At 43.4% G+C, this 57,671-nt stretch carries 51 protein-coding genes (1 of these 51 running past the window's edge); 21 read left to right on the top strand and 30 right to left on the bottom strand.

All coding sequences use genetic code 11. The features are described from left to right. A protein-coding gene (locus tag I3249_RS02770; RefSeq protein WP_238068456.1) for a TonB-dependent receptor crosses the window boundary here: on the bottom strand, positions 1-447 show its 5' portion. Its footprint begins 1,641 nt before the window's first position; the window shows 447 of its 2,088 coding nt (coding positions 1-447); its start codon is at positions 445-447; its stop codon lies off the left edge, out of view. Positions 448-950: 503 nt separating this feature from the next. Between I3249_RS02770 and I3249_RS02765 the strand changes: the two genes are divergently transcribed. The 5 genes from I3249_RS02765 to I3249_RS02745 all read left to right on the top strand — a co-directional run bounded on the left by I3249_RS02765 (position 951) and on the right by I3249_RS02745 (position 5,484). Continuing rightward, complete coding sequence (locus I3249_RS02765) at positions 951-1,226, top strand: Trp family transcriptional regulator (RefSeq protein ID WP_114700514.1); 276 nt, start codon at positions 951-953, stop codon at positions 1,224-1,226. A 114-nt stretch (positions 1,227-1,340) separates the two neighbouring features. Further along, complete coding sequence (locus tag I3249_RS02760; RefSeq protein ID WP_238068454.1) at positions 1,341-2,759, top strand: anthranilate synthase component I family protein; 1,419 nt, start codon at positions 1,341-1,343, stop codon at positions 2,757-2,759. Between the two features lie 72 nt (positions 2,760-2,831). After that, on the top strand, positions 2,832-3,479 hold the full coding sequence (locus I3249_RS02755; protein ID WP_238068452.1) for an aminodeoxychorismate/anthranilate synthase component II: 648 nt from the start codon (positions 2,832-2,834) through the stop codon (positions 3,477-3,479). An 18-nt stretch (positions 3,480-3,497) separates the two neighbouring features. Next, positions 3,498-4,232: a lysozyme inhibitor LprI family protein gene (locus tag I3249_RS02750; RefSeq protein ID WP_238068450.1), complete on the top strand. Its 735-nt coding sequence runs from the start codon at positions 3,498-3,500 to the stop codon at positions 4,230-4,232. A gap of 298 nt (positions 4,233-4,530) precedes the next feature. Then, positions 4,531-5,484, top strand: a complete 954-nt coding sequence (locus I3249_RS02745) for an EamA family transporter (protein WP_238068448.1) — start codon at positions 4,531-4,533, stop codon at positions 5,482-5,484. A gap of 113 nt (positions 5,485-5,597) precedes the next feature. Here I3249_RS02745 and I3249_RS02740 read toward each other — a convergent pair whose 3' ends face one another. The 4 genes from I3249_RS02740 to I3249_RS02725 all read right to left on the bottom strand — a co-directional run bounded on the left by I3249_RS02740 (position 5,598) and on the right by I3249_RS02725 (position 9,165). Then, a complete protein-coding gene (locus tag I3249_RS02740) occupies positions 5,598-6,341 on the bottom strand; it encodes an amino acid ABC transporter ATP-binding protein (protein WP_057761251.1) in 744 nt (247 codons plus the stop codon). A gap of 59 nt (positions 6,342-6,400) precedes the next feature. Further along, entirely contained in the window at positions 6,401-7,144 is a 744-nt protein-coding gene (locus I3249_RS02735) for an amino acid ABC transporter permease (RefSeq protein WP_057762590.1), read from the bottom strand. Continuing rightward, complete coding sequence (locus I3249_RS02730; RefSeq protein WP_057761253.1) at positions 7,144-7,980, bottom strand: amino acid ABC transporter substrate-binding protein; 837 nt, start codon at positions 7,978-7,980, stop codon at positions 7,144-7,146. Before I3249_RS02730 ends, I3249_RS02735 begins: the two co-directional genes overlap by 1 nt. 429 nt (positions 7,981-8,409) lie before the next feature. Further along, positions 8,410-9,165 (bottom strand): UTRA domain-containing protein, encoded by a 756-nt coding sequence (locus I3249_RS02725; RefSeq protein ID WP_238068446.1) that lies wholly within the window; start codon positions 9,163-9,165, stop codon positions 8,410-8,412. 343 nt (positions 9,166-9,508) lie between these two features. Between I3249_RS02725 and hutU the strand changes: the two genes are divergently transcribed. The 5 genes from hutU to hutI all read left to right on the top strand — a co-directional run bounded on the left by hutU (position 9,509) and on the right by hutI (position 17,078). Next, positions 9,509-11,227 carry a urocanate hydratase gene (hutU, locus tag I3249_RS02720; RefSeq protein ID WP_238068445.1) on the top strand — a complete coding sequence of 573 codons (1,719 nt, stop codon included), beginning with the start codon at positions 9,509-9,511 and terminating at the stop codon, positions 11,225-11,227. Between the two features lie 70 nt (positions 11,228-11,297). Next, positions 11,298-12,662, top strand: a complete 1,365-nt coding sequence (locus I3249_RS02715; RefSeq protein ID WP_238068443.1) for a YjiH family protein — start codon at positions 11,298-11,300, stop codon at positions 12,660-12,662. Positions 12,663-13,060: 398 nt separating this feature from the next. Beyond that, positions 13,061-14,623 (top strand): histidine ammonia-lyase, encoded by a 1,563-nt coding sequence (gene hutH / locus I3249_RS02710; protein ID WP_238068442.1) that lies wholly within the window; start codon positions 13,061-13,063, stop codon positions 14,621-14,623. Positions 14,624-14,646: 23 nt separating this feature from the next. Next, positions 14,647-15,702: a formimidoylglutamase gene (hutG, locus tag I3249_RS02705; protein WP_238068441.1), complete on the top strand. Its 1,056-nt coding sequence runs from the start codon at positions 14,647-14,649 to the stop codon at positions 15,700-15,702. Positions 15,703-15,794: 92 nt separating this feature from the next. Then, positions 15,795-17,078 (top strand): imidazolonepropionase, encoded by a 1,284-nt coding sequence (gene hutI, locus I3249_RS02700; protein ID WP_238068571.1) that lies wholly within the window; start codon positions 15,795-15,797, stop codon positions 17,076-17,078. Positions 17,079-17,192: 114 nt separating this feature from the next. On the opposite strand, the gene gdhA is transcribed toward hutI, so the two are convergent. Further along, positions 17,193-18,539 (bottom strand): NADP-specific glutamate dehydrogenase, encoded by a 1,347-nt coding sequence (gene gdhA, locus I3249_RS02695; RefSeq protein WP_238068440.1) that lies wholly within the window; start codon positions 18,537-18,539, stop codon positions 17,193-17,195. A 621-nt stretch (positions 18,540-19,160) separates the two neighbouring features. Here gdhA and I3249_RS02690 point away from each other — a divergent pair. The 6 genes from I3249_RS02690 (at position 19,161) to I3249_RS02665 (ending at position 23,548) form a co-directional block, all read left to right on the top strand. Further along, positions 19,161-19,523: a roadblock/LC7 domain-containing protein gene (locus tag I3249_RS02690; RefSeq protein WP_010201036.1), complete on the top strand. Its 363-nt coding sequence runs from the start codon at positions 19,161-19,163 to the stop codon at positions 19,521-19,523. 176 nt (positions 19,524-19,699) lie between these two features. Next, positions 19,700-20,194 carry a PAS domain-containing protein gene (locus tag I3249_RS02685; RefSeq protein ID WP_102090406.1) on the top strand — a complete coding sequence of 165 codons (495 nt, stop codon included), beginning with the start codon at positions 19,700-19,702 and terminating at the stop codon, positions 20,192-20,194. 3 nt (positions 20,195-20,197) lie between these two features. Continuing rightward, positions 20,198-20,947, top strand: coding sequence for a PhnD/SsuA/transferrin family substrate-binding protein (locus tag I3249_RS02680; protein ID WP_238068439.1), 750 nt, complete (start codon positions 20,198-20,200; stop codon positions 20,945-20,947). A gap of 123 nt (positions 20,948-21,070) precedes the next feature. Next, a complete protein-coding gene (locus tag I3249_RS02675) occupies positions 21,071-21,694 on the top strand; it encodes a hypothetical protein (RefSeq protein ID WP_165598499.1) in 624 nt (207 codons plus the stop codon). Positions 21,695-21,834: 140 nt separating this feature from the next. Beyond that, positions 21,835-22,449, top strand: coding sequence for a hypothetical protein (locus I3249_RS02670; protein WP_238068438.1), 615 nt, complete (start codon positions 21,835-21,837; stop codon positions 22,447-22,449). Positions 22,450-22,867: 418 nt separating this feature from the next. Then, a complete protein-coding gene (locus tag I3249_RS02665) occupies positions 22,868-23,548 on the top strand; it encodes a protein N-lysine methyltransferase family protein (RefSeq protein WP_238068437.1) in 681 nt (226 codons plus the stop codon). Between the two features lie 19 nt (positions 23,549-23,567). Here the strand turns inward: I3249_RS02665 and I3249_RS02660 are convergent, their stop codons facing one another. From I3249_RS02660 to nfsB, 7 genes are all read right to left on the bottom strand, one after another. Next, a complete protein-coding gene (locus I3249_RS02660; RefSeq protein WP_238068436.1) occupies positions 23,568-24,143 on the bottom strand; it encodes a GNAT family N-acetyltransferase in 576 nt (191 codons plus the stop codon). A 42-nt stretch (positions 24,144-24,185) separates the two neighbouring features. Beyond that, positions 24,186-24,908 carry a nucleotidyltransferase family protein gene (locus tag I3249_RS02655; protein WP_238068435.1) on the bottom strand — a complete coding sequence of 241 codons (723 nt, stop codon included), beginning with the start codon at positions 24,906-24,908 and terminating at the stop codon, positions 24,186-24,188. Beyond that, positions 24,905-26,242: an XdhC/CoxI family protein gene (locus I3249_RS02650; protein ID WP_238068433.1), complete on the bottom strand. Its 1,338-nt coding sequence runs from the start codon at positions 26,240-26,242 to the stop codon at positions 24,905-24,907. Before I3249_RS02650 ends, I3249_RS02655 begins: the two co-directional genes overlap by 4 nt. A gap of 111 nt (positions 26,243-26,353) precedes the next feature. Next, complete coding sequence (locus I3249_RS02645) at positions 26,354-28,792, bottom strand: xanthine dehydrogenase family protein molybdopterin-binding subunit (protein WP_238068431.1); 2,439 nt, start codon at positions 28,790-28,792, stop codon at positions 26,354-26,356. A gap of 2 nt (positions 28,793-28,794) precedes the next feature. Next, positions 28,795-29,787 carry a xanthine dehydrogenase family protein subunit M gene (locus I3249_RS02640; RefSeq protein ID WP_238068429.1) on the bottom strand — a complete coding sequence of 331 codons (993 nt, stop codon included), beginning with the start codon at positions 29,785-29,787 and terminating at the stop codon, positions 28,795-28,797. Continuing rightward, positions 29,784-30,455 carry a 2Fe-2S iron-sulfur cluster-binding protein gene (locus I3249_RS02635; RefSeq protein ID WP_238068428.1) on the bottom strand — a complete coding sequence of 224 codons (672 nt, stop codon included), beginning with the start codon at positions 30,453-30,455 and terminating at the stop codon, positions 29,784-29,786. Before I3249_RS02635 ends, I3249_RS02640 begins: the two co-directional genes overlap by 4 nt. Before the next feature lie 333 nt (positions 30,456-30,788). Beyond that, positions 30,789-31,445: an oxygen-insensitive NAD(P)H nitroreductase gene (gene nfsB / locus I3249_RS02630; RefSeq protein ID WP_238068426.1), complete on the bottom strand. Its 657-nt coding sequence runs from the start codon at positions 31,443-31,445 to the stop codon at positions 30,789-30,791. Between the two features lie 391 nt (positions 31,446-31,836). Here nfsB and I3249_RS02625 point away from each other — a divergent pair, with 391 nt between their 5' ends. Further along, positions 31,837-32,490 carry a DsbA family oxidoreductase gene (locus tag I3249_RS02625; RefSeq protein WP_238068425.1) on the top strand — a complete coding sequence of 218 codons (654 nt, stop codon included), beginning with the start codon at positions 31,837-31,839 and terminating at the stop codon, positions 32,488-32,490. Positions 32,491-32,534: 44 nt separating this feature from the next. Continuing rightward, positions 32,535-33,230 (top strand): haloacid dehalogenase type II, encoded by a 696-nt coding sequence (locus I3249_RS02620; RefSeq protein ID WP_238068424.1) that lies wholly within the window; start codon positions 32,535-32,537, stop codon positions 33,228-33,230. 391 nt (positions 33,231-33,621) lie between these two features. Here I3249_RS02620 and I3249_RS02615 read toward each other — a convergent pair whose 3' ends face one another. After that, positions 33,622-34,752: an S-(hydroxymethyl)glutathione dehydrogenase/class III alcohol dehydrogenase gene (locus tag I3249_RS02615; protein WP_238068423.1), complete on the bottom strand. Its 1,131-nt coding sequence runs from the start codon at positions 34,750-34,752 to the stop codon at positions 33,622-33,624. Between the two features lie 296 nt (positions 34,753-35,048). Here I3249_RS02615 and I3249_RS02610 point away from each other — a divergent pair, with 296 nt between their 5' ends. Both I3249_RS02610 and I3249_RS02605 read left to right on the top strand, forming a co-directional pair. Continuing rightward, a complete protein-coding gene (locus I3249_RS02610; protein ID WP_238068422.1) occupies positions 35,049-35,969 on the top strand; it encodes a LysR family transcriptional regulator in 921 nt (306 codons plus the stop codon). Positions 35,970-36,080: 111 nt separating this feature from the next. Next, on the top strand, positions 36,081-36,599 hold the full coding sequence (locus tag I3249_RS02605; RefSeq protein ID WP_238068421.1) for a DUF302 domain-containing protein: 519 nt from the start codon (positions 36,081-36,083) through the stop codon (positions 36,597-36,599). Positions 36,600-36,690: 91 nt separating this feature from the next. Here the strand turns inward: I3249_RS02605 and I3249_RS02600 are convergent, their stop codons facing one another. The 8 genes from I3249_RS02600 to epmB all read right to left on the bottom strand — a co-directional run bounded on the left by I3249_RS02600 (position 36,691) and on the right by epmB (position 47,736). Next, a complete protein-coding gene (locus I3249_RS02600) occupies positions 36,691-36,978 on the bottom strand; it encodes a DUF4031 domain-containing protein (RefSeq protein ID WP_102093848.1) in 288 nt (95 codons plus the stop codon). Between the two features lie 95 nt (positions 36,979-37,073). Then, positions 37,074-39,338, bottom strand: coding sequence for a DUF3488 and transglutaminase-like domain-containing protein (locus I3249_RS02595; RefSeq protein WP_238068420.1), 2,265 nt, complete (start codon positions 39,336-39,338; stop codon positions 37,074-37,076). Further along, a complete protein-coding gene (locus tag I3249_RS02590) occupies positions 39,335-40,351 on the bottom strand; it encodes a hypothetical protein (protein ID WP_238068419.1) in 1,017 nt (338 codons plus the stop codon). The genes I3249_RS02595 and I3249_RS02590 overlap by 4 nt, the downstream gene beginning before the upstream one ends. A gap of 249 nt (positions 40,352-40,600) precedes the next feature. After that, positions 40,601-41,626 carry a MoxR family ATPase gene (locus I3249_RS02585; RefSeq protein ID WP_238068417.1) on the bottom strand — a complete coding sequence of 342 codons (1,026 nt, stop codon included), beginning with the start codon at positions 41,624-41,626 and terminating at the stop codon, positions 40,601-40,603. Positions 41,627-41,668: 42 nt separating this feature from the next. After that, a complete protein-coding gene (locus I3249_RS02580; protein WP_102090425.1) occupies positions 41,669-42,127 on the bottom strand; it encodes a c-type cytochrome in 459 nt (152 codons plus the stop codon). Between the two features lie 64 nt (positions 42,128-42,191). Continuing rightward, on the bottom strand, positions 42,192-44,279 hold the full coding sequence (locus I3249_RS02575; protein ID WP_238068416.1) for a GGDEF domain-containing phosphodiesterase: 2,088 nt from the start codon (positions 44,277-44,279) through the stop codon (positions 42,192-42,194). Positions 44,280-44,601: 322 nt separating this feature from the next. Then, positions 44,602-46,359 (bottom strand): hypothetical protein, encoded by a 1,758-nt coding sequence (locus I3249_RS02570; RefSeq protein ID WP_238068414.1) that lies wholly within the window; start codon positions 46,357-46,359, stop codon positions 44,602-44,604. 369 nt (positions 46,360-46,728) lie between these two features. Further along, entirely contained in the window at positions 46,729-47,736 is a 1,008-nt protein-coding gene (gene epmB, locus I3249_RS02565; protein WP_238068412.1) for an EF-P beta-lysylation protein EpmB, read from the bottom strand. Between the two features lie 160 nt (positions 47,737-47,896). Between epmB and efp the strand changes: the two genes are divergently transcribed. Then, positions 47,897-48,469 (top strand): elongation factor P, encoded by a 573-nt coding sequence (efp, locus tag I3249_RS02560; protein WP_057761310.1) that lies wholly within the window; start codon positions 47,897-47,899, stop codon positions 48,467-48,469. Positions 48,470-48,627: 158 nt separating this feature from the next. Here the strand turns inward: efp and I3249_RS02555 are convergent, their stop codons facing one another. The 8 genes from I3249_RS02555 to I3249_RS02520 all read right to left on the bottom strand — a co-directional run bounded on the left by I3249_RS02555 (position 48,628) and on the right by I3249_RS02520 (position 57,504). Continuing rightward, positions 48,628-50,430 (bottom strand): GAF domain-containing hybrid sensor histidine kinase/response regulator, encoded by a 1,803-nt coding sequence (locus I3249_RS02555; RefSeq protein WP_238068410.1) that lies wholly within the window; start codon positions 50,428-50,430, stop codon positions 48,628-48,630. A 30-nt stretch (positions 50,431-50,460) separates the two neighbouring features. Then, positions 50,461-51,321, bottom strand: a complete 861-nt coding sequence (locus I3249_RS02550; RefSeq protein ID WP_238068408.1) for a tRNA threonylcarbamoyladenosine dehydratase — start codon at positions 51,319-51,321, stop codon at positions 50,461-50,463. A 100-nt stretch (positions 51,322-51,421) separates the two neighbouring features. After that, positions 51,422-52,354 (bottom strand): TatD family hydrolase, encoded by a 933-nt coding sequence (locus tag I3249_RS02545; protein ID WP_238068569.1) that lies wholly within the window; start codon positions 52,352-52,354, stop codon positions 51,422-51,424. Between the two features lie 161 nt (positions 52,355-52,515). Next, complete coding sequence (locus I3249_RS02540; protein WP_165596935.1) at positions 52,516-52,692, bottom strand: hypothetical protein; 177 nt, start codon at positions 52,690-52,692, stop codon at positions 52,516-52,518. A gap of 204 nt (positions 52,693-52,896) precedes the next feature. Next, on the bottom strand, positions 52,897-55,140 hold the full coding sequence (gene gspD, locus I3249_RS02535; RefSeq protein WP_238068406.1) for a type II secretion system secretin GspD: 2,244 nt from the start codon (positions 55,138-55,140) through the stop codon (positions 52,897-52,899). Between the two features lie 77 nt (positions 55,141-55,217). Next, positions 55,218-56,123 (bottom strand): type II secretion system protein N, encoded by a 906-nt coding sequence (locus tag I3249_RS02530; protein WP_238068404.1) that lies wholly within the window; start codon positions 56,121-56,123, stop codon positions 55,218-55,220. Beyond that, complete coding sequence (gene gspN, locus I3249_RS02525; protein ID WP_238068403.1) at positions 56,124-56,951, bottom strand: type II secretion system protein N; 828 nt, start codon at positions 56,949-56,951, stop codon at positions 56,124-56,126. It lies immediately after the preceding gene. A gap of 229 nt (positions 56,952-57,180) precedes the next feature. Further along, positions 57,181-57,504: an H-NS histone family protein gene (locus I3249_RS02520; RefSeq protein ID WP_101204384.1), complete on the bottom strand. Its 324-nt coding sequence runs from the start codon at positions 57,502-57,504 to the stop codon at positions 57,181-57,183. Between the last annotated feature and the right edge of the window lie 167 nt (positions 57,505-57,671).

Raw genomic sequence — 57,671 nt, 5'->3', positions numbered from 1 at the left:
ATCATTGCCTAGCGTCACTGAGTTATTGCCGACTGATACTTCTGCTTGTTTTAGCAGATCTGGATCAATAGTGACATCACCCATATGGTAGAACAATGCGCCTTCTTGACGTGCGCCATCAATTGTGACTTTTAGATTGGTATCATCAAGACCACGTACACGAATACGTTGGTTGACCGATGAGGTGCCGCCTACGCTTACCCCTGGTACAACGTCCAGAAAATCACTCAAATGGCTGGCTTGTGCAGCTGGGGTGTAGTCATCTATGTAGACAGAGTCTTCTTGTACAGCGTCACGTACTGAGCTATTCGCTGTTACAGTGATAGTCTGTAATGTCGTGTTTGGCATATCTGCTGCCGTTGCGGCACTGGCAGCTTGCGTCCACAATACAGCGGCGACACCGATAGACAATACTGTCAATTGACTAGATAACTTTACTTCGCGCATAACACATTTACTCACTTTGTTTACTGTCAGAAATTAGAATGTTTAGAATTATTTTTAAAGGCTGTCGTCAAACAACCCTTAAAATAGTGCCTACCAGAAGATGGAATATCTTGAAAACGCTTAAGCCTATTGTGCGAATAACATGATTAATATTAATGATAATGATTAGCGTTTAAATAATGAGAGGCATAATAACGAAGTATTAACACTTTGGCAATAATTAATATAATAAATTCTCAGTTTTAGCTCTCAATATGCTGAGAAAGCACAAAAGTGTTTCTGTACTAGTCGTAAATATAGCATTCAATACAATTCTGGCTACGTATTAAAGCTATATGTAGTCAGGCGTAGGAACTTATCACGTTTATAGCAGTCTGTTATTAACTTGGCTCATCACTTGTTTTTCTTGTACTACTGTACTAGAATACTGAAACAAGATAGTTCTCAGCGAAAAATTGCTCAATAAACGACCTATCTATTTTCTTTGGCTAAGATGACCTATTATGACTACCGATCCTTATCAGAGCTTAGTGAAACATTTGACCAACTGTACTGATAGTGCAGATATCGAAAAACTGCTCAGTGCCCTGCTGACCGATAAAGAACAGCATGACATCGCCAATCGTATTCGCATTTTTGACTTGCTAGATCGTGGCATCACCCAACGTGATATCTCAGAGCAACTAGGTGTTGGTATCGCCACTGTCTCTCGCGGTGCCAAGGCCAAGCAAAGCCATGATGTCAGCGCGTTACTGGCCACTCATAGAGACTGCTCTTAGCCTCTAACGACGATACTATCTAGCTTTTTACTGACGAAACTTATACTTATTAATCAACACTTATTAGTCGACACTTATTAATCAACACCTATTTGAACCATTTCGGACTTTGTTATGACCTCTAGTACTCGCACACAGACCAAACCTGCTCCTATCGATATCCCGAGCAAACCACAACGTATCAAACTGACGCAAGATATCGATTTCTTTGCATTATTCAAACGTATCGAAAGTGCATTTGATACCTGCTATTTGCTCGAATCATTAGGTGAAGACAGCCATATCTCGCGCCATCATGCCATCGGCTTTGACCCTGTGACGACTATCGCCGCATTAGACCGCAACACACTTGCGATTACCGACAATAAAACTGCTGAAACAAGCTGCTATCAAACCGACAACCCTTATCAATTGCTGCGTGAGATAACACCGCAGCATGTCATCGCTCGCGATCAAAGCGGTGGTCTGGTCGGGTATTTGGGTTATGACTGCGTGAACTTCTTTGAACCTAGTCTCAATGCAAAAGCCAGCGAAGACTTTGAACCATTTAAGTTTGGCGTGTATTTAGATGGATTGACCCTAGATAAGATGACAGGGGAAATTTTCTACTTTTATTACCCAACCGCTCAACAAGAAAACCGCATCGAGCAGATCAAGGCCCTACTCGATGAGCCAACGCCTAGCTATGAAGCGCCTAAAGTTGAATTTTTAGGTGATGGCATGAGCCAAGAAGAGCATGCCAATGTCGTCATGCAAGTCAAAGAAGACATCATCGCTGGGCGTATTTTTCAGTGCGAGGTAGGCTTTAAGTCTAAATATCGTATTGCCGGTGACAAAATGCCGATTTATGAAAAGCTACGTGCCGTCAATCCATCACCGCATATGTATTTTATGAAATTTGCTCAGCAGTGCATCATTGGCGCTTCTCCTGAGCTACTGTTTCGTTTGCGTCAAGGCGAGATGGAAACTTACCCACTCGCAGGGACTGCCAAGCGCGGTGCGGACGTAATCGAAGACCGTAAGCTTGCCCGCGCCTTGCTCAACGATGACAAAGAGATTGCCGAGCACAACATGCTAGTCGATTTGCATCGCAATGATATTGGCCGTGTGGCACGATTTGGTACGGTAAAAGTACGTAGCTTGATGGACATCAAACGCTTCTCTCACGTACAGCATATCTCTTCTGAAATCGTTGGTATCCTGCACCCTAACGAAGATATGTTTAGTGCGCTTGCCAGCAACTTCCCTGCTGGTACGCTATCAGGCGCACCTAAAGTAGAAGCCATTAAGGTGATTAATGAGCTTGAGCCAGATGGTCGCGGTGCTTATGGCGGTGCATTAGGCTCGTTCAATTTTAATGGTGATTGTATCTTTGCCATTCCTATTCGCAGCCTGTTTATCAATGGCGAGTCTGCCTACGCTCAAACTTGCGGCGGTAACGTTTACGACTCAAACCCAGCCGATGAATACTTAGAGATTCAGCGTAAACTGTCAGCGATGAAAGTCGTGTTAGACAGCTTTATACAATCATAACGGATACCAAACGTACTGCATAAATTGACCATATTTTACCTAGCACTATTTTTACAAAAGAGTTTATGACCCATGAATGTTTTAATTATCGATAACTACGACTCGTTTACCTTCAATCTCTACCAATACGTGGGTGAGATTTTGCAAACCTTAGACAGTGATGAAGAAGCCAGCGTCATCGTTAAACGCAATAACGAAATCACTTTAGCAGACGTGCAAGCAATGAATCTTGATAGAATTATCATTTCACCTGGCCCTGGCTCCCCTGACGATCCCGCGTACTTTGGTATCTGTAGCGAGGTCATTGAAACACTAGGCAAAACTGTGCCGCTACTAGGCGTTTGCTTGGGTATGCAAGGTATTGCTCATGTATTTGGCGGTGATGTGGTACGCGCTAGTGTGCCGATGCATGGCAAAGTCTCATCGATTCGCCATGATAATTCAGGTATCTATCAAGGCTTACCACAAGAGCTTGAGATCATGCGCTATCACTCACTGGTGGTAAAAGCCGACACCATCCCAAGCTGTCTGACGATTACCTCAGTAGTCGCCAATGATAGCTGTGCTGAATTGAGCTTTGCTGAGTCAGCATTGACTGGTGATGAGATTATGGGACTGGCGCACAAAGAGTACCCAATCCAAGGCGTACAGTTTCATCCTGAGTCGTTTGCCACTGAAGGCGCTAAGCGATTGCTAGGTAACTTTTTGCTACAGGTATAAACCTATATGGCCGTCTCCATGTCTAGCTCAAGCCTAAATACCTCCAGCTTACTCAGACGTACTGCGTTGCTCTTGAGCTTAACGCTAGTGACATCTGTCAGTTCGGCTGTAGCTCCTGTACAGGCAAACTTTACCATGGGCATGGACATCCAAGGCCAACGTCTTAACCTTTATGAGAGATGTGCAGAAGGAAGCGTTACTTGCAACAATATGCTACTGGTCGCTCCCGATTTAGGACGACTATTGCAGACAACACCAGAATCTAGTAAGTCGCCCTACGCTGTCAAATACTACTCTGCGCAAACTAAGCATAGCTTATGTAAAGATGGCGTGACCCCGTGTCGATTTCAGGGTTATACCTTTGAGGGCGAAGATTTTGATGGGTTTATAGATACCTCGAACCATGAGATATCTATAAGAAGTAAATGGACAGTCGATACCTATAGTGCCACCTACAAAGAAAACGCGACTTATCTGCCATTAGCATCACAAGCTGCTCTGATTGATCAGATATATAACACGTCTGATAAAGCATTGAATGAAAGCTACAGAGTAACCCGAAATGAAGTTAGGCGCTTGTACGGTGAGGATATGGCGGCTGACCTTAAAAAAGAACAGACTCAGTGGATAAAACAGCGCTCAAAAAACTGCGGGGCTGATACGGATCATTTACCAAGAACCCAAGTGGAAAAAGTGTGCTTTATTCAGCGAAATGCTCTACGAGAACAAACATTCTTTTTATGGATTGATTAACAGAGACTGTAGACAGAAAAAATGACGCGAACACGAATATGATATGAGCCAACTACTATATATTGTTTAGGTTATTCAGCAAATGCTAGCCACTTTTTAGCCATTGGCATAACTATTGATTGAATTTAGCATACGACCTAGTAGCCACTTATTATCTTTTAGTGATAGACTCAAAAGAATAAACAAAAGACAGCCTTTAATCAGGTTGTCTTTTCTTATTTCAGTATTGCTTGGAGAGATTGTATTAATAGCAATCTTACAACATCTTGTGTCACTTAGCTCGTAAGAAGAAAACAGTATGGCAAACATCGACAACGGAATGACGACCCATTCGCATCAATCATGGCTAGGCACCATTCAAATCATCACGGCTGCTATCTGTTGGGGTACGTTGGGTATATTCTCGACTTACCTAAACCAAATTGGATTTAGTGGTTGGCAAGTAACCATATTACGTATCGTCACGGCGGCCTTTATCATCTTAGCCATGCTACCAAAACTATGGCCACACCTTATCAAATTACAGCCAAAACAGTGGCTTGGTTTGGCGATGCAGTCGTTGATAGGTGTCCTTGGCATGTCGGTCTGCTATTTTTTTGCGGTAAGCTACGTTGGTGCCGGCCCTGCCGTTGCCTTACTCTATACCGCACCCGTATTTAGCTTATTGTTCTCAAAATTCTTACTGAGTGAGTCTATTACTCGGAAATCAGTTTTACTAGCATTGATGGCGGTGTTTGGCGTAGGCTTAACGATGCTAGGTGAGCAAGCAAAAGTTAACTGGGGGATTTTACTCGGTCTATCAGCAGGGATGTGCTATTCGTTATATGGTGTACTGGGCAAGCGCGCGATGCATTACGCTCACCCTGCCCCTCTGGTATTTTTCACTTCCATTATCATTAGTGCTGGCGTACTACTGCTCTTACCTGAGACCTATAACACTTATGAGCAGCTATTGAGTCTGCCCTTAATGACTTGGGGCTATGTTTTAGGATTGTCATTATTGGGTACCGTCGTGCCATTTGGGCTATATATGAAAGCATTGGAAAAGCTGCCCGCCACTCGTGCATCGGTATTTACGATTTTCGAACCGTTAACTGCGATTGCGCTCGCGATGCTATTACTACATCAATCTTTGTCTTGGATTCAATATCTGGGCGTGGCGCTTATTTTGCTGGCGGCTTTATTAAATGCTGTGTTGAACGGTACTGCTACTCGTGTACCTCGCTGGTTAAAACAACGACAAAAGGCTTAGGCTTACTATCTGCTCATTTGAGATACGTCCAATTTCTTTCAATAAAAAAAGCCCCAACCATGAAATCATGATTGGGGCTTTTTGTTTTATTACTTACGCAAAAACAAACGTGTTTACTGCTCAATACGTTGCAAAAATGCCTGCGTACGAGGATGCTTTGAGTCTTCAAACAGCTGCTTAGCACTACCTTCTTCAACCACATGACCATCCTCAATCAGTACAACATGATCAGCAACGTCACGAGCAAAGTTAATTTCGTGAGTCACTACAACCATCGTCCAACCTTCAGAGGCGAGCTGCTTCATCGTCTCAAGCACATCCTGTACCAACTCTGGATCAAGCGCAGAGGTTGGCTCATCAAATAGTAACAATGACGGTTCAATAGCAAGCGCACGAGCAATACCAATACGCTGCTGTTGACCACCAGATAGCTGAAACGGATACAGATCTGCTTTGTCCGACAGTCCAACTTTCTCCAGTAGTACCAATGCCTGCTCACGGGCTTGCGCTTTGCTCTGCCCTTGTACCACTGTAGGCCCAAGCATCAAGTTTTCAATGGCTGTCTTATGGGGAAACAAATTATAAGACTGAAACACCATACCTGATTTACGCTGTAAAGCTAGTAGCGTCTTTTTGCTTGGCTTAGTCGCAAAGTCGACGCTCAAGCTATCATCATCAAAAGCAATCACACCTTGATCAGGAATCTCTAGCGCATTTAAACAACGCAAAAAGGTGGTTTTACCCGATCCTGAAGGTCCTAATATTACGACTACTTTGCCTTTATTAATGGTCAAGTCGATGCCTTTTAGCACCTGATTGCCACCGAAGGCTTTATGAATATTAGTGACTTTGATCATAAAAATTCCTGTTGTACTAGGGCGTGTCTATTGAGCCATAATTTATTTTACTACGTAGCTTATTTTGCCACATAACGATCTAGCCTAGTTTCAAGCTTGCCTTGGATAAAGGTCAAGAACAGACAGATACCCCAGTAGATAATTGCCGCTTCGGTATAGACCAGCATAAACTCATAGTTACGAGCTGTGATAATCTGCGCTTGTTTGAACAGCTCAGTGACCAGTACCAATGAAGCAAGTGAGGTATCTTTTACCAGACTGATAAAGGTATTAGACAACGGCGGCACCGACACTCTAAGCGCCTGCGGTAAAATCACATGACGAAAAGTCTGTAGATACGTCAAGCCGACCGTTGAGCCTGCTTCCCACTGCCCTTTTGGTATCGACAAAATCGAAGCGCGCACTGTCTCCGATGCATACGCACCGATGTTCAATGAGAATGCAATAATCGCTGAGGGAAAGGGATCAAGCTTCACCCCAACACTTGGCAGACCATAAAAAATAATAAACAGCTGAACCAACATCGGTGTACCGCGAATGGCGGACACATAGACACGAGCGAGCCGATAGATGATTTCATGGAACCAAGTGGCACGCGGAATGATACGAATCAATGCCACTGTCAGTGCAATGGCCATACCGATCGCAAATGAGATCAACGCCAGCGGTATCGAATAATAGATACCGCCTTTGAGCATTGGCCAAAACGACGAGATGACAATCTGCGCTCGATCAGGACTCATAAATGGCAATACTGCCAATAAGTCCGCGAACCATGATGTAGACATTACAGAAGCTGACATTATTTTTGTTGACTTATATCAGCACCAAAGAACTGTTCGCTAAGCTTAGTTAGCGTACCTTCAGCCGCCAATTCGGCCATTGCTTCATCCAATTTTGCTACGACTTCATCATCACCTTTGATAAGTACTAGGCCTGAACCACGTAACTCACTAGCAGGTGCAGTTAGTTTAATCTCAAGATCAGAATCTGGGAATTTCTTTAGATAATCCAATACTGCTAGATTGTCATTCATCGTAAAGTCAGCACGGTCTTGCTTCACTAACTGAATCGCTTGCGCCATACCATCGACAGGAACGATCTCTGCGCCATAACGCTCTGCAAGCTCACCGTAGTTACTGCTAAGTGATTGCGCCGTACGTAGGCCTTTTAGACCTTCCCACGAGCTATAACGGTTGTCATCAGTAGGTGCCAATACAACCGCACCTGACCAACTATAAGCCATTGCTTTGTCATACTTTGCTTTACGCTCAGGCGTGGTCAAACTAACTTGGTTAGCCACCATATCAAAACGTTTTGAATCCAAACCAGCCAACATCGCATCCCATTGGGTTTCTTTAAACTCAACGTCTACGCCTAGTTTATCTGCGACTGCACGCGTTACTTCAACATCATAACCCGTTAGTTTGCCGCTCTCATCATGGTACGTGAACGGAGGATAAGTACCCTCTGTACCGACGTTGATGGTGCCGCCGTTGTTGATACGTTGTAGCAAATCAGAACCGCCTGTTGCAGCGCTATCAGTTGCACTGGTATCGGCTTCGTTGGTAGTAGATTGACCACAAGCGGCAAGGAACATAGTACTGGCAGCAAGGGCTAAGAGAGTACGACGTTTCATAAGACGTCCTTATAAGAGTGAATAAATAAAGTAAAAACGCATAATGCTAATAAAATATACGGTGCTAATAAATAGGACAAGCCGACACAGAAGAACAATATAAGCTCTTCTATGATTTTCGGCTTTGGTTGCCCGATTTGAGGTTATTCGGGCTATTTTTCAATACTGTTTCTATATTATATTTTAATTTTTAACGATTGTTCAAATATTCTGATGACTTTAATTAACGCCAATTGCTATCTTATTAAATAGCAGCTTATGGATATAATATCTCACTTTAGACAGAAAAACGTACACAATCAGTGAGCATACGTAAGCTATAGTCAGTTCAATATAATTTCGATACAAGGAAACCGAGTGCAAGTTATACATTAGTATGCTTAGCGAGGATGAGGATGTAGCGGATTGATATAGGCTTGACTATATCTACTATAACTCGCCAGAAAACTGGTAGCGATCACCCGCATGCCACATTCTTACAAAGGTAACGACTTGGCCGGCCGAATAGGTCTGCCGGCGCAACACAAGCGTTGGTGACTGCGGCGCAATTTGCAAAAACTCAGCAATCTCATTTGGCGCTGCCAATGCTCGGATGGTATAGCTACCACTCTCTAGAGGACTTTTGGCAATTAAGTAATCACTGGTATTGACCACACTAAAATCCTGATCGATAAACTTCGGCACTTTTTTGGCATCGACCCAACGTTCTTCAAACTGTATAGGCTGACCATCAGCAAAATGAATAATTTTTACTTCATACAGGACAGCTTCATCACTAGCATCTGTCTGAGCGCTTGTATTAGCAGGCACAGACCCTTCATTAATACCAAACTTACGACGCAGCTCATTATCGAGCATATCAGCCGTAATAGCACGCTTACTCACGACCTGTGCCTCATAATCACGATTGGCAGACTTTAAATCCTCAGCGATGTTGCGTACCTCAACAAACGTATGATTGAACTGCTGCTGCGCGACAAACGTGCCCGACCCTTGCCGACGCTCTAACACCCGCTCCTCGCTCAGCTCTTTTAGCGCACGGTTGACCGTCATTCTTGACACGCCAAACTCTTCAGCCAGTGCCATTTCTGTCGAAATTGCGTTGCCCGCTTGCCACTTACCAGAATGGATGTTGTCTAGTATGGCGTTTTTTATGCGTTGATACGCCGGAATCGTCTTTGTCATATCCGCCTTTGACCGTCAGTTTTGCTAATAGGAATGACCACATAATATCACGAGACCACCGTGCAAGCCTTAGTCAAAATGTCTGAGCGTTCAGTGTTGACTAGGGCGTTTTTCAACTCACTCGATGTTATCTAAATCGGCTGAGTTAATAATAAAAATAATCAGCTCACGAAAAAAAATCCTTGCATGAAAAAAGTATCTTTGATAATTTGTATATACAACTTTATAGTAATACTAAAAAAACCACTTCATCTTCTCGATATTTTGATGAATTCATAGACTGACTATAAAACACTTACTCTGATTGCCTTATCGCCCTATTAGCTATTACAAGGATATGTTCATGACTACTGACCATGGAACCAACAAAGAGACTAAGCTGACTCGCCGTGATGAAAGCCGCGAAATCGCCGCACCCACTGGCAGCACACTACATTGCAAAAGCTGGCTGACTGAAGCCCCTTATCGCATGCTACAAAACAACCTACATCCTGATGTGGCAGAAAACCCAAAAAGCCTGGTTGTGTACGGTGGTATTGGACGCGCAGCACGTAATTGGGAAAGCTATGATCAAATCTTAGAATCGCTAAAAGAATTAGAAGATGATGAGACATTATTGGTGCAGTCTGGCAAACCAGTAGGCGTATTTCAAACGCATGAAAATGCACCGCGTGTCTTGATTGCGAACTCAAACCTTGTACCGCGCTGGGCGACATGGGAGCACTTCAACGAGCTCGATCGAAAAGACTTAATGATGTATGGTCAGATGACCGCCGGCAGCTGGATTTATATCGGTACGCAAGGCATCGTCCAAGGTACATATGAGACTTTTGTGGAAGCAGGTCGTCAGCATTATGATGGCAGCTGGGCAGGCCGTTGGATTTTGACTGCTGGTCTTGGTGGTATGGGTGGCGCACAGCCACTAGCTGCAACCTTCGCGGGTGCAACTTCATTAAACATCGAGTGTCAGCAGTCTAGCATCGATTTCCGTTTGCGCACGGGTTATGTCGATAAGCAAGCGGACAATCTTGACCATGCTTATGAGTTAATCAAACAACATACCGACGCGGGCGAAGCGGTTTCAATCGCCCTACTTGGCAATGCTGCAGATATCTTGCCTGAGATGGTCAAGCGCGCTAACGCTGGTGGCATGAAGCCTGATTTGGTCACTGATCAGACCTCAGCGCATGATTTGATTAATGGCTATCTACCAAGCGGTTGGACGGTAGAGGAATGGAAAGTCGCCCAAGAAGATCCAGAGCAACACGCAGCACTGACTAAAGCAGCCGCTCAATCTTGTGCGATACATGTACAAGCGATTTTAGACTTGCAAGCGATGGACATTCCCGCGACTGATTACGGTAATAACATACGTCAGGTTGCCTTTGACGAAGGCGTTAAAGATGCCTTTAACTTCCCAGGTTTTGTCCCCGCTTATATTCGTCCGCTATTTTGCCAAGGCAAAGGCCCGTTCCGCTGGGTAGCGTTATCAGGTGATCCAGAAGATATCTATAAGACTGATCAAAAAATCAAAGAGCTATTCCCTGAAAACAAACATATCCATCGTTGGTTAGATATGGCAAAAGAGCGTATTCAATTCCAAGGCTTGCCTGCTCGTATCTGTTGGCTAGGTCTTGGTGAGCGTGACAAAGCAGGTTTGGCATTCAATGAAATGGTCAAAAACGGTGAACTAAAAGGCCCAATCGTCATTGGTCGTGATCACTTAGACACGGGTTCTGTCGCTAGTCCAAACCGCGAAACAGAGAGCATGAAAGATGGTTCAGATGCGGTATCTGATTGGGCGCTATTGAACGGTATGCTAAATGTGGCTGGCGGCGCAACTTGGGTATCACTACATCATGGCGGCGGTGTCGGCATGGGCTATTCGCAGCATTCAGGTATGGTCATCGTAGCGGATGGCACGGAAGCCGCGGCCAAACGCTTATCGCGAGTACTTGTCAATGATTGCGGCTCAGGGGTTATGCGTCACGCCGATGCAGGTTATGAGTTGGCGATTAAAACAGCGAAAGACTATGGTCTAAATCTGCCAATGGTCAAATAGTTTGTTCCTTGTCCTTATACGCTGTAGCTAGGTATAAGGACATAATCGGCGTCTTATCAAGGAGGATAATATGATTGAGCAAAATACGATATCTAGTCTGAACGATGAAAGTACAACGACATCATCGAAAAAACTACTATCAACCCCTATTGCATTAATACAGCTGATCGTATTCAGTGCGATCGGTTTGGTGATGTTTTTTGTGCCGTTTACCATTGGCGAGAAAAGCACGATTTTGTTCGATCATGGCGCAACCTATCTAGTCACTCAACAGCATACCTTGTCCGTGACGCTATTATTTTTACTCATGCTCTATGGCGTGAGTAAGCCATTTATCGATGGCTCATGGCGCAAAAATATCACCCATATGATTATGACGACTTTCAAGATCATCGGTCTGATGTTGGCAGTGATGTATGTGGCTGACATAGCGCCTACCTTTATGATGGAAAAGGACATGCTGCCGTTTCTGTTTGAAAAACTGGCCTTACCAGTCGGCATGATTGTACCGCTTGGGGCACTAATATTGGCCTTCTTGGTTGGCTTTGGCTTATTAGAAATGGTTGGTGTGCTCATGCAGCCGATTATGAAACCTATTTGGAAAACCCCAGGTTCATCAGCGATTGATGCTGTAGCTTCCTTTGTCGGTAGCTACTCCATTGGCTTACTCATCACCAATCGTGTGTACTTGCAAAAGCAATATTCAGCGCGTGAAGCCATTATCATTGCGACCGGGTTTTCGACTGTATCAGCGGCGTTTATGGTTATTGTTGCCAAAACGCTTGGTCTGATGGAGTTCTGGAATATGTTCTTCTGGTCTACGCTAGTAATTACCTTTATTGTTACTGCGATTACTGCTCGTATTCCGCCTATCAGTCTCTTTGATGATCATGTCGAACGTCCCGCTTTAGATCATAAAGTTGGTACACGGCTAGCTGCAGCATTTGACTTGGGATTATCCACTTCGCGCCGTGCCACTGACCTCAAACAAATCTTGTGGTCTAACTTTCGTGATGGCCTGACGATGGCAGCCGCCATTGTGCCATCTATCATCGCGGTCGGCTTAACAGGATTACTATTAGCAAAATATACGCCCGTATTCGATGCGTTGGGCTTGCTTCTCTATCCATTTACATGGCTTGGCGGCTTACCAGAACCGCTCGTCGCTGCCAAAGGCATGTCAGCGGGATTGGCTGAGATGTTCCTGCCAGCATTACTACTAAGTGAGGCAGATATTCTGACACGCTATGTCGCAGGGGTCATCTCCATCAGCAGCGTGCTGTTCTTCTCAGCCATGATTCCGTGTGTGCTTGCGACCGAGATTCCTGTCTCCGTTGGTAAGATGGTCATTATTTGGTTCGAGCGTGTGGTACTTAGTATTTTATTGGCTGCAGCATTCGGGCATCTGGCTATGTACCTCAATTGGATTGGCTAAAAAATTCAAACTCAATAATAGATATTTTGCTGATTAAAAACCTTTCAACAACTTCATTTTAATAAAGATACTAGGGCGTGTCCTCAATTCAAACGAGTGTCCTCTAAATGGGCTAAAAACAGCTAAATTTTGCCAAACATCGTCAAATAGTTGGTCAACATCTCGATATTATCTGCACTATTTTCCTCGTTTGACGGCAATTTATCTCATCTTTATCACCATTTTTAAAATGAGGACACGCCCTAAACAAAAATAATATAACCCATATAGTCGATTCAATTTAAAAGTAGTACAAGGCAACCGAGTGTAGATGTATACGTGATACTTCAAGCGAGGTTAACGCTGTAATACTTTTATAGTGGAATTACTATATGACTTACAATACTAGGATTACCCCTATGAACAATATCAAACAACTAACCCTACATCCTCGCCAGCTTAGCTTTGAGATGCTACGTGATATCTACGAGCAGCCTGTCATATTGACACTACCTGAGAGCGCTTATGAGGCGATAGATGCCTCGCACGAAGATGTACGTACCATCATTGCGCGAGACAAAAGCGCTTATGGTATCAACACTGGTTTTGGCCTACTTGCCAAAACCCGCATCAGTGATGACCAGCTTGAGCTGCTACAGCGTAACCTAATCATTTCTCACTCGGTAGGTACGGGTGACGCGCTACCAGAGGGCGTGGTGCGCCTGATTATGGTGATGAAAGTTGCTAGCCTAGCACAAGGTGTGTCTGGCGTACGTCGCGAGGTGGTAGATAGTTTACTTGGTTTAATCAACAATCAAATCACCCCCAATATCCCAGCCAAAGGCTCAGTTGGTGCCTCTGGTGACTTAGCGCCACTATCACATATGACACTTGCGATGATGGGTGAAGGTGATGTGTTTGTCGCTGGTAAAAAAGTGCCAGCTGCTGATGCCCTAGCAAAGCATGGACTTGAGCCTATTACTCTTGCAGCCAAAGAAGGCCTTGCGCTTATCAACGGTACGCAAGTCTCAACTGCGCTAGCATTGCGTGGTTATTTCTTAGCGCGTGATTTACTTGAGACAGCTACTATCGTCGGCTCACTGTCAATTGATGCCGCCAAAGGCTCAGATTCACCATTTGATGCGCGTATTCACGAAGTACGCGGTCATCATGGTCAAATAGAGATCGCCAAAGCACACCGTCAATTGATCAAAGGCAGTGCTATCCGCGCCTCGCACGATGGCGAGCAAGATGATCGCGTTCAAGACCCTTATTGCTTACGCTGTCAGCCACAGGTCATGGGTGCCTGTCTTGATATCATCAACCAAGCAGGGAAAACGCTGCTAATCGAATCCAATGCGGTAACAGACAATCCGCTTATCTTTAATAATGAAGATGGTCCGGTCGCCATATCAGGTGGTAACTTCCATGCTGAGCCAGTCGCTTTTGCCGCGGATATTTTAGCATTGGCAATCGCTGAGATTGGCTCGATGTCTGAGCGCCGTGTCGCTTTGCTGATCGATGCAACTTTGTCAGGTGGTCTGCCACCATTCCTAGTCGATAACGCTGGGGTAAACTCAGGCTTTATGATTGCTCATGTAACCGCAGCAGCACTGGCTTCAGAAAACAAATCTATCGCCCATCCTGGTAGCGTCGATAGCATCCCGACTTCTGCCAACCAAGAAGATCACGTCTCAATGGCTACCTATTGCGCACGCCGCCTATATGAGATGGCGCAAAACACTGCGACTATCATAGGTATTGAGCTACTGGCTGCTGGTCAAGGTATTGATTTTCATCGAGGACTCGAGACATCAGAGCCGTTGACTGTGGCACATCAAAAACTACGTGAGAAAGTGACGTTCTATGATAAAGATCGCTACCTCGCCCCTGATATCGAAGCAGCCAAGCAATTGGTATTAGACGGTACACTTGCTGAACATTGGCAGTCACTACGCAGCGATTGGTACGAGTCTAAATAAAGATCAATAAGCGGAGAGCAGCGATGACCATAGCGAGAACACCAATGACTACCACACGCATTAGCCATACACCTGCTGATATGAGCCAGTGGACAGGACGTGCAGAGCCATTTGAGACTACGCGTGCCCGCTATTGGTATCAGCTTGCTCAGCCTTATGAGGCTCAACATATTGGGCTAATTGGCTTTGCCTGTGATCAAGGCGTCAGACGCAATCAAGGCCGCGTGGGTGCCAGAGCTGCCCCGCCATTGATTCGTCGAGCTTTTGCTACGCTGCCAGTCATCGCTGATTTACAACAACGTTTTGATGGTCAATTATCAACCTTATTGGGTGATGCTGGCGACATTCATTGTGATGATAATGATGGCTTTGCCGAGAGCATCCTTGAGCAAGCTCAGATTAAATATGCCGATGCAGTGAGCACTATCGTTAAGCAAGGTGGATTACCCATCGGGCTTGGCGGTGGTCATGCCATTGCTTATGGTAGCTTTTTGGGATTATGGCAGGCCTTAGAAAATACTAGCGAAACAACTATCAGCACAAACACAGCGCCTACTATTGGGATTATTAATTTTGATGCTCATCTTGATATTCGTCAGTCTGATGTAGCGACCTCTGGTACACCATTTCGCCAGATTGCCGAGCATCTTGACGCACATGGTCAACCCTTTCATTATTGCTGTATTGGCGTCAGTCGCTTTTCTAATACGGCAGCGCTCTTTGATCGTGCTGAGCAGCTAGGCGTACAGGTGATTAGTGATGAAGACTGTCATTATCAGCCTTGGGATACACTTGCTGAGCGGGTCAAAAGCTTTATCAATCAGGTCGATATCGTGTATCTGACCATCGATATGGACTGCTTACCATCTAGTGTCGTTCCAGGTGTGAGCGCACCTGCCGTCTTTGGCATTGAACTGGGTTTCGTTGAGCGTATGGTCAAAACCATCATGGCATCAGGCAAAGTAAAAATGGCAGACATTGCTGAGATTAACCCTACCTTTGATATTGACAGTCGTAGCTGCAAAGTCGCTGCTCGCTTACTGGCCACTATTGTAGAGCAGCACTTACTTAGCGCTTAGATCTTGCCAATAAAGATCACTGACTTCACAAAAATTAGGAGCATATTATGAATGAATTAAAGAACTCCGTATCGAAAAACTCTACAGAACAGATGCTAGACGAGTCTACTATGACATCGTTTGATCAACTCATTATCAATGCCAACATTGCGACGTTTTCAGCGAACTATGGTTTCGATATTTACGATAATTCAGATGCTAATAATATCCCATACGGTCAGTTAGAGAACGCGGCTATCGGTATTAAAAACGGCAAGATTGCTTGGATTGGGGCACAGGAGCAAACCGCTACTCATCTGCCTCATTATCAAGAAAATCAAGTCATAGACGTCGATGGTAAATGGATAACGCCTGGGCTCATCGATTGTCATACGCATATCGTTTATGGCGGCAACCGCAGCAATGAATTCGAAGCGCGTTTGCAAGGTGTCAGTTATCAAGACATTGCAGCACAAGGCGGTGGTATTGTCGCGACAGTCAGTGCCACTCGCGCCGCCAGTATTGAATCGCTATTTGCACAAAGTGAAAAACGCTTAATCGCACTTATGAAAGAAGGTGTCACCAGTATCGAAATCAAGTCAGGTTATGGCTTGGACTTGGACACGGAGCGCAAAATGCTCACGGTCGCTCGTCAACTGGGAGAAAAATACGACATTCATGTGAGCACCACTTACCTAGCAGCGCATGCCCTACCCACTGAGTATAAAAATCGTGCAGATGACTATATTGAGCAAGTCTGCGAGTGGCTACCCATTCTGCATGAAGAAGGCTTGGTCGATGCGGTCGATGGTTTCTGTGAAAACATCGCCTTTAGCACAGAGCAAATCAGACGAGTCTTTGAAGTGGCTCGCTCATTAAATCTACCAGTCAAACTGCACTCTGAGCAGCTGTCTGATATAGGTGGTAGTGCCTTAGTTGCTGAATATAAAGGGCTATCGAGCGACCATCTAGAGCACTTATCAGAAGAAGATATCAAAAAAATGGCCGCTAGCAATACGGTTGCTGTGATATTGCCAGGGGCGTTTTATACGTTACGTGACACTAAGTTACCGCCGATTGAAGCCTTACGTAAACATCAAGTTCCCATGGCTATTTCAACCGACTGTAACCCTGGCACCTCACCGTTAACGTCGCTTTTATTGACGATGAATATGGGCTGTACGCTATTTTACTTAACCACTGAAGAGGTTTTGGCAGGAGTTACTGTTCACGCAGCACAAGCATTGGGTCTACCTAATAAAGGAAAAATAGAAGTCGGCTGTGATGCTGATTTAGCGCTATGGGATATCGCTCGTCCTGCTGACTTGGCCTATCAGATGGGGCTAAATCCCATCCAAGGCATCATGGTTCAAGGACAATGGCGCGACACAATATAATCAACCCACCTTTGTTTATCTCAATTAAAAAGCCCCAACCATTCAATGATTGGGGCTTTGCTATTTGTCCATATTAACCAACCACTAAGGCTTGTTTACCACTTATAAGTAAGACTAGTTCAAAATACCAAAAGCGACCAACGCATCAGCCACACGTTTGAAGCCAACCATATTGGCACCAGCCATATAATCGATATACCCATTGTCAGTTTGACCATATTGTTCTGAAGCATTCGCAGCACTGTCGTGGATATCTTTCATAATACCTTTTAGACGCTCATCGACTTGCTCAAAGGTTTGATATTGACGGACAGAGTTTTGCGACATTTCAAGCGCAGATACTGCTACCCCGCCCGCATTAGCAGCTTTACCAGGTGCATAATGAACACGGTGCAAACGGATATAATCAATTGCTTCCGCAGTGAGCGGCATATTAGCGCCTTCCACCACATACTTCACGCCATTTTCGACCAATAATTTGGCATCAGCTTCATTGACTTCATTTTGAGTAGCGCATGGAATCGCAATATCAGCTTCAAACTGCCATGGTTTTTGTTTAGCAAGCCACTCGCCACCATAAACATCAATATACTCTGCTAAAGGCTTGTTTTGCTGCTTTTGTTTTTTGAGCCAATCAATTTTTTCTTGATTGAGACCATTTTCATCATGCAACGTCCCTTGTGAATCAGAGACAGTTATTGCCATACCACCTAGCGCATTCACTTTTTCGGCAGCATGTAATGAGACATTACCTGCTCCTGATATCAGCACCTTTTTGCCTTGAAGCTTATCGTTCTGAGCGATGAGCATATTTTCTAAGAAGTAGACTGCACCGTAGCCAGTCGCCTCTGTACGCATCAAGCTGCCACCAAAGCCCACGCCTTTGCCAGTGATAACCCCTGTTGATTCACGCGTTAAATTCTTATACATCGCAAACATATAGCTAACTTCTCGACCACCGACGCCGATGTCACCAGCAGGCACATCCATGTCTTTGCTCACGTAATGATGTAGCTCACGCATAAAGGCATAGCAAAAACGACGAATCTCGCTGTCTGTTTTACCTTTAGGATCAAAATCTGACCCACCTTTACCGCCACCAATAGGCAAGCCAGTTAAGGCATTTTTAAAAATCTGCTCAAAGCCTAAGAACTTCAATACGGATTGATTGACGGTAGGATGGAATCTAAGACCGCCTTTGTAAGGGCCTAGAGCATTGCAAAACTGCACACGCCAACCACGATTGACTTGTACCACGCCTTGATCATCTTCCCAATTGATACGAAAGCCAAATACCCGATCAGGCTCTACCAAACGCTCGAATACCTTTAACGTACTATATTCAGGATGCGCATCGTATAAAGGTTGAATCGTAATTGCCACCTCTTTTACTGCTTGAATGAATTCGGGCTGATGGGCATAACGTGCTTCGACTTTTTGGATGGCTTCACTGATGCTCATGTATTTCTTCCTTAGGATAAAACTGGTGATAGTAATTATTTACATCGACGCTACAACATATTGAGTAAACGAAAGGGCTATAAACGTTGATGTAAGACTGAAATCGCCCCTATACAAGATTATGTATAGAGACTGATAGGATCAAAAAAGCTGACTCAATTTGTATTTTTATAACGCATTTAGAAGTGTCAACATTTATCCCTCATGACTGTATATCATTTTTGAGACTTATAAGTCTAGTAAATATCTTCATCATAAGAATCTATAAGCGATTTTTATTAGCTAAATTTCAGCGGCTCCGTTTGATAGCAATGATGGACATTAATCTATAGTTACAAAGAATATCTCTATTCAAAAAAATACCAAGGATCTTGCTAGGTCTTCAACCGCTCATCGACTAGACATAATAAAAAACCACCATTTTCCTCGAAAAAATAAAGATAAAGGGTAATGATTTGATGACAAAAGGCATAAAAGTCCAAAAAATTTACTTTTAATTGGGCAAATGTATATCAATATTATTAGGAAGGAATTATAATACCTTTCTTTAAACAAGGATATTTTTGACTAACTTCATTAGTTCATAAATAAAAAACCAATCACCAGTACAGAGAAAGCGATATGCGTACAGATTCATTTCAGCAGATATTGGAAGACTTAAACAGTTCATCAGCAGATGTTGAAGCATCTGCGCTAATCTCTAACGATGGTCTTATGATTGCTTCAGCTCTACCAACCGGCGTGGATGAAGATCGTGTGGGTGCTATGTCAGCAGCATTATTATCATTAGGTGACCGTGCAGGCCGCGAGTTGGCACGCGGTAGTATCGATCGTATTATGATTCAAGGCGAGAAAGGCTACGTCATCATGACCTCATCAGGCGATGAAGCCGTACTCACCATCATGGCAAAGCCCAATGCCAAGCTTGGCTTGATATTCCTAGATATTAAGCGCGCTTCAGAAGCATTGGCAAAGCTCATTTGATTAGCGACTGCTTATCGAATTTATTAGCTTTTAATTACTATAAACATAGTTGATTCAATATAATTTGGATACAAGGAAGCCGAGTGAAAGTACTACAAGTAGTAGGCTAAGCAAGGCTGACACCGTATCTAACTTATAGAGGATTGACGATATAACGATCAACGAAGGAGATGACCATGGGTTCTCCAATCCCCGATGCACACAAACCCGATATGCCTGCTGAGCAAATCACAATGACTTATCATGATGGCACCTCACGGACTGTCTATGATACTGGTATAGAGCGCCCCTACCCAGACGGTAAGCTGATTGTCTCGCGTACCAATCTCGCCGGTATCATCACTCACGTCAACGATGCCTTCGTCGAAATCAGTGGCTATCATGTAGATGAATTGATTGGCCAACAGCACTATATTTTGCGTCATCCTGATATGCCAAAAGCTGCCTATAAAGACTTATGGAGTACTGCCGAGTCTGGACAAAAATGGCATGGCTATGTCAAAAACTTATGCAAAGACGGCAGTCATTATTGGGTCTATGCCACTGTGGTGCCTAACGTGCGTCGCGGTGAAACCGTCGGCTACACCTCGGTACGACGCAAACCATCACGCAGCAAAATTGAAGCGGCGATGACTCAATATGCCCAAATGAAACAAGATGAGGAAGGCTAACTCATGACGACACACAATATGTTAATCGCCCCTGATTTTTCGCCTGATCGCTTTGCAGGCTGGCACATGTTCAACACCTTGATTCAAAAACGTGCCAACTTAAACATGCATCTCAATATTCCTGCCTCTCACGCTGAGCAAGAGCAGGTCATTAGTGCCGGTGACATTCAAATCATTTATGCCAACCCTTTTGATGCAGCCACTCTCATCCGAGAGCAAGGCTATCGAGCCATTGCGCGACCTATCGGTAAATCTGACGAGATGATCATTGCAGCCGCTGCCAATAGCACTATCAGCCGTTTGGAAGACATTCAAGCAGGGGCTACTGTCGCGATGGCTGACAACCGAGATGTCAAACTGATTGGCTTGCGCTTGCTAGAAGCCGTCGATATAGAAGCGTCTGATCTCAACTGGGATGTGACCGAGACCTATCAAGCGGCTGCCCGAAAAGTCATTAAAGGTGAAGCCCAAGTCGCGTTCTTTTTGACAGAGATTTTTCATAGCTTTTCACGCTTGACCAAGACTCAGCTGTCAGTACTTATCGAAAGTGACTTGGCTGATATTAGTCATGTACTCCTTGTTAAAGAAGACTTTCCCGATGCGCAAATCTTCCTAGAGGCCATCCTGAATTTACACAACGATGCAGATGGTAAAGAAGCCTTGGCTGAGCTTGGCATGCATCAAGGGTTTGAGCCAATGAGCGAAGAAGATGCCGAATTTATGATTGATTTGATGCAGACATTATTGGATTAGTCGCTCAATCATTATATTGATATCAAGCGCTATTTCTCTGGATTACATTATCGCTTGTCGTATGACATCATATCACTGAAGCAAGCACCGTTGTAATGATAGCAATGACAGGAGGGTATTATTATGTCTGATTCAGACCTGATCAAAGAAAATGAAAGAGTCGCGCACCGAGTATTTCGGTTTTACTCTCGTAAAGTGTTTTTAGCTCCTAACAACCGTCATTTTCATGAGCAGCGTATCAACGCAGCTTTGTTATTGACGGAGAAAGAACCGCTACAGGGTGCAGTGGCAGACTTTTTTTATGGTTGCTGGTTTGATATCCCATACGATGTAAACAACCTATTTACCCGTATCAAAGATCGTTTATATCCTCATGTCCAGCAAGGCTTTCGCGAGTGTATTGATAAAAAAAGATACATCCAGCGCAATAGTATGTTGGCCACTCGTTGGAGTGTGCTGATATCCCCTTCTCTCAATGAGCAAAAGCAACGCCTACGTATCAGCAGCGACGATGCCCGAGAAATCGCTAAAGACATCACCACTGAGCTGATGCAAGCGCGTGAGGACGAAGACTGGGGTACGATTGAGCAAATCGAAAACGAGTTTTTTGCCCATTGTACTGCACGCAATGATCGTCTCGCATTTTCGCTGGTATGGTTTCGCTTGGGTAGAAGTGACTGGCAATTCGATGCGCGCTGGGACAACTGCCAACAACATCTCGATCAAACTATAGTCAAATCCATATAAATCAGCTACGTCGTCATCCTCGCTAAGCATACTAATGTATAACTTACGCTCGGTTTCCTTGTATCGAAATTATTTGAACTCAACGATATGAAAGCTTAATTTGTCACTTATTAATCACTTTCATCATAATGGTAGTTACTATGTCTTCTTACTTAAATGCTGATAAAACCTATCTCACCCTGACGCCAGCTGGTATTTTTGAGGCGTTTTCACAGAACGAACCAACTGATGAGCAGCTGGCATTACAGGATTTGCTGTCTTATGATCAGACGCTGCTTGCTGCTGACTGGCTTCAGCGTTATTCTGAACAATGGCTACAGAGCTTTATAGAACAAGGCTGGATTGAAAAGCTGTCACTGTTTTTACCAGCGCCTAACTTACCATTGGACCAGTTTTTGCCTTATGTCGTGGCGAGCTTATCTGGTAAACGCCGTGCCGCGATCGGCTCTGATGAAGGGTTTTGTTTAGCGCGAGTTGGCTATAGTCAAGAAGAAGCGGACATGCTCAGTGTCGCCGCCGCTGATTTTTCAGGCTTTATGCTCCGCCAAAAGCAACGTGGTTGGGCAGTAGAGAGTCAGGCAATCTCGTTTTTTCAGCAGGTCGACCTACTCATTCCTGAGACCAGCTTTGTATTTTTATGGATAGATAATGCAGGCTACGTTCTCATCATCGATGGCGAACCTTTGACCAACAGTCGTGCCTTTGTCGAGTTAGTATGGGCACTTAAAACGTCTGGATTGAGATTTCTTAACTAAGGGGGTTTCTTAACTGATTTAACTCGCTTAATTCATTTCGTTGCATCGTTTGATTTGATGCTCAAGCTCAATTTTTTACACAAGCATAAGCAGTGCGCTCAATTATAGCCAAGCGCACTGTTTATTCTTATACGAAAATGTTCGTACCATTCTTATCTATATCACTCCCTGATATCAGCCAATTCTACGCAGCAATAACAATACTCTCAGAATTAACAATAACTTGTCAGAATTTAGGTCATACTCTTCTCATACACTTAGGTATTTTCTTGCCACAACTTAAGTTGCCACAAATCTCTAATCATTCAAACATCTATACCGCTTCCAATATTTTAATTATCTTTTCCAACGTTGTACCCTACCGAAATCGGCAACCCCTGCCAAACCTTGCATTCTTGCTTATTTTTTAGGACAGTTTATGACTTCGCTGACCACTGTGCGCGTGCGTTATCAAACGATTGAAATTGGCAATACCGACATTCATATTTGTACTTTGCGTGACAATCAACAATTTAGCGACCCTGACGACGAAGCGTTAAATTTGGGCATCTGCTCTGCTTCTTGGCCGATGTTTGGGGTGATATGGCCATCAAGCTTGGTGCTGGCCAATCATATGCTCGATTACGATATTGCAGGCAAACGTATTTTGGAAGTTGGCTGCGGTATGGCGCTCTCTAGTTTGCTACTGAATCATAGACATGCGGACATCACAGCGACTGACTACCACCCAACGGTTGAGTATTTCCTTGATAGGAATACCACGCTGAATAATAACAAAGAGATTAATTTTGAGCGTTTAGACTGGGCAGAGGATAATAGCCATCTTGGTAAGTTTGATATGATTATCGGCAGTGACTTGCTCTATGAAGACCAACACATTGACATATTAGCTGAGTTCATTGACCGCCATGCTATGCCGACTTGCGAGGTCATCGTGGTCGATCCTGGGCGCGGTCGCAAAAACAAGCTAACCAATAAGATGGCTGAGTTTGGCTTTAGTAGTAAGCATGTAAAACCTGAAAATACGACTTATCTAGACTTGCCATTTAAAGGGCATATTTTGACGTTTTCGCGAGATAATATTAGCCAAACAGAGTAAAAGCCAGCCGTCAATGCAATTAAGTGAGCACAGTATCCTGCCATTGCTGCCGAGTGATTTTGTACAGCACATGCTCAGCAAGTCGATGATTAGACTCAAGCATAGGGTGAAAAAAATCCTCCTGTGTATTGGTCATACCAAGGCGCCCCATAACCAATTGTGAGCGCTTATTGATAACGGCAGTAAAGGCAACGACTTCATCTAGTCCTAATGTATCGAATGCAAAATTCAATGAAGCCCTTGCCGCCTCTGTCGCATATCCTAATCCCCAATAGTCATTATCTAAGCGCCAAGCAATCTCGACAGCAGGAGAAAATGGCATATCGGCATGCGCATGATTTAACCCAACCATACCGATAAAAGCATCTGTCTCTTTTAGACTCACCGCCCAAAAACCCCACCCATTATCATCAATCAGCGACTTGCATTTTTTAGCGATAGTATTACTCATCGAAGTAGTTAATAACTTAGGAAAGTATGCCATTACTTCAGGATTAGCATTCATCTCAGCGAATGGCGCAAAGTCGCTCGCTTGCCATTGTCTGAGGTACAGTCGTTCGGTTTCTATCGTATTTATAATTTTATTCTCTCGCATTTCGTTGTTCAAAATGAATACTATTCAAATAAATTAATCAGGCTAGCTATCAAGCCAGCCTTGTTGTTTTGCATAAGCTAGCTGCTCCGCTGTATCAATATCGTAGCTAAGTTGGTCATTATCGACCTCACCTATTTGATCAGCGGGCAATCCTCTAATGAGATGACGAAGCCCTTTGTCTCCTATCAATTCTGACTGCCACTGTCTAAGCAATTTATAGTTAATTGCTAAAGGTGGACCTATAATATCAGACACCATTTTATCTCGATTTTGATGTTTCGCTAAATCTTGCCAACTGTGATAGCGACTGGCCACTACCGTCTGCTTGCCCGCTAGCAAAGCTGTTAGATGTGGCTTATCTAACAATACTTGATCTACTCCCATGATAAGCACTCGTTCGATTAAAGTCGATTCAAAAGCAACAATTGTCTCAATACCCAAACGTAAACTATGTGCCATACCAGTATCAGCTTGTGAGTTCACCACTATTTGAACCGTTGGATATTGATTGGCCAACTCTGTAATCACACTAGCAATCAAATGATGATTATCAGGAATGACGACGACGATGGCTTGCGGATTGGTCGTTATTGCCAGTCGTGTCATATAAATAATCAATGGCTCGCCATTCTTAACGAGTAGCTGCTTGGGTTGACCAAGACGCTGACTGAGGCCACTTGCCAAGATGATGACCGCATGATTTTGACTCTGCTGTTCAGTACTTTCTGTATGTTCAGCACCTTCTGTAAATGCACGCTTATTCATACGCCACTCTGGACATTATTGGCATCTGTATTACTACTCACCGCTGGGATATCTGAAACATTGTTATGCGAACCACTTACTGGAGCATCTTGATTGTGCATAACGGCATTTATCTGTGCCATGATACCAAGCGCAAGTGCCTCAGGACCATCTCCACCCAGCTTATAACCAATCGGATAATGTAATTTATGAATGCCAGCTTCTAACATAGTAGGATTGCTAAGGTTTATGCTAATCTCATTAATTAAACGTTCGGTTCGATAGCGCGGCCCTAACTGTCCTAAGTATTTATAATTGTTTGAATGCTTTAGTAATGTCGCTAAGCGAGCGCGATCTTGACTCAAGCTGTGTGACATCAGGGCGACGGCTGCGTTATTACTGAGCTTAAGCAAAGTCTCACTGTCATCTAAAGATAGCGACATCACAACATCCGCTTGAGGAAACCGCATACGAGTTGCATATTGCGCGCGACTATCTATAACTGTCACATGCCAATCTTGCAGCTTGGCCATGGTCACTAGTGGCATCACGTCATTACCTGCCCCGCAAATCAGTAGACGCAATTGTGGTTGCAGGCGTTGCACAAGCCACTCTGTTGTTACCTCGCCGTTTTCCACCGTCACATATTCGGCATTTTTATCAGACAGCTTATATTCTGCTAATTCTTCTACAGTATTGGCAAGTATGCTTGAAAGAGCTGTTTTCCCTAGTGCAGAAACACTTCCCAAATTGCAGTATTCACCTAAATTAATACGCATCCCAATTTTCAAATTATCACTGTTTTGCGATATAGAATCTTGATGCTGATAGTCGTCAGCACGAATTAAAGTCGCTACAGTAATCGGATGCTGAGTACGTCGAACATTACGGATTGTCTCTAGCAATGGCGTTGCTGTCGTTAGTCGCTCAAATAATACATGCACTCGCCCATTACAGCCCAATCCAAAATTTAGCTCATCAAAGTCCGCGTCATCTAAGCCGCTATTTAAATTGCTATCTAAACCGTCATCCGACCCATCATATATATCAGAGTTAGTTCGCTTCACGCTTGCTTGCGCTTGGCCATCGTCAGCATATTTAATGTCATCACCCGTTTGATAAACTTGCACATTGGCACCGTTACGAGTAAGCCAAAAGGCACGTTTGATAATATGCGGCTCCAAGCAACCACCACTAATCATCCCAACTGAGCGACCATCCTCACAGATGAGCATCATCGCGCCAGCACGGCGATATGCTGAGCCTTCAGTACGTACGACCGTTGCCAATACAGCATCAACACCTTGTTGCTTAACTTTGATTGCCAGCTTAAGAATGTCAGCGACCTGATTCATAACGCCTCTTATTTGGTAGTTATTTTCTTGATAATGACGAAATATACTGCTGATTGAGTTATAAAAACCCGCTCATTAAGCGGGTTCCTGTCGTACATATGGCTCAAAAAATTACTCTGGCATCTCGTAAAGCAATTTATCAAGCGTAATCGGAAAATCATAAACGCGTACGCCGACGGCATTGTAGACAGCGTTAGCAATCGCAGCGGCAGCACCAGCAATAGCAGTCTCACCAATGCCCTTGATATGCATTGGGTTGGTATAAGGATCATCCTCTTCGACCAATATCACATCTAACTGCGGTACATCGGCATTAACTGGCACATGATACTCAGCGAGGTCATGGTTACATAGGCGACCATCACGTTTATCGTGGATGACCTCTTCCATCAACGCTGAGCCAATACCGAATACCATGCCGCCATAGCATTGCGAAGTCGCTGTCTTGTGGTTAAGAATACGACCTGCGGCAAATGCGCCTGTCATACGTTTTACACGAATCTCACCAGTGACCTTATGCACAGCCACTTCAGCAAAATTTGCACCAAAAGAAGACTGACGATACTTTTTACCATTTTTACCTGGCTTTATCTGTCCTTTGGCACTGACTTTTTGCTCCTCATAGCCCGCGACCACGTCAGCAAGTGCATATGACTCTGTATTGTCAAAATTATATTTTTCTGATTCTGACTGTTCTTCTAATACATTCTCTGAAAACGAAACGCCTGTGGTTTCAGATATTTTATCAATAGTGCTATCAGCAAACGCTTGACCATTCTCTTTGGCTGTCTCTACCGCTGTCAAATCGTGCTTGCCTACTTGCTTAATTTGACCATTATCTAGCTGAATCGTATCAGGGTATAGACCGACTTTTGCTGCTAGCATCTCACGCAGCTGCTCACAAGCGAGGTAGACACCACTACCTGCACTTGCTGCGCCCCAGCTACCACCAGAACCTGATGCAGGTGGTAAGGCACTATCACCTAATTTCATCTCGATATGGTCAATAGGTAGTCCTAATAAATCTGCAGCTACCTGAGAAAACACCGTATAAGACCCAGTACCGATATCTGTCATATCTGTCTCAATAACCGCTTTAACACCGAGCATTTTTGACTTATCGATTTGCAGCGTTGCACGAGCTTCAGAAGACTGTAACTGATTACCACGTGCGGCCGCAGCCATGCCTGTGCCTATCCACCAGTCGCCTTCTAACTGGCTAGCAGGCTTTGCGTTGCGCTGACTCCAACCGAAATGCTCAGCACCTTGCTCCATACAGGCAATCAGCTGGCGCGTCGAAAATGGAATGTCTTTACTAGGGTCTTTTTCGGGTTCATTACGGCGGCGCAGCTCTATAGGATCAAGGTCTAACTGCGCAGCCAATTCATCCATCGCACATTCAACGGCAATCATACCGACCGCTTCACCAGGCGCACGCATCGAACCTGATAGCACTTGGTTCATGTCGACCATTTCATAATTCACACGGCGGTTTTTACCACTGTATAGATAGTGCGTAGACAAGGCAGTTGGCTCAAAGAACGCCTCGTCTGGCAAATTACTAGAAATGGTATCGTGAATTAACGTATCGATAACGCCATTTTTATCGCAGCCAATTGCAATGCGCTGACGAGTATTTGAGCGTCTAACTGTGGCTTCCATCACTTGTGGACGGGTCATGGTAATTAATACTGGACGACCAAGATCTTTTGACGCAATAGCAGCGGCAATAGATTCAGGCGCTATACCGAGCTTGCTACCGAACCCGCCACCGACATAGTGCGCGATCAGTTGAACTTGATCTTTATTTAAGTCTAGCGCATCCATGACTTGCTGCTTACAAGACGCCAGCATTTGATTGGCCGTATAAAGAATTAACTTACCCCCTTCCCAATGTGCCAATGTTGCATGTGGCTCCATCGCCGAGCTGTTTTGACTTGGCGTATGATAAAAGCGATCAAGTGTTACTTCAGCATCAGCCAATCCTTGCTCAGGATCACCTTGGACATAATTTTTATCAGAGCCTTTTTTCTCATCAACTTCATGGGCGTTGGACAACTCTTTAGTAAAATTTAATGCCGCTTGGTCAGTCTCATCTTTATAAGTGACTTTAAGCGCGTTCGCTCCTTCTGTTGCTGCCTCAAAGGTTTCAGCGATTACAACAGCGATGGGCTGACCATGATAAAAAATCTCAGTCGCTCCCTGCTTCGGGGCTTTTTTCAATCCGCCTTGCTGAGAATTACGCAAGAAGTGCTTAGGGTCTGTCACGACCTTGATAATATTAGGAATGCCATCTAAAGAACTACTATCGATATTCTCAACTTGTCCTTTGGCAATGGTCGCACCAACCAAGACACCGTACGCTTTATTGTCTAAATGGATTTCGGCACTGTAAGGTGCTTGACCACTAACCTTTAGCGAGCCGTCAACACGGTTAATTGGCTTACCAACCAGTTTGCTCGCTGTTGTGCTAAACAAAGACTCAACAGGTTCATCCATGGTCATTTTTTTGGTCGGTTCTGACTGAGTAATTGATTCAAATAATGACATGATTATGCTCCCTCGCCCGCTAGTGCGCGCTGAATGACTTGTTTTAGTAGGCGACGCGTCAACGGTATCTTAAAGTCGTTTTGACCATTACCTTTGGCATCATTCAATAACAGATCGGCAGCTTGCACGATAACGTCATTATTGCCATCGGTATCCGTCAACAGTGCCTCAACTTCTTCATTACGCCATGGCTCCGTACCGATACCACCAAATGCTAATCGTACCGTCTTTAGATTACCGCTATCATCAGCGTCTATTACTGCTGCACAGGATACGAGTGCAAAGGCATAAGAGGCGCGATCGCGCACTTTGTCATAGGTGTGCATACCCTTGATAGGTGCAGGTAATACAACATGAGTAATTAACTCGCCTGCCTCTAATACGTTTTCGATATGTGGTGTATCTTTTGGTAAACAATAAAAGTCTTTCACATTGATGGTACGAGTAGACCCGTCCGCTTTGACTGTCTCGATAGTGGCATCCAGCAAGCGCATCGCCACTGCCATGTCAGATGGATGCTGCGCGATACAGGCATCACTCGTACCTAAAATAGCTAGCGTACGGTTCTCGCCATTGATAGCTGGACAACCTGTTCCCGGTTCACGCTTATTACAGGCGCTGTCCGTCTGATAAAAATAATAACAACGGGTGCGCTGTAAGAAGTTACCGCCAGTGGTCGCTTTGTTACGCAGCTGTCCGGTCGCTCCTGCCAAAATCGCTCGGGATAATACGGGATAATTGGCAATAACTTCAGGATGCGCCGCCAAATCACTATTGGTCACAAGCGTACCGATACGCAAACCTCCGTCGGCAGTGGTTTCGACCTTTTCTAACTCTAAACGGGTGATATCGACCAATTTAATTGGCGTCTCAATCTCCAATTTCATTAGATCTAATAAGTTGGTACCACCTGCGATAAAAGACGCATCTTTGGTACTAGCAGATATTGCCGCTTGCTCTGGTGCATCAGCACGACTGTATTCAAAGCGTTTCATGAGCGGCCTCCTGTTGTAGCAGTTGCCGTCTTGTTATTCGCTGAGGTCTTACCAAGTTGCGCCTCGCTCGGTGGCGGTGACCAGATACCTGTCACGCTTGAGTTTTGCACTACGTTGTCTGTTGTTTGAGCACTAGATTCTGATACTTGACTCTCTGAAATTTGACTTTCAAGCACTTGTGAAATGGCTTTGATAATATTTGGATAAGCTGAGCAGCGACAGATATTACCGCTCATGCGCTCAGCAATTTCTTGTACAAGGTGACCATCAGGATTTTTTAAGTCGGTGCTCACATGGCTTGGCCAGTTTTGCTTTACTTCTTCTATCAAGGCGGTAGCTGAACAAATCTGACCAGGCGTGCAATATCCGCACTGAAAAGCGTCGTTGTCTTTAAATGCTTGCTGCAATGCCGATAACGACTCTGGCATTCCAATGCCTTCAATTGTTGTGATGTCATCACCATCATGCATAACGGCGAGTGTCAGACAGGAATTGACCCGTCGTCCATTGATGAGCATGGTACATGCTCCGCATTGACCATGGTCGCAGCCTTTTTTGGGTCCAGTAATTTGTAGGTGCTGACGACAGACGTCGAGCAGTGTCGTACGAGCGTCAAGATTTTCAAGCTGATAATCTTGCTTGTTGATTGTTAAGGTCAAAGTAGACATGCTGGCTTCTCGCTGGCAGATGAATATAATAAAATGGTGAAATACGCTTCAAAATGACAGCGTCAATAAATTTATTATGACGTATGAAAAAAGTTGTTTTGTTTTTACTTTGTAGGGATTCCAGTGTAGTTTCTAATCTGCGAAAGTATCGAAATGTTAGCGCTGCTAATAGGTGGTATATTTTTTATCCTCAGTTTTTAACGTTATTTCAAAGGAAGTCTCGAAAAAAAGCCCCATAAACAGTCAGTTTATAAGGCTCTTAAATAGTCTTTTTACATATAGTATTCAGTAGATATGTCTATCAAAAATGTCATTTATTTAGCTGACAACTGGCTATGCCTTCGTGATAATTGTTTCTTCATCAAAGCGTGATTTCGGTAGTTCAGCGTTAAAATCGTCTTTACTACGATAACCAAGCGATACGACTGCCACAGCGGTGTAGCCTTTACTACGTAAATCAAACTCTTCATCAAGTGCCTTTAAGTCCGCTCCTTCCATCGGAACCGCATCAATACCTAAGGTTGCAGCCCCTAGTAGTAGAGCGCCCATATTAAGATACAATTGCTCTATCAACCAATGTGGCTCGTCCTTTTGCTCATAACGACGAATGTCCAAAAACATTTTACGCGTCTCATGCATTTGCTCTTTAAATTTTGGCTCTGCGAAACGACCATCTGCATCTTCTTTTTCTAAGATGTCATTCAAAAAATCATCATCAGCATAGACACGGCTACAGAATACAATAACGTGCGAGGCACCTTTTACTTTGGCATCGTTGAACTCATACATGCCCTCAGTGCCTTTAGCAATTCGGGCTTTACCAGCTTCATCATCAGCAATCACAAAATGCCAAGGCTGAATGTTGGTACTCGAAGGACTGAGGCGCAAAATATCCTTTAGACTTTGGAAGTCTTCTGCTGAGATTTTCTTATTGGTATCAAATTCTTTTGTGCTATAGCGCCAGTTCATTGCTTCAGTGATATTTTTCATCTGTGACTCCGTTATCGATATTAGTTTTTTATTCTTTCTTAGAATTTTTCTTCTTCGATTGCTATTTAACGAAGTCACTTTAAATAAAAAGCTATTTTATGACCATGCCTGCTTGGTTAAGTATTCGTAGGTTTTGTTATGACTGAGTCAGCGTATTGCAAAAACGCCTACTTTCTTATTAGTAATGATTACAATTACGCTACCGAATTGGCGACGTCGACTGCGCAGACTACATTGTAATCACTTAGTCATTCTCTTAGTATGAACTGACTTGATACATGGTAACTAGTTATAGTTGTCTGATAACTAGGTATATCTGCTTGATTCCAACTGATATGCCTCTATCCATACATCCCAAACAAAACATAAATAATAGTACCCGCGAGGAAATATGAGCACATCAGAAAAACCACTCCGAATAGATATCGTCTCAGATGTCGTCTGCCCTTGGTGCGTCATCGGTTATCGCCAATTAGCAGTAGCACTTGAGCAAACCAATACCGCTCACACTATCCACTGGCACCCGTTTGAGCTAAACCCAAATATGCCAAGCGAAGGTCAAAACCTACGTGAGCACATCATCGAGAAGTACGGCTCTACCAAGCAAGAGTCAGATGCTAGCCGAGTTAGAATGACTGAAGCTGGCCAGGAAGTTGGCTTTGAATTTAATTTCAATGATGATACACGTATGCATAACACCTTTAATTTGCATCAGCTGCTACATTTCGCTGATCAACAAGGCCGCATGCATGAGCTAAAGCAATCCTTATTTGCCGCGCATTTCACCAATAACAGAGATATCTCCGATATCAATGTGCTTGCCGATATTGCAGCAGATACTGGGCTTGATCGTAGTGAATCATTGGCAGTGTTAGAAGGTCAATTTTTTGCAAAAGAAGTACGAGCAGAAGAGCAGCATTGGCAACAGCAAGGCATCCAAAGTGTACCAGCGATTATCTTTAATGAGCGTCATCTGGTCAGCGGTGCGCAAGGGGTCGAGAACTACATCAGTATCTTAGAGCAATTGGCCAACATGACTGAGTAAACCACCTGACGTTATAAGAATGCCATTCTATAAAAGGATACTGTATGTCTTCTGAACGCTTTCCCTCGATTATTGTGTTCGACGTCAACGAAACACTGCTCGATATCGATACGCTAACGCCTTTATTCACCCACGTCTTTGGCAAGCAAAGAGTGCTAAGAGAATGGTTCGCTCAGTTGGTACTGTACTCGCAAACTATGACATTGTCCGGTCTCTATACGCCTTTTGGTGAACTTGGCGTTGGTGCATTGCAAATGGTTGCTAACATCAGACAAGTGACTTTGACAGACGCCGACATCAATGAGTTCAAAGAAAGAATGAATGCGTTACCTGCCCATCCTGATGCAGCGCCAGCACTGACTCGTTTGCGCGATGCAGGGTTTCGACTGGTCACGCTGACCAATTCAGCAAGCAGTGCGTCCCCAACGCCATTAGAAAAAGCAGGACTCAGTCAGTACTTTGAACAGCACTTTAGCATTGAGACTGTTAGCAAGTTCAAGCCAGCACCTGATACTTACCAATTGGTGGCTGATACGCTAGCTGTTGATACGTCAGATTTATGCCTTGTCGCCTGTCATCTCTGGGATACCATAGGCGCACAAGCGGCAGGTTGTCGCGGTGCGTTTTTGACCCGTCCCTATAATGCGATGCTAAACGCGCCTAATGTACCAGTTCCTGATTTGACCGCATCAGATTTATCGACACTAGCGGATCTAATCATTAGCAAAAAAAGTGCTTGATACATTTAGGGTCTGTTGAACATTCAAATATTAGGGCTGCTGATTGCTAAAATTGCACCAAATTAGGCGCAAACCGACGATAATGTCGAGACCTTAACTAGGATTGCAACAACATTTGGGGTGATTTTAGCATCAGCCTTTCAGGGTAGTACTATTTTCTGCCAATATATGGCGAAATTGTTTAACCTAGAATGACTAGGCGTCAAAAATTTCACTGTATATTGCCTAAAAAATAGTGACTGCCAGCACCACATTTGAATGTTCAACAGACCCTAACCTTTAAGCTATGTCTGCAAATAACATTAAAAAAAGGCTGCCTCAATATTGAAGCAGCCTTTTTATTTTTAATAAAGTATTTCTAAGACAATAACCTCGTTGCTGCTGTCATTAATTACTCTGAGAAATGTACAACCGTACGGATACTTTCGCCTTTGTGCATCAAGTCAAACGCTTCGTTGACGTCTTCTATCGGCATCGTATGAGTGATAAAGTCTTGTAAAGGAATCTCACCTGCCAGATAACGCTCGACATAACCTGGTAGTTCTGTGCGACCTTTTACCCCACCAAACGCGGAACCTTTCCAGACTCGACCAGTTACTAACTGGAATGGACGGGTTGAGATTTCTTGTCCAGCACCAGCGACACCGATGATGACTGACTCGCCCCAACCTTTGTGGCAGCACTCTAGCGCTGAACGCATAACATCGACGTTACCGATACATTCAAACGAATAATCCACACCGCCATCGGTTAGCTCAACAATAACTTCTTGAATCGGTTTGTCATAATCTTTCGGATTGATGCAATCGGTTGCGCCTAGTTTTTTAGCTAACTCAAACTTGCTCTCGTTAATATCAATCACAATGATACGGCTGGCTTTTGCCATAGCAGCACCAATCACTGCTGACAGTCCGATACCGCCCATACCGAAGATAGCCACGGTTGCGCCCTCTTCAACTTTTGCAGTATTCATGACTGCGCCCATGCCTGTGGTGACACCGCAACCAAGCAAGCAAACTTCTTCTAATGGCGCTTCTTTATTGACTTTGGCTAGAGAAATCTCTGGTAGCACAGTATATTCAGAAAACGTTGAGCAACCCATATAATGATAGATAGGCTCGCCGTCTTTGTAAAAACGCGTCGTGCCATCTGGCATCAAGCCTTTACCTTGCGTCTCGCGTACTGCTGAGCAAAGATTGGTTTTGCCTGAGCGGCACATTTTACAAACGCCGCACTCTGCCGTGTATAACGGAATGACATGATCACCGACCTGAACGCTGGTTACGCCTTCACCAACTTGCTCAACGATACCGCCACCTTCATGACCCAAGATCGCAGGGAACACGCCTTCTGGATCTTCACCAGATAAGGTAAAAGCATCTGTGTGACAGACACCGCTGGCCACGATTTTTACCAGTACTTCGCCTTTACGTGGCAGCATGACATCTACTTCTTCGATAGACAATGGCTGCTTTGGGCCCCAAGCGATGGCGGCTTTTGATTTGATAAATTTATCTGACATAGGAATCTCTCTTTTTGATTGTTATTGATGGATTGTAACGTAGCGTAAACTTAAAACGTCATTCACGCCCAATCATTATTTTTGTTCAATAAGGCTATCTGCTCGTTTTAATCGTCACGATTTCTACGATTAAAACGGATAAAGATAGACTGAGCTTATCTTGCCTGCCCTCTGTAGGCAAGCATTGATGACCATAAAGCAGCATCTATTTACATTGATACTAACCATTATATTTATTTCTGAGCAGATAACAATATGCTATATTTGCAAATATCTTTTACATATTGGTAATAATCATGCGCTGGGAAGGAATTAGTGAGTTTGTCTATGTCGCAGAATTCGAGAGCTTTACGCGTGGTGCAAAAGAGCTGGGTATCTCGACTGCACAAGTCAGCCGCCAGATCAGCGCGTTAGAGAAACGTTTAAACATAAAGCTGCTATATCGAACCACGCGCAAGGTCTCATTAACCGAAGAAGGACGTGTATTCTATCAGCATTGCCGCAGTGTACTCGATGGCTTGGATGCCGCTGAGCAAGCCGTAAGCAACTTACAATCAAAGCCTCAAGGCAGGATAAAACTAACAGCGCCCGTTACTTATGGTGAGCAGCAATTATTACCCCTTATCAATGATTTTATGATGCAGTATCACGATATCGAAGTGACTGCCTTTTTGAGTAATCAGAAAATTGATTTGATTGAAGGGGGTTATGATTTGGCCATTCGTATCGGCAAATTGCATGACTCGACGATGATGGCAAAAAAACTTAGCCTGCGTACTAATTTTGTCTGCGCTGCGCCCTCTTATCTAAAAAAACACGGCATACCACACCAACTGAGTGATTTAAGTCAACATAACTGCCTACTAGGTACTCGTGACTACTGGCACTTTATAGATGTGGGTAAAATAAAAGAAAACCCTAACACTAGTGGTAAAGCAACTGACCAAAAAGCCAGTGTCGAAAGAAACCTACGTGTCTCTGGTACGGTGCAATATAACAGCGGCTATAGTCTGGTCGATGCTGCGTTAAAAGGGCTAGGTATCGTACAGCTACCTGATTACTATGTGCAAAAGTACTTAGCGTCCGGCGAGTTGGTCAGTTTACTTGATGACTATAGAGAGCCCGAAGAAAGCATCTGGGCCATTTATCCGCATAACCGTCATTTATCACCAAAGATTAGACTGCTCGTAGATTATTTGGCAGAACATTTGGTTTAACGTTCTGTTAAGACGTATGGCAATCACAAACCTGATTACGCACAATGAATATTCGATGTTGCTCATTATAGTTAGGACTGACCATACTACAGATAACTTATAGGTATCATTATGATTAAAATCGTCTCTATCGCTGCGCTAGCAGTGGCCGTTGCTTCTTGTGCCAGTATCGATACGCTATTGGATAAAACCAATAGCACTGGTTCTATGACAGACACAACAACCTCTATCAATGCTGAAAAAGGCTTGGTGACCATGCAAAGTAATCACTCCGTTCAAGATACCGCAGATAAGCTGGTCTCAATGATCGAAAGTAAAGGCATGAAAGTATTTGCGCGAATCGATCATCAAAAAAATGCGCAAAGTGTCGATCTATCATTACGACCAACGCAAGTCGTGATGTTTGGTAATCCTAAAGCAGGCACGCCATTGATGAATTGCGAACAAACGGTTGCCATTGATTTACTACAAAAAATCCTAATCAGTGAAGATGCCAATAAAAACGTCTGGCTCTCATACAATAATCCTGACTACCTAAAGACACGCCACCATATCAAAGGCTGTGATACTGAGCTTGATAATGCCTCAAAAGCACTTAACGCTATCAGTACTGCAGCAATAGCAAAATAATGTGCTCGATATAGTTGAATAAATATATAGTTTAGTAAATAAGTGGAGTGTGCTACGGAAGTATTACTTATTTACTTAAAAATCCCTCATATCAAGAATGACTAGATTGCTCCATCTGATCATTCAACTCTACTTTTAATTTCTTTGCGCACTCGATAATCTTTTTTCTATCGGCAGGAATAGCACCTTGTGCAATAGCGATTTCACGCATTTGAACCGTGATATCATAGTGAGGATAGCTAGCGTTACGATGAAATAGACGCGCATCCACATCAATAAATGCCGCAAAATCATGCAGCTCTTGCAAGCTATCCGCCAGCATATGACACCACTTATGGCCTTTGAATTTTATCTGCACAAAATCTACATATATCGCCATATAACCGCCTCTCTACTTATTCACTGATTCGCTTATCTATTTTTTAATTAGCTCGAAATACCTTAGCAACTTAATAACACTGTCATCAAAAACCTCTATAACAATGCGCGCACATCTTTTTTAAGTTGTTTGAGTCGTTCTTGATACTCGCTATGACTGCTATCAAATGTACTCAGTCGTCCATAGCGTAACTGACGGTAGTTTTGTCTAATTTCAATAAGCTTTGTTTGAATAACGATTGGGTCGCTACTATCTGTTAGCTGACTCGTAGCAGATTGGGCATTGTCACCCTGACGGCTATCAGTAGCCGATGCCAAACGTTCCAGCCAAGCTAGCTGCCCTTCGTTATCATTGCGAGCTAATAATTTATCATGTTTGGCAACACGTTTTGAGAGCTGAGCAAGAGGTAAGTCTGCTGGATGCCAACGTTTGCGGCGGCGATACCAAATGACAAATACTAAGATAGCCATAACGGAAACCGCACTGGTGGCTAACCAAACGACTTGCTGCATGATTGAGCTAATATTGAACCATTTGAGTAATGAGTCTGCCTGTTTGTCTTGGTCATAGCCGACTACGTCTTTTTGCCAGTAGTAGCTCGCTTGGTCTGATAGGCGGCGTAGCGTTTGTAGCATCTGATACTGCTGATAGCTGATTTGTGCACTGGCACCATTGCCAAACATGGCTGCCCCTTGCTGCTCGGTCATCGTATTCATGCCTCGCTCTACTCGCTCAGGTGCCACAAAGGCTGTCGGATCCACACGTACCCAGCCTTGGCCCTCAAGCCAAACCTCAGTCCATGCGTGCGCATCCATTTGCCGCACTTCCCATACGTTACCATTGCGACTCGGCTCACCGCCTTGATAGCCGGCTACTACTCGTGCAGGAATGCCAGCGGCGCGGAGCATAAAGGTAAAGCTTGACGAATAATGCTCACAGAACCCTGCTTTGGTTTCAAATAAAAACTCGTCAATACGATTGGTATTGAGCCGTGGTGGCGACAACGTATAGCGAAACTCTGTTCGATTGATCCATTGCTCGATAGCCGCTATGTAGCGCACAGGGTCTGAACCTGACTGCTCAAATAATTGCTTAGCAAGCGCGCGTGCTTGTGGATTACCTTCGTTAGGCAAGGCAAGGTTCTCACGTCTTGATGCCGCTGTCAGAACCGGATCAATACGCATCTGTGCAAACTGCAACACATCATAGCGAAGCTGCTGCGTAACAGGTTGATCCTTTGATAAGGTAAATTCAGAGGTAGTATTGATATCTGGCTGTTCAGAAAACGGATAATCAAGACCAAAGAGCCAGTTTTGCTGAGTGGGTTCTAAGATAACCTTGTAATTGACAGGTGCCGCCCTTGATTCATCAGGTACAGTAGCAAAGGCATTCTGAATCCATGCAGGTGCTTGCAATCTCGATGACCATTGATCCTTTTGGGAAGCTGGGCGCCATGTGACACCGTCGAAATCACTAAATACCAAACCGCGCCAATACAGCTGCTGTTGTGGTGGGCGCTCATCAGCAAACTCTACCCGAAAAGCCAGCTCAGTTGACTGCCCTAAATTAGCAAAATCACCAGGAGACATGCTATCAGACACACCTGTAACGGCTTGCTGACCTGAGAGCTGTACGGACCACAGCGGTGGCAGTCTCGGAAAAAATAAAAATAGCACCACCAATAATGGCAATGCACCAACCCCTAACACGCCCAATGTACGCAAGCGTCCGTCACCGTTAGCATTGCTATCATCATTAAGCGCAATAAATGCTAGCAATACAATGACTGCGCCAACGATCACTTCTAAAGTAGTCAGTAAACCTTGATCCATCAAAAATAATGCCGCAAGCACGAACAATGATAGATTCAAAACCACATAGGCATCGCGGCGCTTATATAGCTCCCATAGCTTACTAACTAGGCATAGCACCAAAAATGCCACACCCATATCAAGCCCAAATGCTGTATTGTAGGTTAGCCATATACCTAATAGCCCCAACAAAAATCCTAGCATTTGTACACTTTGATAAATACGCTTTAGGTGCGATAGTTTTTTGAATTTAGCTTTGATATGAGGCAATTGAGCGGCGATACTGACGGCGGCAAATCCTATCAACCATAATGGTAAATGTGCGGCATGCGGTAACACAACGACGACTTGAGCAATTAATACCCAATAATAAGCTGGCAGTGCAAATAACTTACGATACCATTTAGCGTCATTTCGCTCAGGTCGAATTGAGACTTTTTGACCCAAAGCCAACTGCTCAAAGCTGGCCGTTTTTGTAACATCGACCGCATAATACTCTGTGGACAGTGTATCAACATCAGCAGAAGATGAGCGTTTAGAGTTGGTCATGGTGCTTTCGCAAGCCTTAGCAAGCATGCTTGCGCAAAGGATTCTCCGTTACCCATCTCCGCAGTAGCAGGAGTATCACTAGGTAAACGCATTTGAAACGGCACGCCTAGCTGACCTAGCGTCAATGCGCCATAAGCCAATTGTGCAAGTTTGTGCTCGTGATGTGCAGCTGGCATATCTGCATAATCAAGCGTTTGTTCGTGACCGACCGGATCAGCGAAATGCTTGGTCAGCATACCTTGTCCCCGCGCCACATGCCCCCAAGAGACTCGGGCCAATGACTCACCCTCGACATAGTTATCTAATCGCTCAAAGTCGTCCTGACCCTGTCTATACTGCCCACCTGTTGGTAAATCCTCTAAGCTTGCAATTGCATATTTTGCTTGCCAGTCAAAAACTTCAGGTTTTGGATATACCCAAGCTGTACGCGCAAAGTAGACATAAGACCATGCACGCATAATACCTAATGGATAAACTGTTTTTATTTTTAACCGCGGTAGTTCAAGCTGACCACGGTTGTAGGTCTGGACAGGCAGTCGAACGACTTGCTCACCTTGTAATCGCGTGATGAGTATTGAGCTTTGCGTGTTTGTGCCATTTTTGGTTTTCTTATTGGCTAACTGTTCAAATTCAAATAGCAACTGGCGCCTTGGTTGGCGACTATCACTATTCAACTGTAGTGTAATCCAAACAGGCAAGCCAGCTTCTGTCATAGTGACTTCTAGCAGACGCACTTGCAGACCAGATATATGAGCAAAAGTAACATGAAAACTAATTAGCCAAATACTGACCAGATAAAAGCACAAACCAAGCACTAAGTTGTTGCCATAGTTAATACCCGCGATAAAGGTAATTACTAACAATACAGCGAATAGCATTCCTTCACGACTAAAGAAAATATAGACATTACGCAAATTAAGCGTAGCACTGTCACTCTTAGGTGCGCGCGCGGCAAACCAGCGGCTCAGAGCTGATTTTATTGGTGCGGTTAAGGCCTTTGGTAACAAGCTCATGACTACCCTATTATTACCATCTGATTGACAATGCTGTTAGTACTTGTATTTATATCTGACTGACAAACTCACGAATAGAACAATATATTTGATTCAGGACAATTCGAATACAAGGAAAGCTGGTGAAAATACCGTAAATATTGAACTGGGTGACTTTGATATTTTCTCTAAGTTATATAGATTTGACTACGTGTAGAACTATATTTCAGCGATGTAGTTAATCAATAGGGTCAAACAGCATATCAGCCGCTAAGCGCCGACTGACACTTCTGCTAGGATGCGTTGGGCGATGGTTTTTGTTGCTTGTCCACCAGTCACATGCGCGGGTACGAAACGCTGACCGAGGCGATGATCAGTGACCGCAGCAAACACCGCTTGGATATCTTCAGGGGTCACTTCCATATATCCCGATACATAGGCATGCGCTTGGGCAGCACGTTGTAGTGACAACACGCCGCGAGGCGATAAGCCATGATACTCTTGGCTTGCACGAGTTTTTGCAACCAGTCTTTGTAAATAATCCAGTACTGTATCTGCTACATAAACTTGCCTGACAGCGTGCTGAGCCAGTAGTACAGCTTCAGTATTAAGTACCGTATTCAAGTCTTTGAGTAGCTCGCGACGATCTTTACCTTTTAGCAGCTCACGCTCTGCGGCAGGCGATGGATAACCCAATGACAAACATAACAAGAATCTGTCTAACTGAGACTCTGGGAGCGGATAAACACCTGCTTGTTGCAATGGATTTTGGGTGGCAATGACAAAGAATGGCTGTGGCAAAGGATAAGTCTGGCCATCTTGCGTGACTTGTCGCTCCTCCATCGCTTCAAGTAGCGCACTCTGCGTTTTGGGACTGGAACGGTTGATTTCATCAGCAAGTAATAACTGTGTAAAGATAGGTCCCGAGCGAAACTCAAATTGCTGTTTACTTTGGTCGTAGATGCTCATACCTAAAATATCAGCAGGCAACATATCATTGGTAAATTGCACTCGGCTAAAGCTCAAACCTAATAACTGTGCCAAGCCCTGTGCCAAAGTCGTCTTACCCATCCCAGGCAAGTCCTGCAATAATAAATGACCGCCTGCCAGGATACAACTGAGTGCTAGCCTAACTGCTTGCGGCTTGTCCAATACAATCTGATTTAATTGCGCTAACAGCTGTGCAATTTGCTGCTGATTGCGTTGAAAATCAGCTGTACTAGGTATGGGTTGGCTGAGCGGATTCTCTGTTATATGAGAGGTAGATAATGATATATCGTTAGCTGCATGGTTCATGGTAGGTTATTGGCTCATTTTTTAGGTCATAACGATGATAAGTCAGTTCACATCATCTGTAACGGTTGGTGCAGCGGCACGGAGCGTAGATAAATAAGCAATAATATCAGCACGTTCTTTCGCATCTGGCATCGGGTCAGACAGCATTTTGGAGTCTGGCATGGCTTTTTGGGCATCTGCAATATATGGATCGAGTGTCTCTGCATCCCATACCCAACCTGAATCTTCTAACCCTTTGCTGTAGGTATAGTCTTTTAACTCGGCAGCTGGCGCACCATATATATTCATTAATTGTGGGCCTTTTTTATTCAGACCCGCATTACGTTGGTGACATTGACCACAGGCATCTTTATAAATTATCGAACCGTTGTCTGCATCGCCGTCAGTATATAAGGGCAGAGTCACAGGAGCACGGTGGTCAGGTGGTGTTTTCTCACAAGCTGCGAGCAACAGAACAGCAGCCAAAAGGCTACTCATTTGATATTTATTAATAAGTGTCATTTTTAGCAATCTTTAGTTGAAGAATATTATCGCTATGACATAAACGATATGACATATTGGCCTTTTAACTCGCTACCTTTATTGTGCTACTAGGCTCTTCTAAATAATACCCCTGCAAATAGCGTGCGCCCACACTCCAAGCGACCGACATTGTTGCTGCATCTTCGATATAAGGCATGAGCACATCAACTTTGATATCATTAGTGCGCATGATGATAGACTTGACCGTTTCTAAATTTTCTGCTGAACCAATGTCTTGAATATAACTGCGTGCCAAGCGTACCATATCAGGCTGGACAAAATTGGCGATTTCAATAGACTTGGCGGAAGAACCAAAATTATTAATACCAATTTGACAGTTGACATCGTTGAGCTCAGAAAATTGAGATTTCGCGACGGTTAAATGTTCAGAGATATCTATTTCATTGAACTGTAGCGTTAATACACCAGCTGCGCCGCCTACTGCTTTTATCAATTGACTCGCCACTATCGGCAATTTTTTATCGACCAGTGAAGCACTGGTTAACTGTACTAATAATTTGGCTTCAGGATGCGTTTTGCGAACGTCGTTAATCTTCTTACAGGCATTGATAAGCACCCATCGATCTATTTTTTCTAGTAGCTGATGCTTTTTAGCCACTGCCATGAACTGATCAGGGGTTAGTACCGTATTGTCAGCATCGGATAATGGTAGTCGTAGATATACTTCAAAGAAGTCGCTACGATCGTTGTTGATGTCGTATATTGGCTGAAACGATAGATCAAAACGGTTATTAGTAATGGCATCCACTAATGACTCAGCAAGCGCATGATCATCGCTATTGGCATGTTCGCTTGGGTCATATATACGATAAGATCCACCACTGTTAGAAGTCTCTACCATGATTTGGCTGATAGCATCCATGGCGCGTTCTAATATGATGACAGGCTCTACCGGATTTTTTTCAATCTTGACAACAGCAATGCTAACTGTTGTATTCGTTGTACGTTTATCAACTTCAATAAACATATCCTTGATAGAGGATCCGATATGTTTAGCAAGCTCTTCAATATCACTCGTCGTCTTGTTTTTTACTAATATCGTGAATGCGGTATCGCTGAAACGGCTTACATGCCCATCAGGTACTAGCTCAGTCAACGTGTGGGCAACTTGTTTGACCGTTGCATCTATTCCTTGTAGACCCAAACTACTTCTTATTTTTCCTACATTATCAACCTGCACATATAGCAGGGCTGCGGTTATTAGTCCTTGGGACGCCTGCTGATGTATTGCTATCATCTGATCTTCAAAACCGCGACGATTATCTAGGCCAGTTAAATTATCTTTACGTTCAGCTTCAGCTAAACGCTTAGCAACCTCCGCACTATTATTACTATTCTGCTGAATGATAATTTGAATGACTGGCTCGCCTTCTAACGTGGCTGATGCCAATTGTAGTTTCGCTTCGAAGGTGCTGCCATCTGTCCGTACACTTTCAAAATTAAACTCAACGTCTTGGCGACTGCCTTTGTCAAACTGACGTAAAAACTGTTTAAACCCTTGAACATTATCTCTACCTGAAATCAGGTCAATAATAGGCACGCCTACCACTTCATTCATCGATTTAAAGCCGAATAGCTGAAGATAGGGGTCATTAGCAAATATATGGATACCCTCGTCTATATAAGCGACCGCGCTCTTAGAGTTCTTAATCAACACATTGGCACGTTGCTCTGCTTCAGAAAGCACTTGACGTAAAGTTTTTAGCTCACGGCGACTGCGCAAACTATTATGTTGCAGGCAGATGGCCATTACGACTGGCATTTCCTCATCCATTTTGAGCGCTTTGACCATCGTGCCACTCATCACAGCAGGGAGCCCCTCATCATTACAAGCAGTCGTCGCGATATCTTCATTCATCAGGCAAATCATCGGCAGATCGATATTTTGCTCTTGTACAAGGCTTACCACATCTGTAAAGCTCATATTATAAGCTTTACCAAACACCAGTACATCCCATGGTTGGCGCAGAAGTTTTAATAGCTCTTCTTTATCGTCCAAAAACCCCAAATTCACACTATCGTAATAAGGACTCAATAACTGAACAAGACGTTCAGCATAGAGCTGATCATCATTGATCACCAACAAATTTAAAAGAGATTGAGAGCGCATAAGGAGCCTTTTAGTCGTACGTATTGTTATCTTTTATTCTGTTACTTTACATCTTTGCCTAAAACTAACCTAGCACATAAAACATGCTAGCGTTAATATTCTATGAATCCTGTCAATACAAACTGAGTTTTCACTATGATAATTATTTTATAGTTAGAGATATCATAAAAGTCAGAGTAACAATATTTATCATTATAGACAATAATTAGACCAACTGCAGATTAACTTATGGCCTTTGTCGCCTACTATATTACTGACGAAAATCTGTATAAACTCTCCGTTATGGCCTGAAATACTTGTCGCATCTAAGTACCTCTAAGCGCTATAACTGCACCACCTCATATTGACTAAACTTATCAGTCATCATTAGCCTGCGTCCTAATCGTAGAGTGGTTTGTTTATTACCAATACGCATGACGACTCTATCATCAGCTTGAAAGTAAAAAGGCGGTACGATTAGCGTGCCAGTCGTCTGTAGCTGTTCATCTTTACCGAGAATAAATACCGGTACAAAATGATGACTTCGCGTTTTACTGCCTTCCAAACGTAATCCACATGCCACAATTTTATGCCCGAGTATTTGCCATTCCACTTCTGGATTTTTAGTATCTACATTGAACCAGCGTACCACCCCTATTGACCAATCAGGTTGTTCTGTATTTTCAGAGCCATAGACCAAAATTAAACTCATTATGTGTAAGGGCTGCGGTGCCGTTAGAGAAAGGTCAGAGTCATGTTTTTCTACAATAAGCCTCTCTTTATTGAAAATATTTTTGTCTGCAACCTTCTCATTAGGCTTACCATTTTTTGGCAACAAATGCAGTTTGCGATATGCTGAAGAACTTTCATAGTCGTCAAATATCTCAATATTTATAACGCTACTGCGACTACGATCGCTGTCAAATGTATCGTATAAAGGCCTGTCCTCTTCTCGTAAATTTTTGATAGCGATCAAATTGGCAAAAATTTTTGAATGACCTACTTGGTAGTGTATATCATTAAAATTGGTGATTAACTTTGCCTGCTGCTTGCTAGTATATTTGGTTGGTAAGGTAGGTGGCGGCTGCAAATAGCGATAGCTAATGGTCATCGAAATAGCATTAAGCAGACTATATTCTGCTGTGCCACCTTCTTCGATAAAGGCTTCTTTACGTGACTCAAAATATTCAACTATCGGTGTCAGTTCTATAAATAAACAGTCATGACCATCTTCATATGGGTTGATATGAGAGTTGACGGTCAGATAGCTTGGTGGATTACTACTATGAAGATCAACAAAAACCTTTGTCTCGGTGGCAGGCTCCATTGTCGCGACCATGTGTTTAGCCCATTCAGGCAATAGACGCTGTACGAGTAAGATATTCGGGCGCCTCATAGCACGCAAATTTAACAAGTGATGCAAACAAATTTGGCAATATAGCTGATGAATACTGTTTGTTTGGTTCGTTACAGTATGTATGCTTAAATCAATATCAGCTACTTTTCTCTGATGAGCCAGATAATATAACTGATTGACTTTAGACCACAGGTAATCTGATGGCTTTCGATAGCACAGTGCTTCTTCTGCTAATAGTTTTTGGTATCTTAATAGTGATTGATAAATCGCAATGGCAAGCGTGCTATCAGGTTTAGTTTCAGCACCAAAAAAACGCTGCCAACCTTTACCAGAAGATTGGTTTAGGGAGGCTTCTGACAACTGCGTCTCACGACGTATGACTTTGTCGTAAACCATGATAATTAAATAATGTAGCGATTGCATTTGAGCGATATAAGACATCTGATCCTGACTAAGCGCGCCTGTCTCATAGATATAGTGCTGCCTAAAAGCTGCAATCAGTCGGTCTGAGGCATCAACGACTGTTGCCATTAATTTAAGACGCTGTTGTTCATCCATATTGGATTCACGTAATACTGTCAGTAGACTCTCTAAATGTTCTGTTTGCTGCTCTTGGCTGAGCGCCGGTAGCGTTGCCAACATTTTTAACAAGTAACGTTCTTGACCATTTACTGAGCGATTAGATAGCGGAGGTAGTGGCTCTGTAGAATCTAAATGCTCTTGAAGCATTGATAACGTTATCATCAGTATCTTTACTCTTTATTAGTCACTCTGAGGCAATCAGTAATATGCAGCAGTACAAATACATGTATGGCATAAAAAATGTTTGTTAAGCTCGACTATAGAAAAGTGATGATATCTATTTATTGTGAGCCTAAATCTAGCAGTACGCTCTGACAATACCTACATACTGGCAAAGTTTTGTATTTAACGTTATATGCTTTTTAGTTAGATTACATACTGACAGTCTATATTCTGTTCCAATCATATATCTATTTATACTTATAAAAAAGCATAAATCCTAGATTTTAGTTTCTAAAGATACTATCCGCATCTTTTTTTAAGAGCCGCTCTTTGTTTACTAATTCTCCTAAATTGATATAGTGCCCTACATTAGCTATTGCTGTAAATATCAATCGGCACTTTAAAAGGTTTATTAGGTAACTCTCTAACCAACTTAGGGACAAGATAGCCTGGCAATGATGCTAGCAATGACCAATAAAGCTCAATCGCTGCTTGCTCACTACTATCGAAATGCGCCGCACCAGCCACCTTGTCCAACACATGTAAATAATATGGTAGCACGCCAGAAGCAAACAAACGCTGACTAAGCTGTACTTGCGCGTTAAGGGTATCGTTGACACCTTTTAGCAACACGGCTTGGTTTAATAGCGTAACTCCAGCTGCTCTAGCACGTTGCAAATACTCAGCAGTTGGTGCATCTAGCTCATTGGCATGATTACAGTGAATGACCATGACAATATGGCAGCGGCTTTGAGATAACCTCTCTAAAAATGCAGCGTCCAAGCGTGCAGGTATCACCAATGGCAAACGCGTATGCAATCGAATGGTAGTAATCTGCGGAAGAGACTCCAAAGTATCTAACCATGAAAACAAACGTCGATTGGTCACATTTAGTGGATCACCACCACTCAAAATTACCTCATTGACCTCAGGATTTGCATTAATATAGTTGATGATATTTTCTTTTGCATCAGCAGTCGGCATGTTGGCACTATAGTCAAAATGCTGGCGAAAGCAGTAACGGCAGTGAATAGCGCACGCACCCGTAATCGTTAACAATACTCTTGACTGATATTTATGCAGCAAGCCTTTTACAGGATTTTGAGTGTTTTCGCTTAGCGGATCTGCTACGTAGCCTGTGACGTTGATTTGCTCTTGCTGGTCTGGCAACACTTGTTTAAGCAGGGGATCATTACGGTCGCCAATAGCCATTTTTGCCACAAAGCCACGCGGCACACGCAGTTCAAAATGCTTAGGTACGTAAACTTCTGCACGCATTGATTCAAGCTGTAGGATACTCAATAGCTCATCAACAGATGTAATAGCTTCCGATAATTGCGTTTGCCAGTTTTTTTGTGTGATTAAATGGTTTATCATGACAGCCTATTACCTGTGCCCAAAATCCGATATTATACGCCCTTAGTGTCTAGCCTATCAAAGTATCCTCGTTAATCCGTAAATACTTGGCATAACAGAAAATTTTGGTACAGTCAGCCCTATGTCTTACTATTATATTTACAACCCCTAGGAGTTTCTTGTGGCAAGTTTTTCTACTAATGAATTTAAAGCTGGTCTAAAAGTGATGCTTGATGGCAACCCTTGTGCCATTCTTGAAAACGAGTTTGTCAAGCCTGGTAAAGGTCAAGCCTTTAACCGTGTTAAGTTGCGCAATCTTCGTAGTGGCAAAGTACTGGAACAAACTTTCAAATCAGGTGACAGCTTAGAAGCTGCTGATGTGATGGATACTGAAATGAACTATCTATACAACGATGGCGAGTTTTGGCATTTTATGCATCCTGAAAGCTTTGAGCAGATTCAAGCGGACAAAAACGCAATGAGTGACTCAATCAAGTGGTTAAAAGAAAACAGCAATGCTCTATGTACCATTACGTTATTTAATGGCGCTCCTCTGTCAGTCACGCCGCCTAACTTCGTTGAGTTAGAAATCACAGAAACAGATCCTGGCGTACGCGGCGATACTTCAGGCGGTGGTGGCAAACCTGCTAAATTAGAGACAGGTGCTGTTGTACGTGTACCATTATTCGTGCAACAAGGTGAAGTGGTACGTGTTGATACGCGTACTGGCGACTACCAAACTCGCGTGAACTAATATCGCTCTAAACATGACTGGTAGTTGATATTTACTGATATCTTTATCATCAATAAAAAAGCTTAACCACCATATAGGCGGTTAAGCTTTTTTTATATTTACCGATCATAGTTACATTAAAATGCTAATCAATGGCGCCAATACTAATATTTAGTAAGTTACTCTTCTTCCAATGATTGCTTTTGTATCAGCCAATACTGTACTAAGGCATTCAACTGCTCTTGCTTAAAAGGTTTAGTGCAATAGTCCTGCATACCAACTTTCAGATATTTCTCACGCTCGCCGTCCATTGCATTGGCAGTCAAGGCAATAATGGGCGGCAATACTTGAGGATCATATAATTCATGCAGCTTAATAGTAGCCTGTACTCCATCCATAATCGGCATATGATGATCCATTAATATCACATCATAACGCTCAGGGAATAGAGCAAAAGCCTCAATTGCTTGCTGACCATCAGTAACATGAGTGACGGTATGACCACTGTTGGTTAGTGCTTTTTTGGCAATAATCGCATTAACAGTATCATCTTCAACCAACAAGATATGGCCAGACCGCTCATGCGTAGGTTCAATCATCGTCATATCGTTAGAGTCTTGCCATACCTCATACTTGTCTTCGTCAATAGTAGTTAACGGTAATAAAACACTAAATGTCGTACCGACTCCTACTTCACTATTTACATGAATACGACCACCCATCAAATCGACCAGAGACTTACAAACAGATAGTCCAAGTCCGGTACCACCGTAAATACGATGAGTAAACTTATTTGCTTGGTCATAAGCGTCAAATATCGCCTCTAACGACTCTTCTTTGATACCAACACCCGTATCTTTCACTTCTATACACAAAGTTATATTCTGACCAGTTTCATCGCATTCTATTTTGCTTGCTTCTTTTTCTTGACTCGTACTCACGAATTTTTCGTTAATGTTATTTGGACAGTAGCAATTGTCCATATGTTTAACATCGATACTTACTTGACCACCTTCACGCGTGAATTTAATCGCGTTATTGACCAAGTTTGCAATAATCTGTTTTAGACGTACAGGATCACCGTTTACATAAGGTGATAGTGTTTCAGTATAATGATAATCTAAGGTCAGGCCTCTTTGACGTGCCTTTATTGCAAATAAACTGACGACCTCATTGCATAAACTAGATAAATTCAATGGAATAGAATCAATCGTCATTTTTCCAGACTCAACTTTTGATAAGTCCAAAATACCATTAATGATTACCATCAAATGCTCATTGGATACTTTAATGTTATCAACGTATTCTCGCTGTTCATTACTGAGTTGGGTATCGCCTAACATCTCTACCATACCGATAATACCGTTCATCGGTGTGCGAATCTCATGACTCATATTAGCCAAAAAGCTTGATTTCATCTCATTAGCACGCTTAGCATCGCGTTGTTTGTCTTGTAATTTCAACGCATCTGCGGCCATCATTGCAAACTGCGCCAATATCTCTGATTGTTGCTCACTAAAACTATGATTAGGCTTTATATCCATAAGGCATAAGGTGCCTAGACGATACCTTTTGTTGTCTTCATATAAGATAATAGGAGCACCAACATAAAATCGTAAATATGGAGAACCTGTGACCATGGGATTCTGGCTAAAGCGATCGTCGTTCCAAGTATCTGGCACTATAAAAACGTCATCGGACAATATCGTATAGTTACAAAAAGCAATGTCACGTGATGTCGTGCATACACTTTCAGGTTCACTATCAAATTTACAAGCTGGTTTTAAATATTGGGTTTCCTCATCCATAAAAGTAATGGCGACTACAGGCACATCAAAAAACAGCTTCACGAGTTCAACAAGCCGATCAAACGCAGGCTCCTCATCTTCATTGAGTACCTGATACTTTCTTAGCTTATTGATACGCTCTATTTCATCTACCGCGACAGGGTAGCTCTGCTGAGGTGAGTTAGATATAGACAAGGTAAACTCCGTTAAATAATATCAGACGTATTAGTTACGACTCGTCTGTCTTATTAATAATTGTAATGCTTCACTCACCATAATCATCGCCACCACTGATGTAACGACCACTGCTGAGCCATAACCACCGCACTGTAAACCGCCTGTTTGACAGCTTTTATCTACAATTGGCGGCTCTGTCGAATAGACACATTTGATACCAAATTTTTCTTTTAAAGCACTATTAATGCCTTTCTCGTGGCGTAACTTGTTGCGTAACTTTGCTAATAGTGGGTCTTGATAACAGTCACGCAAATCACTTACTCTAATCTGACTTGGATCTATCTTACCACCTGCACCGCCCGCACAGACCAACTTTAGTTTATTAAAACGACAGTGTAAAGCAATTGCTAATTTCGCATTCATATCGTCTACACAATCTAAAATAACAATCGGTTGCCCCTGAGCAGTAGCGGATTTGACCGCTTCACGACTTGGTAGGAGTGTGGCGACATTATCTACTGTCAAAAAGTCATCGACTAAATTTAACGTTACTGTAGGATTAATTTCTCTAATACGAGTTGCCATTGCTTCAATTTTACTTTGACCAAATGTGCTGTCCAATGCAGGCAGTTGGCGATTGACATTAGAAGCAACTAATACATCCAAATCAATCAGCGTAATCGTTCCCACTGCTGTCCGAGCCAGCGCCTCTGCTGCCCAAGAGCCCACCCCTCCCACACCAATAATATAGACATGAGCTGCCGAAAAAGTATCAACCGCAGAGGTACCATATAGTGTCCGTGTACCTTGAAAACGACGATCGTACTGCTCATCTTGTTGGCGCAATTCGTCTTGTGCAAGACTGTCTTCGACGGATTCTGGTTGTTCAAATTGTCGCGTGTCACTCATAACAGATCAAATTCTCTTTTCAAATATTTTGGTTGTCATTTATTTGGCTAGTACTTTTTAGCGTCTAATTACAGCTATGCTTTTCTTATAAATAGTATAGTTACGTTGAATAAGCCCAGTCTACTTTCAGAGCATCACAGCTATTTTGCCATAACTGCTTAGCAAGTTTATCATGTGGTATTTCTAATAGCTCACTCAAGCTTGCTAATACCCATGGCAGATTGGCTGGTACATTTCTATTATGTGAATCAGTATCATCCGCTGTCTGACACATAATAGGTGTCATATCTGGACAATCCGTCTCAATGACCAAGCATTCGATGCCATGACTCTCAACTGCTACTTGAATAGCACGGCGCAGTTTTTTAGCATTCGGATTGGTTATCTGACCAGTAACGCCAAGCTTAAACCCCAACTTTACAAAAGCCTTCGCCTCTTGTTCGCCACCGCTAAAGCTATGGGCAATACCGCCTAATTTATGCGCATCGTATTTATGCGCTTTTAATATTGCGAGTGCTTCAGCATGCGCTTTACGAATATGCAGCATTACTGGAAGTCGATGGGCCACTGCTATATCCAACTGCGCCGCAAAGAACCTTTTTTGTTTAGCAAATACATCAGGCTGCTTCATTGCATCGGTAAAGGTGTCTAACCCAATCTCACCAATGGCTAATGGACGTTGCTCTATCACCATTTGTTCAAGTTGTATTAAATGATCATCGGTATGTTGCTCAATATAAAATGGGTGTAAGCCTAGCGCGACATGGGCTGCAACATCGCATTTATCTTGGTTGTTTGCTTTCGTCGCAGACGATTGCGACAGTTCATTGATAAAATCTTGAGTATCGTACATTCGATCAAAATACTGGTATAAATAACCTACTAGCACTAAGTGACGAATACCTTGACTATAAGCCTGCTCTACCTGTTGTCTGCGATCATTGTCGAATACTGGAGCATCAAAATGTGTATGCGTATCTATAAGAGGATAGATATTTTTTAAAGCTTCTCTAGCGTATATTCTCTCAGCCATAGTCGCTGATTCGTTGCCACACATCAATAAACTCCAAAACTGACTTTTCAGAACATAGAATTGAGTAATAAACACTGAACAATTTTTTCTATATTAGTATTTTTATATAAGAATATTGCTATAGACGCATTACTGAGCTTTTATTTTCTAATTACTAACTTCTATTTTTTAGCTGCATTCTCACGAGCATCATTGATATCATTACCTTTAGATACGGTCTCATGGTTGTTTACTGTCTTCGTATTGTCCTTTCGACTACTGCGTCTAGGGATGAGCAATAGCGCAGTTGCAGCCACACTCAGTAAAAACAACTTCTTTGTATTCTTATAATTTGTCATCTTAGCTTCTGTTTTACTATGGTGGAAAACATAATACGTAACTCATTATTCTATTAGTAACCAATATACCCAAATATGAAAGCAGCTATGTTTATCTGTGTTATGAATACGCAAGCTAATGTACGATGTAACTAGTATCTATCACATCGTACATTAATTTATGTTAGTTGAATCATATTAACCGTTATATATACGGCCAATATTTTAACGATTAAGAGGATAGGTCGTGATACCGCTATTAGGACTATCTACTCTCGTAAAGCCTTGCGAGGTAGATTTCGGCGCTTGATCACGTTTAGGGATAAGAGGATTAAGCGGCATAAGCTCGTAATCTGCACTGACATTACCATTCCAACCTTCAGTGCCGCTCAATGGTAACTGCTTAATCGTACCGTTTTTATCAATGACCAACTGCAACACTCGCATTTGATTGAATTTGCGTTCAGTCACACTCGCTACCGCGCCGCCATCACGTAAGATAGTCGGCTGTAAAAAGATAATCAAATTGCTCTTTTGGGTGCTGTCATTGTCAGAACGAAAGAGTCTACCGATAACAGGGACACTCCCTAATCCTGGGACTTTTTGCTGACTGGTAGTAGTGTTGTCACGCATCAATCCGCCCAAGGCAATCGTCTGCTGATCATCCGCTAGAATGGTCGTATTAATAAGGCTTTTATTGGTAATTAGCCCACTGGCATTACCCGTACTGCCTGGCACGACTGACGAGACTTCTTGCGATACCTCTAAACGTACTGTGCCATTGTCACCAATGTGGGGAATGACATTCAGATTAATACCAATGTCTTGACGATCAATCGTCTGAAATGGGTTGTTTGAATTATTGCCACTGGTGGTAAAAGAGCCTGTGACGAAAGGCACGTTTTGACCAACCAAGATACTGGCTTTTTCATTATCCAATGTCAAAATCGATGGCATGGACAATAGATTAGCACTGGTAGATGAGTCAAGCGCCTGTAAAATAGCGCCATAAAACTCTGTATTGCCCTGACTGTCTTTACGACTGTCTCCAATTCCTATCAGTGCACCTGCGATAGAGCTGGCTGCAGCGCTAATACCTGCCGTACTTGTCCCTGCTAAAGCAGCCGCCGCAAGTGTCGTAGCGCTGGCCCCTACATTGTTAAAGTTGACCACTCCATAGCCACTATTGGCGTTGCCTAGCGCCCACTGAACACCTAGCTGGGTGGCATCATCGCCTGACACTTCAACAATAGCCGCTTGAATCAATACTTGTGCACGGCGACTGTCTAATTGGTTGACCGCATCTTCAATCTCGAACATTAGCTCAGGTGCGGCGTTGACGATAACGGCATTTTGAGTTTCATCAGCGATAATACTAAACGGACGACCGCCTACTCCTGTGCTTGTTCCACTTGTGCTGCTAGTCGACACAGCAGCCGCACTGCTACCTAAGCTATCGCTGGCTGCGTTGTTGATTGCGGCACCTGTGCTACTGACATCATTTAGCGAAGCTGATTCTAACGTCGAGGTCGCGCCAGCACTATTGATAGATTGATTAGCGAGTAAGCCGCGTAACATATCGGCGATATGACCAGCACTAGCGTACTTTAAACGAAAGACACGTAGACCACTTAAACGTCTGGTAGGCGTAGTATCCAATTGATTGACCATTTCTTGGACTTTAGCAATCATTTCAGGACTACCTTTGACCAGCAGTCTATCGCTTGACGTATCAGCAATCACCTTTAGCTGATTGTTGCCACCTTGAGCTTGCCCGCTACCCGCACTTGAGACTAAGGCGCTAATCAACTCCATCATACGTTCGGCATCGACGTGGCGTAGTGGTATCACTTGCAAACTGTCATTTACATTACTGTCTAAGTCACGGATAAGAGCTGTCAGCTGATTAAGACTGTCTGCTCGATCGGACAATACTAGCGCATTGACACCAGGTACAGCGGCCGCGTGAGCCGACTGCGGCATCAATGGGCGAATAACCCCTAATACTTCTGCAGCTTGGGTGTTGGTCAAATAAATAACTCGAGTAGCAAGCGACTCACCCACACTATCACTGCGTAAATCAACCGCCACACCAGATTGCTTAGCAATATTATCTGGCACCAGTTTTGTCGTCGTTCCTGACTCAATCGCGGCGATACCATTCACTTGCATCACGCTCAGAAATAGCTGATAGATCTCATCACGGGACAGGGCTTTATTGGAGATGACCGTGACATTACCATTGATACGTGGATCAAGTACAAAGTTTTGATCTGTAATGGTCGCAACTTCATTAATAAAGGCTTTTATATCAGCGTCTTGCAAATTGACTTTCCAGCTCTCGGCATTGGCAAGACCAACACCAGCAGCCCATAATGGCACTGCCAGACAAAGTGGACGACACAGGCGCATCAAACGCTGCAGGCTACAGTACAAAGGCGTGGCTGAAAAATTCTGAAAACTTACCATATTGATGATTACCTACAGTGATATTGCTTACTATGTGCTGAGTTTTTAAGGAGCAATTTTGCTAAAAACCTACCTTGCTAGAACTGTTGGCGAATCGTAATAACCTGCTCACCACGTTGAACCTCTATCTGCGCTTCACCTGCTTGCTGTACTTGCTGAAGTACACCAGCATCTTGCGCAGGGTTATTACCTACGCTCTGTCCGTTGACGGTCAGTACTTTATCGCCTGGCTCTAACCCTAAACGATTACGTAGGCCAGCAGGCATCGCCGCTGTAACTTGATAACTCTCACCTGATGCCATCACCCCCATTCTACTTAGATAACTGGCAGGGTTTTCTTGCAAGGCCGTAACCGCTTCTTCGATAGCTGACTGTGGATTACTTGAAGTGTCTGCGCCAGTTGTCCCCTCTGCCTCAGGAACAGCATTTTGTACTGGCTGGGGCGCTGTAGGCAACATGCTATTGTTTGGCAAACGCTGATTGCTTATTCCGCTTGCTAGCATATCACTCTGGTCTAATGGCATCGCCTCTGGCATTTTAATAACGGTTTCTTTATCGTTAGCATCAGCGATAATGACTGAATTCCAATCAACAGCCACGAGCGTATAATCACTGTCCTTTAGTCCATCACCGATGCGGTAATTTTTGACTTCGCCACTAACATTCAATAAGGCGGAAGACATGCTCTCAGGTATGGCTAGTAGTACGCCTTTGAGCTCAATGTTGGGAGGTGGTTGCACGACTGCGGTAACAGGATCGGGATCAGCAAAGATTGCAAACAAGCCACTATAATCGTTGGTGGATTTGGCATTATTCTGTAGAGGCGCTAAAGGCAATACAGGTGCTAAAGGCGCTGCTAGCAGTAGCCATAAAAGACGGGCGGCTGTCCAGCATAGCCAAGCAATGGCTAACAATAGTAGCCAAGCTGAAAAGCGATTGAGAGTATTGATAACAGGTTTTAGGCTTGCGGCGATATTAAGCATTTAGTTCGCCCCCAAACCAGCTAGCAATGGCTGGCGCACACTGACAACTGGCGTATCTTGAGGGGCTTGTCCTTTATACTCAGGCATGTTCTCTAGCAAGCGCTGCGTGAAACTGACATCGAGCATATTATCGCTGTCGAGATACAGATCTCCCAAACGCTTATCTTGATTGTTCAATAAATTGATATGCAGCAAATCTCTATCGTTTTTCTGCTCTGTACTAAGCTCGGCTCTTAGAGCAGGCATCGTAATATAAAAAACTTTGCCACCACTAGGATAGCCTACCTCACCACCAACCCAAGTCAATTGACCATCCGCTGCACTAAATCCGCCAGCGTCTTTAGCAGGATCGCTACTAGATGCGTCATTTTTATCAGACTGGCGCGTTAGCGATACATTGTTTACTTGAATAGGGGTATTTGGCAGCTGCCAGTTGACCACACTCGCTAGCGTCTCAGGTGCAATTTTCCCACTCATGTTGTCAACTTGCCATGAGTTTAACCCAAGTTTAGCTTGCCCATTCAGACGTGTCTGTGCTGAGTGGATATTAACATCCGCACCTAGCTTCCCTATGAGTAACTGCCAAGGCTGCCATGACCATTCCACCGTACCTGTGAGCGACGTTGATGACATAGGCAATTGCCAAATAGCAGCGCCTTGCCATACATTGCCGGATACATGCTGGACATAGGGCGTATCTGGCGCGTATTTCTCAAGTAACCATGCTGCTGGCATTTGCAATACAGCAAATAGCGCAAACAACACAAACCCAACTAGCCACCAAAGCTTACGGGGACGTTTATGAGAAAACTCAGATACTTGGGCCACAGTCGTACAACTCTTATATAAGACAAAAACGTCATTATCATAACAAACAATGGCATATAGATGACAGAAAAAAAGCCAGTATCTTTTTGCCAAAATACTGGCAGTAAAGATACTGGCTTTTATTTTCTCGAAAGCAGCTATGTCTGTCGCTAAATGGTTGTAAATACACCATTATCAATAGCAACTTCAAACTGGTTCACAGAAAGGTATTTTATAAGAAAACAGCTAATTAAATAGCAAAATCTTCGATATCACGACCTGCTGCTAGCGCTTCAACCAACCACGTTGGCTTACGGCCACGGCCAGTCCAAGTTTCACTATGATCATCAGTATTACGATATTTAATACTGCGTTTTTTCTCTAATTTTTCGCCAGCTTTCAGTATCTCTTCGATCGTTGCATTGCTATCTTCTGCAATCTGCTCGAACTGCATATAAGCATCATACAAACGTTGATGCTGTTTTTTGGCGATAAGTTGTTGAGCGTTTTCAGTGATAGCACGTAACTCATCTACGTTCAAATTTTCTAAATCAATTGCGTTATTTTTGCTCATAATAAATCCAACTATAAAATAAGAGTGTGGCCTCTATTGAGGTATTGTTTTTCGTGAAATAATGCAGTGAACAAATCGTTCATTGGCCATTAGACCTCTTGCAAAAGTCATAATTTAAGCTCGGAATTAATGATACCAGCAAACAGCTTCATTCTAAGATCATAGCG

Origin of the sequence: Psychrobacter sp. Ps1 (genome assembly GCF_022129425.1) — a bacterium.
In the GTDB taxonomy this organism is placed as follows: Bacteria; Pseudomonadota; Gammaproteobacteria; order Pseudomonadales; family Moraxellaceae; genus Psychrobacter.
This window is presented reverse-complemented; position numbering and strand designations above follow the sequence as displayed.

Bases quoted from the DNA above. Each gene is read 5' to 3' on its own strand.
- I3249_RS02765 (WP_114700514.1), top strand. From the start codon at position 951: ATGACTACCGATCCTTATCAGAGCTTAGTGAAACATTTGACCAACTGT.
- I3249_RS02760 (WP_238068454.1), top strand. From the start codon at position 1,341: ATGACCTCTAGTACTCGCACACAGACCAAACCTGCTCCTATCGATATC.
- I3249_RS02755 (WP_238068452.1), top strand. From the start codon at position 2,832: ATGAATGTTTTAATTATCGATAACTACGACTCGTTTACCTTCAATCTC.
- I3249_RS02750 (WP_238068450.1), top strand. From the start codon at position 3,498: ATGTCTAGCTCAAGCCTAAATACCTCCAGCTTACTCAGACGTACTGCG.
- I3249_RS02745 (WP_238068448.1), top strand. From the start codon at position 4,531: ATGGCAAACATCGACAACGGAATGACGACCCATTCGCATCAATCATGG.
- I3249_RS02740 (WP_057761251.1), bottom strand. From the start codon at position 6,341: ATGATCAAAGTCACTAATATTCATAAAGCCTTCGGTGGCAATCAGGTG.
- I3249_RS02735 (WP_057762590.1), bottom strand. From the start codon at position 7,144: ATGTCAGCTTCTGTAATGTCTACATCATGGTTCGCGGACTTATTGGCA.
- I3249_RS02730 (WP_057761253.1), bottom strand. From the start codon at position 7,980: ATGAAACGTCGTACTCTCTTAGCCCTTGCTGCCAGTACTATGTTCCTT.
- I3249_RS02725 (WP_238068446.1), bottom strand. From the start codon at position 9,165: ATGACAAAGACGATTCCGGCGTATCAACGCATAAAAAACGCCATACTA.
- hutU (WP_238068445.1), top strand. From the start codon at position 9,509: ATGACTACTGACCATGGAACCAACAAAGAGACTAAGCTGACTCGCCGT.
- I3249_RS02715 (WP_238068443.1), top strand. From the start codon at position 11,298: ATGATTGAGCAAAATACGATATCTAGTCTGAACGATGAAAGTACAACG.
- hutH (WP_238068442.1), top strand. From the start codon at position 13,061: ATGAACAATATCAAACAACTAACCCTACATCCTCGCCAGCTTAGCTTT.
- hutG (WP_238068441.1), top strand. From the start codon at position 14,647: ATGACCATAGCGAGAACACCAATGACTACCACACGCATTAGCCATACA.
- hutI (WP_238068571.1), top strand. From the start codon at position 15,795: ATGCTAGACGAGTCTACTATGACATCGTTTGATCAACTCATTATCAAT.
- gdhA (WP_238068440.1), bottom strand. From the start codon at position 18,539: ATGAGCATCAGTGAAGCCATCCAAAAAGTCGAAGCACGTTATGCCCAT.
- I3249_RS02690 (WP_010201036.1), top strand. From the start codon at position 19,161: ATGCGTACAGATTCATTTCAGCAGATATTGGAAGACTTAAACAGTTCA.
- I3249_RS02685 (WP_102090406.1), top strand. From the start codon at position 19,700: ATGGGTTCTCCAATCCCCGATGCACACAAACCCGATATGCCTGCTGAG.
- I3249_RS02680 (WP_238068439.1), top strand. From the start codon at position 20,198: ATGACGACACACAATATGTTAATCGCCCCTGATTTTTCGCCTGATCGC.
- I3249_RS02675 (WP_165598499.1), top strand. From the start codon at position 21,071: ATGTCTGATTCAGACCTGATCAAAGAAAATGAAAGAGTCGCGCACCGA.
- I3249_RS02670 (WP_238068438.1), top strand. From the start codon at position 21,835: ATGTCTTCTTACTTAAATGCTGATAAAACCTATCTCACCCTGACGCCA.
- I3249_RS02665 (WP_238068437.1), top strand. From the start codon at position 22,868: ATGACTTCGCTGACCACTGTGCGCGTGCGTTATCAAACGATTGAAATT.
- I3249_RS02660 (WP_238068436.1), bottom strand. From the start codon at position 24,143: ATGCGAGAGAATAAAATTATAAATACGATAGAAACCGAACGACTGTAC.
- I3249_RS02655 (WP_238068435.1), bottom strand. From the start codon at position 24,908: ATGAATAAGCGTGCATTTACAGAAGGTGCTGAACATACAGAAAGTACT.
- I3249_RS02650 (WP_238068433.1), bottom strand. From the start codon at position 26,242: ATGAATCAGGTCGCTGACATTCTTAAGCTGGCAATCAAAGTTAAGCAA.
- I3249_RS02645 (WP_238068431.1), bottom strand. From the start codon at position 28,792: ATGTCATTATTTGAATCAATTACTCAGTCAGAACCGACCAAAAAAATG.
- I3249_RS02640 (WP_238068429.1), bottom strand. From the start codon at position 29,787: ATGAAACGCTTTGAATACAGTCGTGCTGATGCACCAGAGCAAGCGGCA.
- I3249_RS02635 (WP_238068428.1), bottom strand. From the start codon at position 30,455: ATGTCTACTTTGACCTTAACAATCAACAAGCAAGATTATCAGCTTGAA.
- nfsB (WP_238068426.1), bottom strand. From the start codon at position 31,445: ATGAAAAATATCACTGAAGCAATGAACTGGCGCTATAGCACAAAAGAA.
- I3249_RS02625 (WP_238068425.1), top strand. From the start codon at position 31,837: ATGAGCACATCAGAAAAACCACTCCGAATAGATATCGTCTCAGATGTC.
- I3249_RS02620 (WP_238068424.1), top strand. From the start codon at position 32,535: ATGTCTTCTGAACGCTTTCCCTCGATTATTGTGTTCGACGTCAACGAA.
- I3249_RS02615 (WP_238068423.1), bottom strand. From the start codon at position 34,752: ATGTCAGATAAATTTATCAAATCAAAAGCCGCCATCGCTTGGGGCCCA.
- I3249_RS02610 (WP_238068422.1), top strand. From the start codon at position 35,049: ATGCGCTGGGAAGGAATTAGTGAGTTTGTCTATGTCGCAGAATTCGAG.
- I3249_RS02605 (WP_238068421.1), top strand. From the start codon at position 36,081: ATGATTAAAATCGTCTCTATCGCTGCGCTAGCAGTGGCCGTTGCTTCT.
- I3249_RS02600 (WP_102093848.1), bottom strand. From the start codon at position 36,978: ATGGCGATATATGTAGATTTTGTGCAGATAAAATTCAAAGGCCATAAG.
- I3249_RS02595 (WP_238068420.1), bottom strand. From the start codon at position 39,338: ATGACCAACTCTAAACGCTCATCTTCTGCTGATGTTGATACACTGTCC.
- I3249_RS02590 (WP_238068419.1), bottom strand. From the start codon at position 40,351: ATGAGCTTGTTACCAAAGGCCTTAACCGCACCAATAAAATCAGCTCTG.
- I3249_RS02585 (WP_238068417.1), bottom strand. From the start codon at position 41,626: ATGAACCATGCAGCTAACGATATATCATTATCTACCTCTCATATAACA.
- I3249_RS02580 (WP_102090425.1), bottom strand. From the start codon at position 42,127: ATGACACTTATTAATAAATATCAAATGAGTAGCCTTTTGGCTGCTGTT.
- I3249_RS02575 (WP_238068416.1), bottom strand. From the start codon at position 44,279: ATGCGCTCTCAATCTCTTTTAAATTTGTTGGTGATCAATGATGATCAG.
- I3249_RS02570 (WP_238068414.1), bottom strand. From the start codon at position 46,359: ATGATAACGTTATCAATGCTTCAAGAGCATTTAGATTCTACAGAGCCA.
- epmB (WP_238068412.1), bottom strand. From the start codon at position 47,736: ATGATAAACCATTTAATCACACAAAAAAACTGGCAAACGCAATTATCG.
- I3249_RS02550 (WP_238068408.1), bottom strand. From the start codon at position 51,321: ATGAGTGACACGCGACAATTTGAACAACCAGAATCCGTCGAAGACAGT.
- I3249_RS02545 (WP_238068569.1), bottom strand. From the start codon at position 52,354: ATGGCTGAGAGAATATACGCTAGAGAAGCTTTAAAAAATATCTATCCT.
- I3249_RS02540 (WP_165596935.1), bottom strand. From the start codon at position 52,692: ATGACAAATTATAAGAATACAAAGAAGTTGTTTTTACTGAGTGTGGCT.
- gspD (WP_238068406.1), bottom strand. From the start codon at position 55,140: ATGGTAAGTTTTCAGAATTTTTCAGCCACGCCTTTGTACTGTAGCCTG.
- I3249_RS02530 (WP_238068404.1), bottom strand. From the start codon at position 56,123: ATGCTTAATATCGCCGCAAGCCTAAAACCTGTTATCAATACTCTCAAT.
- I3249_RS02520 (WP_101204384.1), bottom strand. From the start codon at position 57,504: ATGAGCAAAAATAACGCAATTGATTTAGAAAATTTGAACGTAGATGAG.